Annotated in this window: 49 protein-coding genes, 1 rRNA gene and 3 riboswitches (2 of these 53 only partly in view); of the genes, 5 read left to right on the top strand and 45 right to left on the bottom strand. The window is 40.9% G+C overall.

What is annotated here, in order from left to right:
- The 26 genes from ACR42H_RS01800 to ACR42H_RS01675 form a co-directional block, all read right to left on the bottom strand.
- Positions 1-910, bottom strand: a 16S ribosomal RNA gene (locus tag ACR42H_RS01800); it reaches 640 nt to the left of the window's first position.
- A 119-nt stretch (positions 911-1029) separates the two neighbouring features.
- Positions 1030-1173: a hypothetical protein gene (locus ACR42H_RS01795; RefSeq protein WP_436374544.1), complete on the bottom strand. Its 144-nt coding sequence runs from the start codon at positions 1171-1173 to the stop codon at positions 1030-1032.
- A gap of 59 nt (positions 1174-1232) precedes the next feature.
- On the bottom strand, positions 1233-3290 hold the full coding sequence (gene ptsG, locus ACR42H_RS01790; protein WP_436374543.1) for a glucose-specific PTS transporter subunit IIBC: 2058 nt from the start codon (positions 3288-3290) through the stop codon (positions 1233-1235).
- 220 nt (positions 3291-3510) lie between these two features.
- A complete protein-coding gene (gene glcT / locus ACR42H_RS01785; protein ID WP_113885309.1) occupies positions 3511-4353 on the bottom strand; it encodes a glucose PTS transporter transcription antiterminator GlcT in 843 nt (280 codons plus the stop codon).
- 120 nt (positions 4354-4473) lie between these two features.
- Positions 4474-5802 (bottom strand): NCS2 family permease, encoded by a 1329-nt coding sequence (locus tag ACR42H_RS01780; protein WP_113885308.1) that lies wholly within the window; start codon positions 5800-5802, stop codon positions 4474-4476.
- A gap of 126 nt (positions 5803-5928) precedes the next feature.
- Positions 5929-6030, bottom strand: a riboswitch (purine riboswitch).
- An 84-nt stretch (positions 6031-6114) separates the two neighbouring features.
- Positions 6115-7635, bottom strand: a complete 1521-nt coding sequence (gene guaA, locus ACR42H_RS01775; protein ID WP_436376807.1) for a glutamine-hydrolyzing GMP synthase — start codon at positions 7633-7635, stop codon at positions 6115-6117.
- Positions 7636-7853: 218 nt separating this feature from the next.
- Positions 7854-7955: riboswitch (purine riboswitch) on the bottom strand.
- Positions 7956-8026: 71 nt separating this feature from the next.
- Positions 8027-10231, bottom strand: a complete 2205-nt coding sequence (locus tag ACR42H_RS01770; RefSeq protein ID WP_436374542.1) for a transglutaminase TgpA family protein — start codon at positions 10229-10231, stop codon at positions 8027-8029.
- Positions 10231-11445, bottom strand: coding sequence for a DUF58 domain-containing protein (locus ACR42H_RS01765; RefSeq protein WP_113885305.1), 1215 nt, complete (start codon positions 11443-11445; stop codon positions 10231-10233). Before ACR42H_RS01765 ends, ACR42H_RS01770 begins: the two co-directional genes overlap by 1 nt.
- Position 11446: 1 nt before the next feature.
- A complete protein-coding gene (locus ACR42H_RS01760; RefSeq protein ID WP_436374541.1) occupies positions 11447-12403 on the bottom strand; it encodes an AAA family ATPase in 957 nt (318 codons plus the stop codon).
- Between the two features lie 183 nt (positions 12404-12586).
- Positions 12587-14044: an esterase/lipase family protein gene (locus ACR42H_RS01755; protein ID WP_436374540.1), complete on the bottom strand. Its 1458-nt coding sequence runs from the start codon at positions 14042-14044 to the stop codon at positions 12587-12589.
- Between the two features lie 147 nt (positions 14045-14191).
- Positions 14192-15886, bottom strand: a complete 1695-nt coding sequence (locus ACR42H_RS01750) for a transglutaminase domain-containing protein (RefSeq protein WP_436374539.1) — start codon at positions 15884-15886, stop codon at positions 14192-14194.
- Positions 15887-16211: 325 nt separating this feature from the next.
- Positions 16212-16583 carry a hypothetical protein gene (locus ACR42H_RS01745; RefSeq protein WP_436374538.1) on the bottom strand — a complete coding sequence of 124 codons (372 nt, stop codon included), beginning with the start codon at positions 16581-16583 and terminating at the stop codon, positions 16212-16214.
- A 129-nt stretch (positions 16584-16712) separates the two neighbouring features.
- The gene (locus ACR42H_RS01740; RefSeq protein WP_436376805.1) at positions 16713-17264 is read right to left on the bottom strand and encodes a DUF5381 family protein; all 552 of its coding nucleotides are present in this window, start codon (positions 17262-17264) and stop codon (positions 16713-16715) included.
- Positions 17265-17336: 72 nt separating this feature from the next.
- On the bottom strand, positions 17337-17885 hold the full coding sequence (locus ACR42H_RS01735) for a DUF5381 family protein (RefSeq protein ID WP_436374537.1): 549 nt from the start codon (positions 17883-17885) through the stop codon (positions 17337-17339).
- A gap of 113 nt (positions 17886-17998) precedes the next feature.
- Positions 17999-18550: a DUF5381 family protein gene (locus ACR42H_RS01730; RefSeq protein WP_436376804.1), complete on the bottom strand. Its 552-nt coding sequence runs from the start codon at positions 18548-18550 to the stop codon at positions 17999-18001.
- On the bottom strand, positions 18543-19355 hold the full coding sequence (locus ACR42H_RS01725) for a hypothetical protein (protein WP_436374536.1): 813 nt from the start codon (positions 19353-19355) through the stop codon (positions 18543-18545). Before ACR42H_RS01725 ends, ACR42H_RS01730 begins: the two co-directional genes overlap by 8 nt.
- Positions 19356-19364: 9 nt before the next feature.
- Positions 19365-20513, bottom strand: a complete 1149-nt coding sequence (locus ACR42H_RS01720; RefSeq protein WP_436374535.1) for a hypothetical protein — start codon at positions 20511-20513, stop codon at positions 19365-19367.
- 139 nt (positions 20514-20652) lie between these two features.
- Positions 20653-20796 carry a hypothetical protein gene (locus ACR42H_RS01715; RefSeq protein ID WP_019382387.1) on the bottom strand — a complete coding sequence of 48 codons (144 nt, stop codon included), beginning with the start codon at positions 20794-20796 and terminating at the stop codon, positions 20653-20655.
- 33 nt (positions 20797-20829) lie between these two features.
- Positions 20830-21132 (bottom strand): WXG100 family type VII secretion target, encoded by a 303-nt coding sequence (locus tag ACR42H_RS01710; protein WP_009336194.1) that lies wholly within the window; start codon positions 21130-21132, stop codon positions 20830-20832.
- A gap of 202 nt (positions 21133-21334) precedes the next feature.
- Positions 21335-21814, bottom strand: a complete 480-nt coding sequence (gene essA / locus ACR42H_RS01705; protein WP_436374534.1) for a type VII secretion protein EssA — start codon at positions 21812-21814, stop codon at positions 21335-21337.
- Positions 21804-24635 carry a type VII secretion protein EsaA gene (esaA, locus tag ACR42H_RS01700; protein WP_436374533.1) on the bottom strand — a complete coding sequence of 944 codons (2832 nt, stop codon included), beginning with the start codon at positions 24633-24635 and terminating at the stop codon, positions 21804-21806. Before esaA ends, essA begins: the two co-directional genes overlap by 11 nt.
- Positions 24632-29104: a type VII secretion protein EssC gene (gene essC / locus ACR42H_RS01695; protein ID WP_436374532.1), complete on the bottom strand. Its 4473-nt coding sequence runs from the start codon at positions 29102-29104 to the stop codon at positions 24632-24634. Before essC ends, esaA begins: the two co-directional genes overlap by 4 nt.
- 20 nt (positions 29105-29124) lie before the next feature.
- A complete protein-coding gene (gene essB / locus ACR42H_RS01690) occupies positions 29125-30468 on the bottom strand; it encodes a type VII secretion protein EssB (RefSeq protein WP_436374531.1) in 1344 nt (447 codons plus the stop codon).
- A gap of 14 nt (positions 30469-30482) precedes the next feature.
- Positions 30483-30722: an EsaB/YukD family protein gene (locus ACR42H_RS01685; protein ID WP_436374530.1), complete on the bottom strand. Its 240-nt coding sequence runs from the start codon at positions 30720-30722 to the stop codon at positions 30483-30485.
- A gap of 79 nt (positions 30723-30801) precedes the next feature.
- The gene (locus ACR42H_RS01680; protein WP_009336200.1) at positions 30802-31095 is read right to left on the bottom strand and encodes a WXG100 family type VII secretion target; all 294 of its coding nucleotides are present in this window, start codon (positions 31093-31095) and stop codon (positions 30802-30804) included.
- A gap of 490 nt (positions 31096-31585) precedes the next feature.
- On the bottom strand, positions 31586-32584 hold the full coding sequence (locus tag ACR42H_RS01675) for an ABC transporter substrate binding protein (RefSeq protein ID WP_436374529.1): 999 nt from the start codon (positions 32582-32584) through the stop codon (positions 31586-31588).
- 177 nt (positions 32585-32761) lie between these two features.
- Here ACR42H_RS01675 and ACR42H_RS01670 point away from each other — a divergent pair, with 177 nt between their 5' ends.
- Positions 32762-33385, top strand: coding sequence for a DUF421 domain-containing protein (locus ACR42H_RS01670; RefSeq protein ID WP_436374528.1), 624 nt, complete (start codon positions 32762-32764; stop codon positions 33383-33385).
- A 44-nt stretch (positions 33386-33429) separates the two neighbouring features.
- Here ACR42H_RS01670 and ACR42H_RS01665 read toward each other — a convergent pair whose 3' ends face one another.
- From ACR42H_RS01665 to ACR42H_RS01635, 7 genes are all read right to left on the bottom strand, one after another.
- Positions 33430-34620 (bottom strand): M14 family zinc carboxypeptidase, encoded by a 1191-nt coding sequence (locus ACR42H_RS01665; protein WP_436374527.1) that lies wholly within the window; start codon positions 34618-34620, stop codon positions 33430-33432.
- A 380-nt stretch (positions 34621-35000) separates the two neighbouring features.
- Positions 35001-35201 (bottom strand): hypothetical protein, encoded by a 201-nt coding sequence (locus ACR42H_RS01660; protein ID WP_436374526.1) that lies wholly within the window; start codon positions 35199-35201, stop codon positions 35001-35003.
- Positions 35202-35383: 182 nt separating this feature from the next.
- Complete coding sequence (locus tag ACR42H_RS01655; protein WP_436374525.1) at positions 35384-35629, bottom strand: hypothetical protein; 246 nt, start codon at positions 35627-35629, stop codon at positions 35384-35386.
- A 181-nt stretch (positions 35630-35810) separates the two neighbouring features.
- Positions 35811-37460, bottom strand: coding sequence for a pyridoxal phosphate-dependent decarboxylase family protein (locus ACR42H_RS01650; RefSeq protein ID WP_436374524.1), 1650 nt, complete (start codon positions 37458-37460; stop codon positions 35811-35813).
- A gap of 270 nt (positions 37461-37730) precedes the next feature.
- A complete protein-coding gene (locus ACR42H_RS01645) occupies positions 37731-38930 on the bottom strand; it encodes a methyl-accepting chemotaxis protein (protein ID WP_113885285.1) in 1200 nt (399 codons plus the stop codon).
- A 54-nt stretch (positions 38931-38984) separates the two neighbouring features.
- Positions 38985-39695, bottom strand: a complete 711-nt coding sequence (locus ACR42H_RS01640; protein WP_436374523.1) for a hypothetical protein — start codon at positions 39693-39695, stop codon at positions 38985-38987.
- 55 nt (positions 39696-39750) lie between these two features.
- The gene (locus ACR42H_RS01635; protein ID WP_113885283.1) at positions 39751-40119 is read right to left on the bottom strand and encodes a hypothetical protein; all 369 of its coding nucleotides are present in this window, start codon (positions 40117-40119) and stop codon (positions 39751-39753) included.
- A 116-nt stretch (positions 40120-40235) separates the two neighbouring features.
- A riboswitch (cyclic di-GMP riboswitch) is annotated at positions 40236-40322 on the bottom strand.
- A gap of 388 nt (positions 40323-40710) precedes the next feature.
- On the opposite strand from ACR42H_RS01635, the gene ACR42H_RS01630 reads away from it, so the two are divergent.
- Complete coding sequence (locus ACR42H_RS01630; protein ID WP_436374522.1) at positions 40711-41895, top strand: DUF4317 domain-containing protein; 1185 nt, start codon at positions 40711-40713, stop codon at positions 41893-41895.
- Positions 41896-42215: 320 nt separating this feature from the next.
- Here the strand turns inward: ACR42H_RS01630 and ACR42H_RS01625 are convergent, their stop codons facing one another.
- The 8 genes from ACR42H_RS01625 to groES all read right to left on the bottom strand — a co-directional run bounded on the left by ACR42H_RS01625 (position 42216) and on the right by groES (position 51419).
- Positions 42216-43574, bottom strand: a complete 1359-nt coding sequence (locus ACR42H_RS01625) for an MATE family efflux transporter (protein WP_436374521.1) — start codon at positions 43572-43574, stop codon at positions 42216-42218.
- Positions 43575-44046: 472 nt separating this feature from the next.
- Positions 44047-44865: a nickel import ATP-binding protein NikE gene (nikE, locus tag ACR42H_RS01620; RefSeq protein ID WP_436374520.1), complete on the bottom strand. Its 819-nt coding sequence runs from the start codon at positions 44863-44865 to the stop codon at positions 44047-44049.
- 33 nt (positions 44866-44898) lie between these two features.
- On the bottom strand, positions 44899-45729 hold the full coding sequence (gene nikD / locus ACR42H_RS01615) for a nickel import ATP-binding protein NikD (protein WP_436374519.1): 831 nt from the start codon (positions 45727-45729) through the stop codon (positions 44899-44901).
- Between the two features lie 20 nt (positions 45730-45749).
- A complete protein-coding gene (nikC, locus tag ACR42H_RS01610) occupies positions 45750-46580 on the bottom strand; it encodes a nickel ABC transporter permease subunit NikC (protein ID WP_113885279.1) in 831 nt (276 codons plus the stop codon).
- A complete protein-coding gene (gene nikB / locus ACR42H_RS01605) occupies positions 46577-47521 on the bottom strand; it encodes a nickel ABC transporter permease subunit NikB (protein WP_113885278.1) in 945 nt (314 codons plus the stop codon). The genes nikC and nikB overlap by 4 nt, the downstream gene beginning before the upstream one ends.
- Before the next feature lie 18 nt (positions 47522-47539).
- Entirely contained in the window at positions 47540-49165 is a 1626-nt protein-coding gene (gene nikA / locus ACR42H_RS01600; protein ID WP_113885277.1) for a nickel ABC transporter substrate-binding protein, read from the bottom strand.
- Between the two features lie 276 nt (positions 49166-49441).
- On the bottom strand, positions 49442-51073 hold the full coding sequence (groL, locus tag ACR42H_RS01595; RefSeq protein WP_113885276.1) for a chaperonin GroEL: 1632 nt from the start codon (positions 51071-51073) through the stop codon (positions 49442-49444).
- Positions 51074-51134: 61 nt separating this feature from the next.
- Positions 51135-51419 (bottom strand): co-chaperone GroES, encoded by a 285-nt coding sequence (gene groES, locus ACR42H_RS01590; RefSeq protein WP_009336289.1) that lies wholly within the window; start codon positions 51417-51419, stop codon positions 51135-51137.
- Between the two features lie 317 nt (positions 51420-51736).
- Here groES and ACR42H_RS01585 point away from each other — a divergent pair, with 317 nt between their 5' ends.
- Positions 51737-52462, top strand: a complete 726-nt coding sequence (locus ACR42H_RS01585; RefSeq protein ID WP_113885275.1) for a CPBP family intramembrane glutamic endopeptidase — start codon at positions 51737-51739, stop codon at positions 52460-52462.
- A 46-nt stretch (positions 52463-52508) separates the two neighbouring features.
- Entirely contained in the window at positions 52509-52712 is a 204-nt protein-coding gene (locus ACR42H_RS01580; protein ID WP_113885274.1) for a YdiK family protein, read from the top strand.
- Positions 52713-52732: 20 nt separating this feature from the next.
- Here ACR42H_RS01580 and ACR42H_RS01575 read toward each other — a convergent pair whose 3' ends face one another.
- Positions 52733-53377 carry a redox-sensing transcriptional repressor Rex gene (locus tag ACR42H_RS01575; RefSeq protein ID WP_113885273.1) on the bottom strand — a complete coding sequence of 215 codons (645 nt, stop codon included), beginning with the start codon at positions 53375-53377 and terminating at the stop codon, positions 52733-52735.
- Between the two features lie 27 nt (positions 53378-53404).
- Positions 53405-53887, bottom strand: a complete 483-nt coding sequence (gene moaC / locus ACR42H_RS01570; protein ID WP_019382367.1) for a cyclic pyranopterin monophosphate synthase MoaC — start codon at positions 53885-53887, stop codon at positions 53405-53407.
- Positions 53888-54077: 190 nt separating this feature from the next.
- Here moaC and ACR42H_RS01565 point away from each other — a divergent pair, with 190 nt between their 5' ends.
- Positions 54078-56000 carry an ABC-F family ATP-binding cassette domain-containing protein gene (locus ACR42H_RS01565; RefSeq protein WP_436374518.1) on the top strand — a complete coding sequence of 641 codons (1923 nt, stop codon included), beginning with the start codon at positions 54078-54080 and terminating at the stop codon, positions 55998-56000.
- A 228-nt stretch (positions 56001-56228) separates the two neighbouring features.
- Here ACR42H_RS01565 and tsaD read toward each other — a convergent pair whose 3' ends face one another.
- The gene (gene tsaD / locus ACR42H_RS01560) at positions 56229-57257 is read right to left on the bottom strand and encodes a tRNA (adenosine(37)-N6)-threonylcarbamoyltransferase complex transferase subunit TsaD (protein WP_113885270.1); all 1029 of its coding nucleotides are present in this window, start codon (positions 57255-57257) and stop codon (positions 56229-56231) included.
- A protein-coding gene (gene rimI, locus ACR42H_RS01555) for a ribosomal protein S18-alanine N-acetyltransferase (protein ID WP_113885269.1) crosses the window boundary here: on the bottom strand, positions 57257-57671 show its 3' portion. Its footprint extends 35 nt past the window's final position; only the last 415 of its 450 coding nucleotides appear in the window; its start codon lies beyond the right edge, outside the window — the gene reads right to left on this strand; it ends in the stop codon at positions 57257-57259. Before rimI ends, tsaD begins: the two co-directional genes overlap by 1 nt.

Raw genomic sequence — 57671 nt, 5'->3', positions numbered from 1 at the left:
CCTTGCGGCCGTACTCCCCAGGCGGAGTGCTTAATGCGTTTGCTGCAGCACTAAAGGGCGGAAACCCTCTAACACTTAGCACTCATCGTTTACGGCGTGGACTACCAGGGTATCTAATCCTGTTTGCTCCCCACGCTTTCGCGCCTCAGCGTCAGTTACAGACCAAAGAGTCGCCTTCGCCACTGGTGTTCCTCCACATCTCTACGCATTTCACCGCTACACGTGGAATTCCACTCTTCTCTTCTGCACTCAAGTTCCCCAGTTTCCAATGACCCTCCCCGGTTGAGCCGGGGGCTTTCACATCAGACTTAAGGAACCGCCTGCGCGCGCTTTACGCCCAATAATTCCGGACAACGCTTGCCACCTACGTATTACCGCGGCTGCTGGCACGTAGTTAGCCGTGGCTTTCTGGTTAGGTACCGTCAAGGTACCGGCAGTTACTCCGGTACTTGTTCTTCCCTAACAACAGAGTTTTACGATCCGAAAACCTTCATCACTCACGCGGCGTTGCTCCGTCAGACTTTCGTCCATTGCGGAAGATTCCCTACTGCTGCCTCCCGTAGGAGTCTGGGCCGTGTCTCAGTCCCAGTGTGGCCGATCACCCTCTCAGGTCGGCTACGCATCGTTGCCTTGGTGAGCCGTTACCTCACCAACTAGCTAATGCGCCGCGGGCCCATCTGTAAGTGATAGCCGAAACCATCTTTCAGCTTTCCCTCATGTGAGGGAAAGAATTATCCGGTATTAGCCCCGGTTTCCCGGAGTTATCCCAGTCTTACAGGCAGGTTGCCCACGTGTTACTCACCCGTCCGCCGCTGACTTCAGGGAGCAAGCTCCCATCTGTCCGCTCGACTTGCATGTATTAGGCACGCCGCCAGCGTTCGTCCTGAGCCAGGATCAAACTCTCCATATAAGAGTTGATTAAGCTCATAAATTGTCTTTTCAAAAAAGACTAATGAATTAACGTTGACGTTTTTGTTCGTTCAGTTTTCAAAGATCAATCCGCCGCTCAGAAGCGACTTTATTAATATATCATTTCTCAATCACTTCGTCAACAACTTTTTTAAAACCATCAAATCTTGTTAACGTCTCAAGCGACTGTTTTTCTATAATAACACCTGTTGCCCATAAGGTCAACAAGTTATTCGTAAAAACTAAAAAGATTTTAATATGCATTTAAATCAAAAGAAACCAGCTGGTTAAAACGCAGCTGGTTTCTTCTATATTATATATTACTATTTGGAGATGACAATGATTTCTTTTTCTTTTAGATCAACAGCGCCCGGCTTATTAATCTTGATCACTTCACCCTGCTGAAGGTTTGTGAATACGATTGGCGTGATGATAGAAGTTGCATTTTTCCCGATATAATCAAGATCCACTTTTAACAGCGGTTGCCCTGCTTCTACACGGTCATTTTCAGCAACTAAAGCTTCAAATCCCTGACCTTTCAGGTTTACTGTATCAATACCTACATGGATAAGAATTTCGCGGCCTGAATCTGAAAGGATGCCGATTGCATGTTTTGTCGGGAACATGTTAACGATTTTTCCGTCTACCGGTGATACAACAGTTCCTTCAGAAGGTACAATCGCAAAACCATCACCCATCATTTTACCGGAGAATACAGCGTCAGGTACATCTGTGATTGGCTTGATTTCTCCTTTGATCGGTGAAATGAAAAGATCTTCCTTGTGCTCAGTCTGAAGAGCTTCAGGATTTATTTCTTCAATTTGCTGTTCAACTCCGCCTTCTGGAGCTTTTTCAACCGTACGCGGTCTTTTGCCGCTCATAATATCTTTCATTTGTCCTTTGATGGTTTCAGATCTTGGGCCAAAGATAGCCTGAATGTTGTTTCCTACTTCCAGTACTCCAGACGCGCCAAGTTTCTTCAAGCGGTCTTTATCCACATTTTTAATATCGTTTACCGATACACGAAGACGAGTAATACATGCATCAAGATGAGCGATGTTTTCCTGTCCGCCCATAGCATCAAGGACTTCATATGGAAGATCTCCGCCTTTACCTGAAGAAGCGGTTTCTTCATCTTCTGCTTCTTCACGGCCAGGAGTCATTAAATTAAATTTGCGGATGGCAAATCGGAAACCGAAGTAATAGATCACAGCAAATACTAATCCAACCGGAATAACAATCCAGGCATTCGTCTGAGGGTTGATTAATCCGAATAAAATATAGTCAATCAAACCGCCTGAGAAAGTCATGCCGATTTTCACATCCAGGAGATGCATGGTCATGAATGACAGACCTGCAAACACTGCGTGAACCGCAAACAGGATAGGAGCTACGAATAAGAATGAGAACTCCAGCGGCTCTGTAATACCTGTTAAGAAAGAAGTTAACGCCGCAGACGCCATAAGACCTCCGACTACCACTTTCTTTTCCGGGCGTGCTTCATGATAAATTGCTAATGCAGCGGCAGGAAGACCGAACATCATGAACGGGAATTTACCAGTCATGAATGTACCGGCAGTAAGATTTTGTACATTGTCACTGATTTGTGCCATAAAAATACGCTGGTCACCGCGAACCGTTTCACCAGCATTCGTTACATACTGTCCAAATTCATACCAGAATGGAGAGTAGAAAATATGATGAAGGCCAAAAGGAATCAATGAGCGCTCAATTAATCCAAAAATAAACGCCGATAGAGTCAAATTCGCATGAACCATGTTTTGAGAGAAAGCGTTTAGCCCTTCCTGGATTGGCGGCCAGATAACCAGCATCAGCAAACCAAGGACCACTGACGTTGCAGCCGTAATAATCGGAACGAAACGCTTTCCGGCAAAGAATCCTAAATAGGATGGAAGTTCGATTTCAAAAAACTTGTTATATAATGCAGCGGCGATAATACCAACAATGATACCGCCGAATACACCTGTCTGCAGAGTTGGGATCCCTAAGATGTTTGCATAATTAAGTCCATTTACATCCTCTGCAGTAATTCCTGCAGCTGTACCCATTGTCACATTCATAATTAGATAGCCGATAATGGCAGCAAGCGCAGCTACACCTTCACCGCCGGCCAAACCAACTGCTACACCAACTGCAAATAGAACAGGCAGGTTGGCAAAGACGATATCTCCTGCTTTTTGCATAACCTGCGCGACGATTTCAACCCCGCTGTTATCCAGGAACGGAGCCAGCTCAAGCAGCGCCGGATTTTGCAGAGCCGCACCGATTGCGAGCAGTATACCCGCTGCCGGCAGTAATGCTACTGGAAGCATTAAGGCTTTTCCTACTTTTTGCAGGACGCCAAATACTTTTTTAAACATATGTTAACCCCCTAAAGTTTTTTACTCATTAAGCGTTTTCATTTAATAGCGGCAAGCATTAAAAAAAAAATAAAAAAGGCATGAGGAAAAAAGGATGGAATTCAGGTGTATACAAGGGTATCATACCCTATTTACCTAAATTCAATTACCTTTCTTCACTCATGCCTGATCGAATCAGTAACACGTAAAGACTTGCCTGTTTCGCAAGATTGTCTTGTAATTAATTTATTTTCTTTTGAAGCCTCTGCAGATGCATGGTCAGATAAACAGCTTCTGCATTAAAGACTGGTTTTTTTAATGTTTGCTGCATTACTTTAATGAGCTTCCAAGAGAGATTGTAGCACACCGGATATTCTTCTTTCAAGAGGGAAGTTATTTTTTCCGGCTCTTCAACCACCTCGCCTTTGTTAACCCGTTCAATGGTGAATCGGATATGGCGGACAAGCCTCATATAATCGATGCTGTCTTTATCTATCTTAATATCAAGCTGTTCTTCAATCATGTTCACAAGACGGGTTACCAGCTGAGAATGCTGATTGACTTCGGATAAATCGCGGTTCATTACAGCACTGTGAACATGGAGGGCAATGAACCCAATCTCCCCTTCAGGCAAATAAATGCCGGTTCGCTGTCCTATAAGATTCACAACTTCATGGGCAATTTCGTATTCAAATGGGTAGAGAGTCTTGGTTTCGATAAGAAAAGGATTTTTCATTTCCATCCCTTTTTTCAGACGAGTTATCGCAAACATCAAGTGATCAGTTAACGCAACATGGATATGTTCATTAAGCATGGAATTCGCCCTTTGTTTAATCAATTGAATTGAGGAGATAATTGCTTCAAGCAATTCATTATCCACAAAAGGCATCAGTTTAATATAATTCTCCTGCTCTTTTTCATTTTTAAGCACAAAGAGCTTCTCAACCAAATTAGAATCGATTGGCTGGCCTGGCTTCCGGCTGAAGCCAATTCCTTTGCCGATAAGGACAACTTCTCCAAATGACTCGTGACTGCCAATGAGGACGTTATTATTAAGCACTTTTTTTACCTTATACTCACCCATTTTCTTCTCCCCGCCCAATAAACAAATGTACTCTCATGGTATTAAAGCCTGTCCGGGAAGTCAACGGATTGAGAATAAAATAAAAAGAGACCCGCATTGAAGCGGGCCCAATTCATCATATTACTTCAGGAAAATGAAATACAAAACAAATATCACGAACAGTACATACATGATTGGATGAACCTCTTTGATTCTTCCTTTTACAATCATGGTGATTGGATAGAAAATAAATCCAATTGCAATTCCTGTTGCGATACTGTAAGTCAATGGCATAGCAATAATGGTAAGGAATGCCGGAACTGCAATTTCAAACTTCGTCCAATCAATGTTGCCTAACGATGCAACCATCAACACACCGACTATGATCAGTGCCGGAGCTGTCACAGCAGAAGTGATGACTTCTAATAACGGGAAGAAGAATAATGATAACAGGAAGAACCCTGCAGTGACAATCGATGCAAATCCTGTTCTCGCACCTGCCGCAACCCCTGATGAAGACTCAATGAAAGAGGTTGTCGTGGATGTTCCGAATATCGCACCAACGACAGTTGCTGTGGAATCCGCCAGAAGCGCTTTACCTGCGCGGGGCAATTTATTTTCTTTCATTAATCCCGCCTGGTTGGCAACTCCCACTAACGTTCCTGCTGTATCAAAGAAGTCAACGAATAGGAATGTCAAAACAACGACCAGCATGCTTGTTGAGAAGAACGAAGGGTCACTGTATGCCCCAAATGCCGCTCCAAACGTTGGAGCTACACTTGGCACGGAATCAACAACCTTTCCTGGAACGTCAATCAAGCCGGCAATCATACCAACAATCGTCGTGATTACCATTCCTATAAAAATTCCGCCATTAATACCTTTTGTCATTAGAATAACAGTAATGGTAATGCCGAAAATAGCCAGAAGCACATTCCCATCGGTAAAATCGCCTAATCCTACGAGAACTGCATCATTATTGACGATCAGCCCCGCGCTTTGAGCACCGACAAATGTAATAAACAATCCGATTCCGGCACTGACCGCATACTTTAATTCAGCAGGAATCGAGTTAATAATTTTTTCACGCAGCCCCGAAAGGGATAAAAAGATAAAGATAATACCTGAGATAAGAACCCCGCCTAATGCATGCTGCCAAGGAATTCCCATCGTTAACACAACAGTATAAGCAAAAAATGCATTTAAACCCATACCCGGGGCAAGCGCAATCGGATACTTGGCCAGTACCCCCATCAATAGGGATCCAATTGCCGCAGCCACTGCTGTTGCCACAAATACTGCCCCATAGTCCATTCTCATTGCATCCGGCAAATCCGGTATATCCATTAACGATAAAGTAATCGGATTAACGACTAAGATATAAGCCATTGCTAAAAAAGTTGTAAGTCCGCCGATAAATTCACGGCGATAGTTAGTACCAAGTTCTTCAAACTGGAAGTACTTCTTCATTTCTCTTCCCCCTATTGCTGTCTTTATTTTTTTAAATAAAAAAACTCCGGTTTGACTACCGGAGCATTGACAACTGGGCTCGTGCTTGCAATAGGGGAAAACAAAGATAAATAATGGCAAAAACATCCCTATCTGCACTTACCTCGTAGTCAAGCTATTTACGGTAGCTCGGTAGAAACTTTTGGGCCATATCCCCAATATTATACGACGTAAAACGACATATTTAATTCTTCTTTATCATAGCACCCCAAAAAGTCCTAGTCAAGAAAAAAACGAACATTTTCATGTCCGTTTTTCCTTAACGTTCGTATTTTATTCCCACTCAATAGTTGCAGGCGGCTTGCTCGTAATATCGTAAACCACTCTGTTGACATGTGATACTTCATTAACGATTCTTGATGAAATAATCTCCAATACATCCCATGGGATACGCGCCCAATCAGAAGTCATGCCGTCAATTGAAGTTACCGCACGGATTCCTATGGTATAATCATAGGTCCGGGCATCTCCCATTACACCAACACTGCGGATATCAGGCAGAACCGTGAAGTACTGCCAAATGTCACGATCAAGCCCTGCCTTTTGGATTTCCTCGCGCAGTATGGCATCAGACTCGCGCACAATTTCAAGCTTATCTTCTGAGATTTCCCCAAGTACGCGGATACCCAATCCCGGACCAGGGAATGGCTGTCTCCAAACGATCTCATCCGGAATGCCAAGCTCTGTTCCCAGCGCACGCACCTCATCTTTAAACAGAGTGTTAAGAGGCTCGATCAGTTTGAATTGCATATCTTCAGGAAGTCCGCCTACATTATGGTGAGATTTAATGGTTTGCGCAGTAGCTGTTCCGCTTTCAATAATATCTGTGTAGAGCGTCCCCTGTGCAAGGAAATCAATACCTTTAAGCTTATCAGCTTCATCATCGAATACATAGATGAATTCGTTGCCGATAATTTTTCGCTTTTGTTCAGGATCGCTAACACCTTTAAGCTTATTCATAAAGCGTTCCTGGGCATCCACTTTAATAACATTCATATTAAAGCCATCAGCAAAGGTCTTCATGACGCCTTCTGCTTCATCTTTTCTCAGCAGGCCGTGATCCACGAAAATACAAGTAAGCTGGTCGCCGATTGCTTTATGAATAAGGACGGCAACAACAGATGAATCAACACCGCCGCTTAATGCGCAAAGAACCTTTTTATCTCCAACTTCCTGGCGGATCTTTTCCATTTCGATTTCAATAAAGTTTTCCATTGACCAATCGCCTGTACAGCCGCAAACGCCGAACACAAAGTTTTTCAGCATATCATTTCCGTGAACTGAATGGCGCACCTCAGGGTGGAATTGAACAGCGTATAAACCGCGCTCTTCATTGCTCATAGCCGCAATCGGGCATGATGGATTTATACCATCCACTGTAAAACCAGCTGGAGCCTCTACGACAAGATCGCCATGGCTCATCCAGACTGTCTGTTCTCTAGGCAGATCCGCAAACAATTTGGATTCATGTTCAATCCTCATGACCGCCTTTCCGTATTCACGGTGCTTGGCAGGTTCTACTTTACCATCAAAATGCATCGTCATCAGCTGCATGCCGTAGCAGATTCCAAAAATCGGCAAGCCCAGTTCAAAAATTTCTTCATCACAGCGGAAAGCATTTTCGCCGTAAACACTGTTAGGCCCGCCCGAGAAAATGATTCCTTTTGGATTCATTTCTTTAATTTCCGCAGCTGTAATTGTATGCGGATGAAGCTCACTGTATACACCCAGTTCACGGATTCTGCGCGTGATTAACTGATTGTATTGGCTTCCAAAGTCCAGTACTACGATCATTTCTTGATTTTGAAGTTCTGTTTTCCCCGTCACACTGTTCACCTCATTAAATTTGTAATATTTCTTTTAGTCTTCTCTCCTGCAGGTAAAATATCTAGTAAAAATATAATTTCTTTGCAATCTCATATATAACCAGCCAGAAGCTCGATAATAAAAAAACCGGAACTCTTTCTCCACAAAAAAAAGTGAAGGCAGAATTCCGGTTTTCACGTATAGCAAAAAGCTTCTTCTGCCTTCATAGTCAGATCATTTACGGCGATCCGGTAGAGACTTTCGAACCATATTATCGAGGATATATGAAGGTTGCATGATTTAATTGTAATACGCGGCAAAAACCGAACAATATGCCGCTGTCTTATTTGCCTATTGTAACAACAGCCCTAAATCCCGGTCAAGCTATTGTCTTTTTAATTAAATTTTCCCACAATTCCTTCGTATCATTCCAGCTTCCTTCTTTTAGAACTCCCCTGTAAACAAGTTCTTCGTAACGGGCTGTCAGTCTGCTCATTTCCCCTGTTGAGAAAAAGCTGTCGATATATTTGGCATACTCCCTTAAGGTTTGGCCGTTTTTCCGCTTTAGCCCGTAGCGGTCCAATTCTTTTAATAGAATCAGGTAAGCCTTAGGGAAATGCTCATCATCCTTCGTCTTTTTAAATCTCCAGATGAAATAATGCGGCATCCATTTGCCCCTCTTTTGGAAAAGCAGGAAAACAAGCACACCAGCTGCCAATACGGCTGCTCCGATTACTTTCCAATTATCTTTAAAGAAAGTTCCCAGACTGTCCCAAAGCTCTTTTATCGAAAACCGCGATTTTTCCGCCGCTGCTTCTTCAGGCATGTCCGGTTTTACAGGAGTTTCAGTCTCGTTTGGCTTTACTGCTTCCGGCTGGCTCGTATTTTGGCCTGCATTGTCAAAGTTGAATTGCACGTTATTATTGAACCCCTGAGTTGGTTCAAATGGAACCCAGCCCATTTCAGGGAAATAGATTTCCACCCATGAATGGGCATTGTTATTTGTTACCTCAAACAAGCGAAGACCTGACCCTAATGACTGCTTGAATTCTCCTTCTGTATAGCCCTTCACCCATCTTGCCGGCAATCCAATGGATCTGGCCATTACCACCATGGAGGAGGAGAAGTTGTCGCAATATCCCTGTTTGGTATCAAATAAAAACTGGTCCACATAATCCTCATTTTCATCTGGAACAGCTACGTCTGTCTGGCTGTAGGTAAATTCTGCCCTTCGGAAATATCTCTCAAGCTCCCTTGCTTTTTCAAACCAGTCCGGTTTCTCTTGAGTAATTTCCAGAGCAAGTTCCCTGACTCTTTCAGGCAATTCTTCAGGCAGCTGTGTATATCGCGCTATAAATTCCCCAGGCAGTGATTCCGCATTTGACCCGGCTGCCTTCATTGCAGTCACACTGTATTCAGGCACCTCGAAGCCTAACTTATATTCTTCCAATGCAAATGGCCGTCCGCCCTCCAATGTCCGGATCTTTTCAGTGGCCGTTTCCAGCTCATAGGTAATGAACGGTGCAGCTTCAATATTATTTAGCCCTATTGGATACACCACATGAGGGTAATTCATAAAGGTATAAACGGAGCTTACTTCTTCAGTGGTTTCAATTGCATCGTTATCGATGAACGATGTAACCGGGATTTCTTCTCCCATTCCAAACGGCTGATATTCTCCTTCAGCCTGGGATGTAATCCATCCTTTGCCTGTATAAGTATCTTTTGTTTCAACCTTCCAATAATGGCGGGACTCTACTTCCGCCCTGAAGACCACAGCGTTATCTCCTATAAAAGGGCCGCCAAGACGGGAATCATCTTCCCCATAGCCGATTTTCTGAATACCCGGGCCATCACTGCCGCTATTTTGTCCATACGACTTAATAAACGGAACAGGATCGGGCCAAATCGGTTCTGCCTTAGGAGCTGCAAACCCTAAGCCAGTACTTAGTGCGATCAGTACGGTCAGCGGAATCATCCATTTGCGCGACAGGGAGGCTTCCTTTTTCAGCCCTTCCTGATCCAGAAGACGGTTGAACGTTAAAATGCCCATAACCGTAAAGCCCGCAATAACTGTTCTGACAATCGCCGCGTCTGCCGCGTAAGGCGTAAAGGTATCCAATACTGTTATATAAATGAGTGTCATAAAAAAGAAAATGAAAATCCGTCTGCGATTAATCAGCCAGTACTGGATCAAATAGGTCATGAGCCACAGCAGAATAAAAAAGAGAAGGCTTCTGAATAAATTTGTCATGCCAGGCCAGTCTCTATCAGTCATTAAACCAAAGTTGTGCACCATGTCCGATGCAAATAAAGATATCCATGAAAATTGGAAAAACGATCCCTCAAAGTACAAATAATGCAATTCATAGAGAATATAAAGCACCTTTATAAAACCGCTTAATACAGGGCTGACACCGAAAAAAGCCAGTAGAAGCGACAGTATAAGAAACACGAGGAAAACAATGACATTGGATGTGTCCGTCAGCTCTTCAACCGGACGAAGCCATTCCCATAATAAGAAAAAGCCCAGAACATAAAGGAGGAAGGAGGTAAGATCTTTCTGTACCTTTGGAGAACTCATCACTTGCTCACCCCCGAAAACACATCTGCAAACTGTCCGTTATGAACCAAAACTACCCGGATTCCCCTCGCATTGGCGGAGGTTTTGAGCAGGAGTTCATCACTGGAAGGAGCTTCATTCTCATTTTTCATTAGAAATATAGTGACAATCCCTTTCTTCGACGTGAAAAAACTGGCTTTCTCTATTAGAGCTTTTGTTAATTGCGCTGTAATAATCATCAGCTGACTGTTCTGCTGTAAAAGAAAGTGCTCTGCTTCAAGAACCCGGTCCACTGCTGCAGCAGAATTATCCTTTATTTTTGCCAAATGATAAAACAGCTGGAGCTGGTGTGCTTCTCCGCCTCTGATTGGAAAAGCTGTCCGCGTTTCTGCTGAAGTCAAAAACCCAGTCTGTGCTCCTTTGCGGAGAATCGCCCTCACAATGGAGGCTGTAAATGAAACGATCGCCTCAAACCGGTTATCCGGTGCACAGTCCATGAGGATATAGACGTCATGTGATTGCCTTTGTTCAAATTCTTTGGTCATAATATCATTCCGCTTAGCAGTAGCTTTCCAGTTAATCCAGGAGAATCTGTCTCCCGGCTGATACTCCCTGATGCCGATGGCCATGGATGTATCCCTTTGCACCCGCTCTTTTGAAGCAGTCATTCCCTGATCATAATGATGTGCCATAGGCTTATAAATGATTTCCTCATATGCCGGGTAGACAATCATCCGGCTCTCAGCAGGAGCTTGCCTTTCTTTTTCTATTAAACCGAGCAGATCACCTGTTTTCATACGGATAGAGGCAAAAAAATGCTCACCCCTCGGCAGGCTATTAATCCTGTATTGAAGGGACATTTCCTTCTGGAACCCAGGAAATAAAAAACGCTTTGCCTCGTTTGATTTCCTGGCATGCTGAAGCTGTTCACTCATCTCATCCTCAATGACCAGATACAATAAGGGAAAAGCTGTTCTTCTGGTTATCTTTAAGGTAATAACTGCCTGTTCACCTGCATTGAATTCTGTTTTCGGCAGGATCCGCTCCACCTTAAAGTCGTTTAAAGAATAAAACGATAAACCAAGTGCGTAAAGAGCAAAAGGAAGAAAGCTGTAAAACAAAAACCAGCTTACGAAGCCGCCCTGAAACATCGCATATGAAAAAGCGAACAGAATAAGCAAAAATAACACAATCAGCTTCCAGGCACCTTTCAGTGTATTTAACAGCTGCTTCATTTTACTTCACTAACCTTTGTACAGGAACAGAAACCCTGGCAATGACCCGTTCTACTACTTCTTCAGCGGTAATGCCCTCGAATTTTGCCTCAGACCTTAAAATAATCCGGTGGACAAAAACAGCAGGCGCCAAATACTGAATATCATCCGGAAGAACATAATCCCGGCCATACATGAATGCGTAAGCCTGGGCTGCTTTCATTAAAGCAATCGAACCGCGGGGGCTTGCCCCTAAATAGACACTGCTGTGGTTTCTGGTCTGATTGGCAATTTCCACAATATAGCGTTTAATCGTTTGATCGACATGCACTTCTTTAATTTCCTGCTGGAGTGAGCGCAATTCAGCTAAATCTATTACAGATTCCAGATCTTCTATCGGCGGAATCCGCTGTGCCCGATTCAGGACCTCCATCTCATCAGCGATATCAGGATAGCCCATTTTCATTTTTAACAGGAATCGGTCCAGCTGGGCTTCCGGAAGCGGATAAGTTCCTTCATACTCTATCGGATTTTGCGTTGCCATAACGAAGAAGGGTTTCTCAAGGCGATGTGTCACTCCGTCGATGGTTACACTGCTTTCTTCCATCCCTTCAAGAAGAGCAGATTGCGTCTTGGGAGAGGTTCTGTTGATTTCGTCTGCTAAAATAATATTGCCCATAATGGGGCCAGGCCTGAACTGAAATTCCATTTCCTTCGGATTATAGATGGATACACCTGTCACATCCGAAGGCAGCAAATCAGGCGTGAACTGGATGCGTTTAAATGTGGCTCCGACTGATTTAGCCAGTGCACGCACCATCATTGTTTTCCCGACACCCGGCACATCCTCAAGCAAAACATGGCCTTCCGCTAAAAGTGCCACTAAGCTTAATTCTGCGACATCCCGTTTGCCGATCATGACTTTTTCAATATTTCCTAATACCCTCTCAATTGCAGGGTGCATTTGATTTCTATCCATGTGAAATCTCTCCCCTTTATCTATATCTCTAATTCCATTAATTTACATTACCCTGAATTTAATTCTAACCTATTATATATTCGCTGTCGCGTTAGAAACTCCTGTGTTTTTTCTTAGGGATGATTCTCTCTTATTCCTGGGTTTGCAATAAAAAAAGACTGCTTCTCAGCAGCCAAACATACATTACTTATATCTCTTTCCACTTTGATCTACATAGAAAGATTCAATGATGGTTCTTTCAAACGGCTCTCCATTTTCAGTCTTGCCTTTTACTTCTGTTGTCACATTGTATACACCTTCATGTGTAAAATCGCTTTCGGTCATGAAGCCAGTCTTTTCTCCTTTGGCTTTTTGCTGCAGTTTTTTCCCTGAAGGATCAAACCCGAAGAGGATCCATTTTGTTTTAAAGGTTTTATGGCTTTTCGCAGACTTGCCCAGAATTTTATCATTTAACGGGCTGTCCAGCGCAACAGTGTATAGATACGAAGCATTTGCCGGAGCCTTTAACGCCCAGTTTCCCTCTTTAGGATAATCTATTTCAAACTGATGAACCCATGCTCCTTTGAAAAACTCGGATTCTTCCTGATACGCTTTTTTCGTTTTATATTCCTTTCCGTCCGGACTGGTCAGTTTTAAAGCGGACAAATTCTTTTCACTTAAAAAAGAAACGGTCATGGATTCTACATTTTCCTCCACGGAAAACTGTTCACTTATTGCACTGACAGCTTTCCCGCCTTTTACAATGGAATGAGTGCCAGGCTGTCTGGCAGCGGATTCAGAGCTTGCTGGTGAGAAAACCGAAGCTGGCTGAGTGATAGTGGTATAGGGCCTGAAAACCGGAAATGTATGGGATCCTTCCCGGATGGTTGTATGATTCCAGCTGCCTTCCTGAACAACGGATGCTCCTGGCAAGCGGGAATTAACCGCCGTCACGACGCCATCGCTTTTCCCATACTGACTCAGATATAACCCTCCCCAATAGAATGCACTGCCAAATGAACCCCATTTTGTGCCGCCAAGGGTATAATATCGATTTTTTGCAGCATTCTGATGGGAATCTGTAAGGCTTCGAAAGTGTTGCATATTACCTGTCTGCAGGGATTCGGTTGCTTCATTATTGTTGCCAAGGAGGGCAGCAAGCCACCAGGCTGCGCTGCTGTGAGCCAGATCTGCGAGCTGGGTGCCATGATGGGGGGAGGATAGGGAGATGACATTTGATACATATGGGTGGGCACTGTAATGAACAAGCGCTGTCTGAATATCCACCCCGCCTTTGCTATAGCCAATAACTGCAAGCTGCTTTCCGCCGAAATAATGGTACATTTCTTGGAGCTTTTCAGCCAGAATCGCACCATTCGTCCACATATCACGGTCATGATGAAGGTCAATGAATGCTGTTTCATACCCATTTGCCAAAGCCACTTCATACATATCATTCCCTTCATGCCAGACAGCTGATGAATTATTATAGCCGTGCACAAACACAAGAGGTGATTTGGAAGGATCAATGCTTGAAGGTGCTTCTCCAGCATACCAATAACCCGGAGTTCCATTGTCATCACCGTCAAAACCGCCAGCCTTCACCATACCAGGGAAAATCAGCATCATACAAAAGATCACTCCTGCCATTTGTATTATCAAGCTTTTCCCCTCCTTAAAGGAGATCCGGACGGAAGTCCAGTCAGTTTAATTTTATAATTTTCAGAATATTTATTGAAGGGTCTTTCGATATAATTTCCACCCATTTTGAAAAAAGCCACAGGAACAAGCCCCGTGACTTTATAGCAATTAATAGGATACACCTGTGCGGTTATGTGTTTTTTCAAACTCTGCTGTATTTGGATCAAAGTATTTTTCATTGAAAGCTGCCACGAATTTATCATCTTTAATATATCCCGCTCCCCATGTAGGATCCATCGTGAGCCAGCTTCCATCCACTTTCACTTCCACCCATGCATGCTTCTGCGGCCAAAATCCGCCGAAAGCAGTCCCTTCGACAAAACGGGCTTCCATATTGCTTGCCCGGAGCAGGGCAATGGCAAGATACGAATAATCCTGGCATACGCCCGTTTTGGAATCCAGTGTCTTGAGTGCACTATCATCCCAGCTGAAGTCATCTGTTTCAAGCTTTTTCACATCATATGAAACGTTTTTCGCGACATAATCATAAACAGCCTTCGCTTTTTCTCTTTCACCGCTTATGCCTTCTATTAATTCCTTGGCCAGTTCAGTAATTTGCGGTGCATCTGACTGGACGCCTCTTGAAGGCAGAAGGTCCCGCTTATCCTCGCCTGTTGACTCTACCTCAAACTTGGCAAATCCATAATAACGGAAATAATCACTGTTTTCTTCTTTAATTTCAGGAACACTTAACGTGACTTCATATGTGCCCGGGCCGAACCTTAAATAAAACGAATCATCAAATGTGAAGTCTTCTACCGGGATAACATCCAGTGCTTCGTCCTCTCCCTTTTTAGTGGTAATGTAAATATGATCGGTTTCAGGACCGAATTCTGCCTGCGGATCAATTTTTCCTTTTACAGAAAAGACACCGTCAGATTCCTCACCGCCATATTTCGGGTATTCAAGCGCCACTCCCCGCTCCTCATACGTTTTAGAATATTCGATAGGGCTCATCGTCCTATCAGACTCGTTATCTATTAAGATGGTTGTGGCCGTCTGATAGTAATTTTCCCTTTCCTTGTCAGGAACAAGCACCTCAAGCTCGTGAAGCCCTTTCCCATAGAATAAGGGCACTTCATAAGAAAACTTGCCGTCCTTAAGCGGTATGACATGCTTCCACATATCCGATTCCTTATTCAGCTTAAGCATGATCGTATCGCTGTCTGATAGACTTCCTGCTTCCCCTTTTAAATTGAATACTTCATTGCCTTTTATATAGCTTGATTCAATATCCAAATCCAGTTCTGCCTCCTGGCCAAACGGAGTAAACGTCACATCCCGTTCCGCAGTTGGATTTACATTGTGGACAGTGAACGAGGCAAGATCATAATAGTAATTCTCACTATCCGTGCTTGGAAGCTGTACGGTTACCTTATACTCGCCTTCTCCATTAAATAAGCGGATATTCTGCTTGAACTTCCCTTCTTTGATGGGTGTGTAGTATTCAAGATCGTTCCCGCCCGGTCCATCCTCTGTGGAACGAACCTTGATCCAGGCATAGTCTGACTTTAGGTCCGAATACTTCTCAACCTCTCCCTGCACAGCCACCTTGCCATTTGCAGCAAATTCCTTATATTCCGGATTCTCCAAAGCTGCTCCGACTTCCTCGCTGTAAGAAGTCAGCTCGAGAGGTTCGAGCTCGAGTTCCTTGTTTTTCTCTTTAACCAGTTTTTCATATTTGTCTTCTTCCTTTTTCTCTGCTTTGGCCTCTGACCTGCTTTCTGAGCTGCTGCAGGCTGAGAGGAAGAGGAAGCTGGTTAATACTATCATTAATAGGGTGATGGGGCTTTTCTTTGGCATGGTGTCCTCCTCTATTAAAATATTTTTATTTTAATTACGAGCGCTAAGCCATTATGGTTTCAGGGACTTAACCTCCTTGTTTTTTTAAACAGCCAATTATGGATAAAAATAAAATGAGCACTCCCCATATCAAAGCCAAAACCAAAAGAATTGAACCCCCTTCTTCACTCCAGCTCGATTGGTTTATATAGAGAAATAAGATAGCTATTAGCAGCGCCAGATTGCTTTTCCAAAAAACGAGAACCCTCTCTTTAATGAGAATTTCTTTTGCTCCCCTTTTGCAGTCAAGATCTCTTTTCCCTCCCCAGATTATTAACTACTTGTATTAATTAAAAACAGCCATCAGACCGAATCCTGTAAAGATAAGAAAGATAAAGAAAAATACAGATGCCAATTTATTAAGAATGAAAGGGAGCCTATTTAACAAATTTTGAATATGATAATTTATACCTGAGGTGATAATAGCAATATACTTAAAACAATAGTCAAGGAGAGTTTTAGGCTTTTCATACACATTTACTTCATAAAGGATAATAACCAGTTTTTGAGCGAAAATAGAAAAGAACGCAAAAACAGCATTTGCTGTAATCATAAGAGCAATATAAGAACTTGGAATTGGGATATCAATGCCAGTCAAAAATAAGGAGATGCATGTCCAGATTAGAAATACTGCTGCAAAGGCGGTTAAATTTTTCATATTATTCTCCTTCCGATAGGAGAGAGACGGCTGATCTCAAAACAAAAGCTCTTTATAGGGGTTGACCCTTAAAGAGCTGTATTGCAGTTCCTAAATTCAAAGTAATTATCAAAAAAACTTAGACAAGCTTTACTCAATCCTATGTTCCTGCCTAACATAGTTATCTTCTTCCCTTAACTTATCCAAGTCGATTTTCCGATCCCATACCTTCCTGGCATTATCAGTCATATAAGGAAAAATATATTGATCAACAATTACCTGAAAGTCACCATCATCCAAAAGATTATAGGTGCGAATCTTTATTTTTTTATCATCGAAGGTTTCAATAACAATATCATTTATAAGGTTTAATGGGTTTCTTATCAAATCAATATTTCGGATGTTCTTTATTAAAATAGGGCCTTTTGGCGAAATAACTGTACCATTCTCTCTGGGAACAATTTTTAGCAAAACCTTTCCTGGAATAAAACCAGGCAGATTCCAGAGAGTGATATACAAATAAAAAGGAGTAAATATTATTCCTCCGCCAAGATAGAAAAAGGAGTATTTGGAGTTAAATTTTAATCCATGTATAATTAGAAAAATGCATGCTATTAAAAATCCTGCCGCGGCTAGAAACATTAATACATAATAAAATTTCGAGCCTTTTATAATAACTGCATCCCCTATTTTATGAACCATTGACAAGTAATACTCCCCTTTCAATCAGACAGAAAAACTAAAGAAGAGAGATTTACACATAACAGATAGTCTTTATTCAGCCTTTGGTTGTTGCCTCTCATAATTAGCCTGCTGCCGAAGATTCTCTAAGTTTATTTTTCTATCCCAAACTTTCTTTGCATTCTCAGTCATATAAGGGTATATATATAGGTCAACAATTATCTGATAGCGAAAATCACCAATAAGGTTATACGTGCGAATTTTAATTTTTTGATCATTGAATGTTTCAATAACAATATCATTAATTAAATTTAATGGATTCCTTACAAGATAAATGTTTCGTATATCCTTAATTGGAACAGTGCCTTTTTTTGATTTAATCAAACCATTCTCTCCGGGTATAATGGACAGCAAGGTATTACCTGGGATTAAGCCTGGTAAATTCCAAAGTGTAATGTAGAGATAAAAAGGAGTGAAAATTATTCCTCCGCCAAGATAGAATAAAGAGTATTTAGAGTCAAACTTCAATCCGTGAACAATTAGAAAGATACAGGCTATTAAAAAACCTACAGTAGCAAGAGACACTAAAATACACATGATGTTTGAACCCTTTATGGTTATATGATCTTTGTCTTGAACCATCGATAAATATTAATCCTCCTCTATAACTGAGAAAAATAAAAGGAGTACTTTTTTCTCTCCCCTTGAGAAAGCCCTCTCTTATGAGAGGACTTGTTAGACTGATTCAATTTATCTTATTCAATTTTAGGTTCTTTTCTCTCGTATCTCGCCACTTTACGAAGACGTTCAAGATCAATTTTCCGATCCCAAACTTTTTTTGCACTTTCATCCATATAAGGATAAATAAACTGATCTACAATCATTTCATAATCTAAGTCCCCAAGAAGATTATATGTTCTAATTTTTATCTTTTTATCATTGAATGTTTCTATAACAATGTCATTGATTAAATTTAAAGGATTTCTGACTAAATTGATATTACGAATATTACTTATAGATACCGTATCTTTTTTAGCATTAACTGTTCCCTTTTCTCCCGGGAATATTTTAAACAAAACCTTTCCTGGCGTTAATCCAGGCAGGCTCCAAATAGTCAAATAAAGATAGAAGGGAGTTAATACGATTCCTCCGCCAAGATAGAGGAAAGAATATTTAGAATTAAATTTCAGTCCGTGTATAATTAAGAAGATACATGCAAGTAAAAATCCTACTGTAGCTAAAAACATCCATACATACATGAACTTAGAACTTTTTATTAATACAGCTTCTCCTTTTTTCTCAATCATGGACAAGAGGAATTCCTCCTTGGACAGAATTGTTAAATAATAGGTTTCTAATAGATCTCTCGTCTGCCCTTTGAATATTTAGATCGAGATTATCGTCTCTTGTAATCATCCAGAAGTCCAATTTCCCAGGAACAATAAAAATTAGGTCAATTAAATCAGGATTTTTTGCAGAGTCATATTTAAGACTAAGTAAGCTATCCATTCTTCCTTTCCTATTGGAAATATCTTCTAAAAACTCAAATGAGAATGAACCATTAACCCTATTTTCCCATTTTTGAGCAGTAGATTCAGACAATGAATCTGATTCACTCATATCACCTAAAAATTCTTCAAATTCTTCATTCTTTAGACTAAAAAGTACTTCATCCTGTAAAGGCAGCTTGCTAATATTGAAGAATCCTTTAATACTTGGTATTATATCTTCTGGTGTGGATTTGGTAATATAATGTACTTGATGGTCATGCAATAACTTATGAAGATAAACTTCCCCATTTCCAAAGTGAAAAGATATGTTTTCTTCCCCTTCGAACTTTAAATCAAATCTAGAAGCTTTAACCGTCTTCTCCGCATTACTCAGAATATTAATATAAGACTTATAGTCTTCTTTTAATCTATATTGATTATTAATCTCTACGGCCATATCTTTTGCCAGCAAAGAGCGAGCTGCAAACTCCAGCAGTAACTTCAATTCGGAATCCTGGAGTGAAGGAAAGTACGTCTCTTTCATAGATATTCCTTCTTCATATAGCCCTTCACTATAAAATGCAAAGATTAATTCTTCTATACTTAGTTGAATGGTGCTCATATTGCCTCCTTAAAAAAACGATAATTTTTTATCTAAAAACCCTTTTGCTCCATCTAATAAAGATCCAGCTGTCTCCTTAGCCTTTGACAGCCCTTTTCCAATATCTTTAATTTTCCCTACCGGATCGGACATTGTTTCTTTAATTTGTTTATTAACAATATCAATACCCTTATTTGCTGCTTCAACAGCTTTTCCAGCTTTCTCAAACCCACCTTTAAAAAACTCGACTCCATGGTGTAAAGGTTCCTTAATAAGGATAGCACCTTTTTCAGCAATACCAGCAGTTAAATTAGCAGCTTTCTCTCCAATAATTCCACCAACGAATGAACCAGCAGCTGCACCCACTACTGTTCCAACCGGTCCAACTAAACTACCTAAAGCCCCACCTATTACTGCACCTGTAATTGCTCCTCCTGATATAGCTACTGTATTATTTACAGCATTACCAATCGCTTTAGCATTTTCACGCTTCAAAACATCCGGGTTATTTCCGTACTTAGCATAGTTCTCTGAAATTTTAAGCCCCATTCCTCCGACTTCCATTGCACCGGTTAAAACAACTGTACTTAATGCATTTGTTTTAGCGAATTTGGCACCAGTACTAACAAAAGATTTGAACGTAGTTGGATTAAAAGTTTTATATTTAATTTCATCAAAAAAGGCTCTGGAGCTACTCGCAAACTTAGCAACATCATCCGGAAGGTATTTTGCAATTTTTCTATGAATTAAATCCGCAAGTGGTACATCTTTATACTTACTTCTCAAATATAATGGACCCAGGAACGCTCTTGCCATCGTTCCCAACTTTTTAGATTCGTCAATTTTATCTGTTACCTTCTGAAGGGCCGCCATATGTTTATAGGTGAATACACCATCAGCATCCTTTATAAATTGAGTAAAGCCTAACCCGTAAAAAGCAAGCTGTTTTGTCATCAATGCTCCGAGAGCTGTTACGGCACCATATTGCTCATATAGCTTATACAACTTACCGACCAGATTATCTGCGTCAGCAAATTTATTCGCGACCATTCTCAGGTCAATCTCCATTTCACTGAGCTGCCCAACCAGCTGATTACCTGTACCCCAAGGATCCCCTACATGATAGAAGCAATGCCTATATTCCGCCGGAGCGCTGTTAATCAAATCTGCAAGCTCCATATGGAGGTTTCTGTATTCGTCTTCAATTCTGGACAAACGAGTAACCAAGTCATTTGCCAGGTCTCCCAGGCGATCTGGATTGACAGATATTTCATTTCCCATTTCAATACCTCGTTTCTTTTCGGATTAGTTCTTCTAATTAAATTAAATTAATTATTTGATATCCAACTATTAAAACTTGAATTGGCAATATAAAAAGGTCTGCACATCCCGGCACCGCTTCCCCATCATATCTCTTATTCTTGTCATATGAACCTTTTTTCTTCTCTTCATTATTAGACATAAAAACCCATCCAATCTTTATATTCTTCAATTATTATTTTTCCTTAAGCCTGGCCAATCTCTCTAATTCTCTTTGTCTTTCAATTTCTTCTCTGACTCTGTCAACTTCATTCGCAGCGCTTTCCAGTTCTCGGCTGATGTTATAAAGGTTATCAGAGTGCCTTTGGAAGAGGACGCCTGCTTCTTCCAATGCGGAATCAAATTTGTCCCGGGCTTTGCCTTTCCATTCATCTGCATGGTTTTGGACACTTTGCTTTAGTTTGAATTCCTCTGTTTTGATATCATCTGAAGCTGTTTGAAACACCCTTGCCAGGGCTCTTACATGTGATGAGTTCATTTTGACACCTCATTTTTAAAGTTATTCTATCCAATAATTTTAAAGTCTCGTCATCTGGCTATTTGCCAGAGATTTTCATCTCTTTCATCCCTAATTCTTTATTCTATTTTTAGAAGCCAGTTATTTGAGGGGAGTTTGCTGAAGAATTTGGTTGCAGTATTTATGTACATGTCTCCAAACCGGAGACATGTACGGGAATTATTTAATTGTCGGCCTGCTTAGCCATCCTCGGTATGAGGAATCCCATAATCACACCTATGGCAATGATAAGCAGAATAATATAAAGATAGATTAATTTGTTATCTTGTTCAGTTGGAGTTTGATCCTCCGCCTTAAAAAAGCTTTCCTGTTTAGAATCGGAAAAAAGCTGAAGCTGGTCTGCTTTTGCGGTGATGGTATTATTAGTGGTTTCACCGCCATCGAAAAGCTGCTCCTTCACTTCCTTTAAAGGATCCAGGTTCTTTTTTGTAAAAGTAAGATCCTTTTGTTCTTCGGGGATCTCTTTCTTATTTTCAAAAAGCGATTTTTCATGCAAGTAATTTGTGTTCTCTTTGAATTCCTTTTTTTCATAGGTATTCGGGGTTAAGTTATTAAAGTCAGGGGTCGCCCCGGCGGATTGGCCAGCTATCAGCCAAAACGCCGGGATCAACGCCAGGACTTTAAGGTATTTATTAAGCTTCATAAGCCTGATCCTCATCCCTCTTTGTACGCAGGTCTTTTATCGACCGGACTGCAAATGGAATGATGGCTAGCAAGATGATAACGCCAAGCAAAATGATGATGGCTGGAATAAACAATGATTCTGAATCATACTGGATGGACATATATACCTTGGACATTGGATCTTCATAGTTAATATTCGGTGCTGTAAGAGCCAGGAACGGACTGATGAAGAAGGCAATGAGGCCAACGCTCAAAATCCATCCTGCCAGATTGCCGATCTTGAATCCTGCCAGCACAATGGCTGAGGCTGCAGTCAGCAGCAATATGGTGAAAATCGTCCACTCAATAGCCCGATCCTGTTCCATTGAGTAAATATTAAGGCCAAATATGCTGATGATCAGACCAACAATAAGATTCAGCAGCACAAACATGGAAGCATGGACAAGCATCGGCGCATTTTTGAAATAATGGCTGAAGTATCCGATCATTAAACTGCTGAGCAGGACAATGGCCAATACAACAACCGGCGGCAGCTTGCTTTCTTCTTTCTTTGCAGCTGTTTCTCCGCTGATTTGAAGCGGATTGGATAATTGCTCGTATACCGGGCCATTCTTTTGGCCATTCACATAGGTGTTACCAAGAAGATTGTAAATATCATCCCGGAACATCTGAGTCGTCTCTACGTTCGAGCCCCACTTGGAATTCAGTGTATCCGCATCCTGCTGGACACTTTGCACCTTTTGCTCAAGCTCACTAGTATAGGAAACGATATTGCTTTGGTTTTCCCCGATGGACCCAACAAGATCATTAATCATCAGCATTCTTTGGCTGATTCCTTCCTGTTTGACCATGACGGAGGTTCCGTCAATGCTATCTACAGGAACTGGTGTATTCGTTGAGGAGGTTTGAATTTGCTCCCTAACTGAATTGGCATTTTCTTGGAGAGCAGATAAATCTGTCTCTATGGCTGCTTGCTGTTCTTCAATTTTTTTATTGTATTCTGTGAAGAATGCCGTAAACTGGCCTTCCAGGTCTGTCAGCTTTTGCTGAGATGATGGCATTGCTGTGTTTAGGCTATGCCATACTTTTTGTTCTTCCTCGTTCACAGCTACAATAGAGTTTAATTTCTGTACAAGTTTTTCTACCTTTTCAGGATTTTGACCGTATGAATTTTTTATTAAATCTTCATATTGAATGAGTGAGGCATAATACTCCATCATTTTTACAGGTTTAGTATTCGTAATTTCATTATTAAAAGCAGCTAGGTTAAAACCGAGTTCTATGATTTGCTGTTCTTTCTCCTCTATAAGGCTAACCATAGAAGAGAAACTCATTGAAGCCCCAAGTTGATCTAAAAGGCTATTCTTTTCTTCCTCTAGACTTTTGTATGCTGCATCTAAGTTGGTAAGATCTTCAATTAATTTGGCATTTGCTGCTTGAAGTTCCTCCACTACTTTTTGCAATGGATTTTCTCCAGAATCCTTCGCTGCCAGTTTTTGCTCAACTTCTATTAGGCGCTGGGATAAAGCAGGTAAGACAGTCAAAGCAGTAACAACTTGTTCCGGCTTGGTACCTTCTATCGTCTCTAAAGATGTTTTCAAATTTGTAATCTCTTTTTCAACGCTTAAAATTTCATTTCTTTCTTCTTCCATACCAGGTAAAGATGGAGCTTCCAAACTTGCAGCTGTTATAGAATTTGGTTTGGTTCCCCCAGGATTTTTGTTGGATGCTGCTCCTGATCCTGCACCTGGATTCCCCGGTTGTTGTCCATTGGATAGCTCCCCTTTCAATAAGCCGATATTTTCAGCTGCTTTATTGAATGAAGCTGCTTCTTGTTCTTGAAAATATGTTTTTAAGGCATTCATTTGCCGACCTACCTGATCGTTACGGATAGCCGATAAATCACCAAACACTTCACTATTCTCTTCAAGCTGCTTTTCCACACCATCTATCCCGCCAGCTAATTCCTGATTCCCCTTATTCAATACACTAAGAGCCTCAGAATAAGTTGGCATCTGTTTTCCCGCAACAGCTTGAATATCGACAACATTTTCATCCTGCATTTTTTGAAGGATATTCTGCTGATTATCCTGGTATTCTTTGTACTGATCTACAAACTGTACAAACGAGCCAAGGTTCTCTTCAAATTGGCTGAGGTTGTTTTCACCCTCGGCAGTGCTTTCAGCAGTAGTCTTCACTGTCGATTGAATGCTCTCCAGCATATTGCGCTGCTGTTCGATTTCCGCTGCCAGGTTCTTTGAGCTGGGCTTATAGAAAGCGAGCATTGCATTCTGGAAGTCTATTTCTTTTTGTAATATGGTATCGAACTGGGATTTCACATTTTCCAGGTCCTGTGAAACATAGGACCAGTACAAGGTTGAAATCTTTCCATTAACACGGTTGGTGGCAGTCTGGATCTCACGCAGAACCTTTTCCCGATTCAGTGAGTTCAGCTGGTTCTGTACCGTATATTCAAAACTTGCTTTTTCAGGCTGCTGGCTTTCATAGGACATGATGTTCTTTGAAAAGTTGGATGGAATATAAACGACTGCGTCATACTTGGTATTTTTCAGCCCATTCTCTGCAGCACTTCTGCCGATGACGGTCCATTCATACTGCGAGCCGTCCTGGAGAATCGATGTAATTTCCTCTCCAAAATCAAGTGACTTCTCTTCCTTGTCAGCACCTGTATCTTCATTAACAACAGCTATGGTTCTTGTGGCATTCTCCCTGACTAGCAGAGGATTATCGCCAATGGAGCCAAAAAAGATGGCTGGCGCGGCGATAATCAGAAGCATCACCAAAACCATTTTCACGATGTATTTTGTTTTGGCTGTCATGCTAAGACCTTCCTTTCAGTGGCACATAAAGGAATTTGAATTTTTAATTCCTTTCCGTTTATAACGTAATAACCATATCCCGGCTGAATCTCTGCCTCTTTCCGGTCGTATGGAAGGGTAAACAGCGTCTGCTCCGATTTTTTCATCAGAACGATCGCCTGTCGGATCTGTTTGATTTCTGCTGTTAAGGAATCGTATCCTTTTGTCAGTTCATTATTGCTGCCTGTAACGATGACACTAAAGCCTAGATGGCTGCCGTTTTTCATCAGCCTTGCCAGTTTTTCCTGCAGGCTGTTATCCAATGTCTGCGCAAAACGGGAGTATCCATCCACAGCCAGTACGATTGGCGGGAACTCTAAATCTGTCTTGCCATGCTGAATTGCATTTAGATACTCTTTCTCCCTGAAGGATAACTGTTCTTCCACCTGTGAAGCCCAATTGCTGATTTGTTCCTTTGTTTCGATATAGACCGACTTTTCCTCGCTGGCATAGGATGATAACCCTCTGTCAAAGGAATCGAAGATACCGACGGACTCTGCACCCTGACCAAGCATGTGATTGATCATGAGCTTAAGAACATTTGTCTTTCCTTTTTGGGCCTGCCCCAGGATGATGCAATGTTTCGTTTTATTGAAGTTCGCATAAACAGGTTTTACAGATTCCTCATCAAGGCCAACAGGCACAAGTCCTGGCTGAGTCACTCCTGTAGTGTAGCGGGTAAAGTTAATCGTATTAAGCTCTGCTGGAAGCATCGGCACCTCTTCAGGCAGCCTGAAGCCTTTGTATTTCTCTTTCAGTTCCTGGATGTCAGCCCGGATGGCTTCCATAATCTCAAAATCATCCTTGCCATCTGCCGGCAAGAATACCTGTGAAAAATACGCCTCTTCCATTTTAATAATGGCTCTTCCCGGTATAGGCTCAGGTGCGAACGGAACTCTTCCCAGTACGGAGTATGCCTCGCTGCTGTCCATCAAATAATGGACGACCTTCGTTTTGAGGTTGTTCATAAGCGACTGTCTGATCGAATTGATCCGCGTCGCAGCAAAAATCATATAAATGCCGAGTGACTGTCCGTCCCTGGCAATCTGATTAATTTGCGTTTCAAGCTCCTGCATTTCTTCTTTTACTAAATCAAAGTTATCAAATGTGATATATACGAGCGGCAATTTCTCACTGCTCATCGAATTGTACATCTTAATTCCGCTGACTTCCTGCTGCTGAAACAATAGCTTCCTGCGGGCAATTTCATCCTTGATCAGATTCATGAACTTTTCAATTTTGCGCTCTTCATCCATCAGGAAGAAGTCGGCCGTATGCGGAAGCTGTCTTAGCGGAAGAAGTGAGCCATTGCCAAAATCAAAAATATAATAATGTGCTTCTTCAGGAGTTCGCTTTTCGGCAATGCTAAGAAGCATTGTCATAATCGTATGGGATTTTCCATAACCGGAGGAGCCAAATACCCCCACATTACCATCCTCTATGATTTGATAGCTCAATGGATACTGGCTCTGCTTCTCAGGCTCATCCACCATGCCTAAATGAATCTCATAATTCTCTTCTGCGCGATGGAGCTTCCTGCTTAAACGCCCTTCAAGAGGCGGAAGCCACGGACTTCTAAGCTTTTTAATGCCCATCGAAGACTGTGTGGCTTCTATTTCCTCCACCACTGCTTCAATTTCTGTTTTTCCGCCTTTTTTCTTTCCTTGGCGTGAATTAACATCCGATAATGGCACAAGGCCCAAGTCGGTTACGATTGCAATTTCATCCTCTGTCTCTGAGGAGTCATCCAAATATGGCGCTCCGCTCCATGCAGATTGGAAGAGCTCATAGACTTCATTATTACCGACTTGCAGGTAGCCGCGTCCGGTTACGGTAATAGCTGCTGCATCTCCGTTTTTGATGATCTCCCGGCTGTCATCTGTATCCTGAACCTTTAAAGCCACCCGGAACCGGGCATTGCTCCAGATCTGTTCATCAATGACACCGCCTGGCTTTTGGGTTGCCAGAATTAAATGCACTCCCAGGCTTCGCCCAATTCGTGCAGCACTGACAAGCTCCCTGATGAATTCCGGCTCTTCACTCTTAAGCTCTGCAAACTCATCGGAGATTAAAAACAAATGCGGCAGCGGTTCCTTCGCCATCTTGTTTTTATAAAGGTCTGTGTAATCATTGATGTGATTCACCTGGTATTGATCAAAAAGCCTCTGCCGTCTTTTTAATTCACTTTTGATTGAGGCAAGTGCTCTTGAACTGAAGTTTTTGCTTCCCTCAATATTCGTAATTGTTCCAAGCAGATGCGGCATGTTCTTAAACGGCTGGGCCATTCCCCCGCCTTTGTAGTCAATCAGCAGGAATGCGACCTCATGGGGGTGGAAGTGAACAGCAAGTGAAAGAATATAGGTCTGCAGGAATTCACTCTTACCCGATCCCGTTGTCCCAGCCAGCAGTCCGTGCGGGCCGTGCGCTTTTTCATGAAGATTCAAAAGCGACAGATCTTCCTTTCCTTTTAATCCAATTGGTACCGCCAAAGATCTGGAAGACTCTTTTGTGAGCCAATTCTGCTTGATTGGAAGCTTTCCTACTTCCTTTACTTTCATCATTTCCAGGAACGAAACGCTATTTGGAATGGAATTGGTCATTCCAACCTGATGATCAAGCGTTCTTAACAGACGGGAAAATTCCTCATTCCCCTTCTTCTGATGAGCATCAAGCCTAAATGGGATGTTCACGGCCTTTTTGTCCTGAATCAGAATGTCTCCTTCTTCCTGATTGACATATCTGACAAGTGTTTGAATATTATCATGCAGGCTTTCTTTTGAATCAGCCGCAAAAATAACGGAGAGTCCCATGTTGGAGTGGCCGCCCTCCAAATATTCCAGAATCACATGATCTGCAATCAGCTGCTGATTGGCAATGATAAACACCAGATGCGGAGAATACACCTGCTTTTCCTTATTTTCATCCAGATCCCTTTCTCGCAGGATTTCATAAATGGAAGATAACAGCTGATCCCTCGTTTGTTCGTTATATATCAGCCCTTTTGCATGTGCATGCGGCATCTGGAAATGCGGAAGCCATTTCAGCCATTCCCAATTCTTATATTCCTTTTCATTAAAAATAAATACAAACCGCACATCATGGTAGCTGTGGAAAAAGGCGAGCTGCCCAATGATCTGGTGTATTTCATTCTTAACAACCGACTCTTTTCCGATCAGCCCGATTGGCCCCTTAGCAAGGTCAGCCACCACAGGCACATTTCTAACCTCTTTATAAACTTTTTCCATCTGCTGTGACTGTTCAAGCAGGTCATCAATTTCACGGTTAGCCATGTCCCCTGAGCTGACCTTAACATCATAGCTCGCAGGCACATTACCGGTTCCAAGCCTGAACTGCAGAAAATCAAAACTTTCAAGAGGCCTCTCCCAAATCCGGTCAGATATATGGCTTGTGAAATATTTCATTTTCTCAAAAGAAGGAAAGTGGAATTCCAGAACATGCTTCTGCTGGTCAGACAGTACCTGCAGCTCTTTCCGCTTCTCTTCCAGGTAGGCAGTATACACTCGATGTCTGCGCTCTTTCCGCTTCTTTTGGTTGCTTTTATCCTTAAAGTATTGAACGGTAGATGTGACTAACGTGGTCATGAACATAACCATTGAAATGATAATAAAAATTCCTCTTGGCTGAATTAGGGCCACGATGCCCATCACAATCAGCATAATCAGCGGCGGCATAATGATCATCCATAACCCCCGATTAGAATCATCAGGCTCCTGTGACGGAAAGGATAGAGAAACTTTTTCATCCGGCATCTCATAAATCATTCTTGGCGTTCTGCGATAGAGCGGATATTTCTTTGCCATCTCTGATTGCGGCCTGATCGTAATCGGAAGCTTAGATTCATAGTTTTCAATGCTGTCGATCTGGAAAAGGTCCTCTTCCAGGATTCGAATAGACATAAATGGGAAGAACAGCACATCTCCGATTTCAAGGAAAACTCTCTCTTCAGCTCTTTTTCCGTTTACATAAAGCTGTCCTGATTGTGGTTCTGCCCTCCAGCCGTTATTTGTCTTAATCAGTTCGAAGGAATTGCTGGCATCCATTAAAATGCCGCTCTTTTTATAAATCGATGCTTCCGGGTTTTCAGAGGAAAATTCTATTTGCTTTTGATAGCCAGCATAGTAGGTCTGGCTATTCATATTTTCAGAAGTTACGAGTATCGTCAGGGTCTTCCCATCATCTTTTAGCTGGAAGGGTTCCCCGTCATTTAGCTTTCCGAGAACCGACTCATTTTGCCTCACTTCATAGAAGCTGTCGTGCCTTTCTATTGACACAGCCCCTTTTGTGAAAGGGAAATCTCTTATTGTCACCAGCTGCTCAAGCTCTGGGCCAATGGTGATCCTGCCGCTTCTTTCAAATGGCATAGACAGCTGCTGGCAGTAATCGCTGTAAAACAACCAAAACTGTTCCATCTCTCCACCTCCTGTCTATCTTAATTTGGTTTTGTGTTTGCTGACTCTTCCTTCTTATCGGCTGGCTTTTCAGCAGATGATTCAGCAGCCTTTGAATCTGCAGGCTTTTGCTCGTCGGCAGCCTTCTGTTCAGACTCTTGTTTTACAGCCTGTTCATTATCCCCGCTGTTGCTTTGCTCTTCCTGAAGACGCTGCTCCTCTTCCTCCTGAGCTTTCTGTTCCTCTATATACTCATCGATCTCAGCTTGGATTTCGTCAATTTTCTGCTGTTTTTCATCGGATTCAAGGCTATCATCTGCTTTGACAACTTCACGGTACTTTAGCAATGCAAATAGGATTAAGTCTCTATCTTCAAGATCCCGGGAGATATCGAGAGCTTCCTTGGCATCTCCCCTCCCAATATGAATCCAGTAATGATAGTAAAGAGGATCCGTCTGCAGGGTGATGGTATTTTGGACATTCTCTTTTTGGTCTTCTGTCAATGCTTCATTTATTATGTAGGACTGGGCAAGTTCGTATTGCACGACTCGCGGCATCTGATCAATATCATAATTGGATAATTTAGATACGACTTCACTATATTGGCTTTTCAAGAAGTGTTCCTGGCTATTAATAAATGCTGCCTGTTTAGGCTGGGTAAAGATAAGGGAATATAGACTGAAAGCAAGGAAAGGCAATAAAGCAATCAGCAGCCCCCAAGCAGAATACCTTGTGGCTTTCCATTTTTTTTGCGGAACCTTAACATATTCCTTATCTTTCTTTTCAAGCATTTCAATATTAGTCCGGATGACTTCTGACAATTCATTTTCATCCTTGGCTTTGATCACACTTGCCGCCGCAGGCGACAGTTCAATGGTTTCATGGAGTCTAAGATAATCCCTGAAGGAATGCTTTCCATCTACAGCAGCTGCAATGGTCGCTTTCAATTCCATCCAGAGTTTTTCCTGATTGGCTTCATAAGGCGGAAGGCTTTCTTTCACACCATAATGAAGCAAATGCGGCGACAGGCTTTCATCAGCCACTATATTTTCCGGACAAACAATAAGATGCAGTCTGGAATATGGATGACTTTTCACAAGCTTGAGGAGCTGTGAAGAAAAGATCCATCTGCTTCTTTGGTCTTTCTTTTTTAATTTGGAAAAGGTTAAATAATTTGAGGGAATTTGCAGGACGAGGCGCAGTTCATCCTCTGTTAAATGGACATCCCTTTTTATAGCTGAATCCATTGCTTTGAGCAATTCCAATTCCGCAGCAGCATCAGCTTTTATTTTCTCTCTTTGAAAAAGAATGGTAAGGGATTGATGATCTGTTTCGACAACCGCTTCAAGCTGCTCTTCAAGGTAGGTTTGACTCTTTTCTGACATTTTTTAATGCTCCTTTATAAAATTTCGAAACGGTCCCCAGTGGTAATCCCCCTATCTGCCAGCTTATCGTTTCCTGACAGAATCATTTGCTTGTTAGGAATTCTGACCCAATAGCCTTCCCGGGGCGGCTGAGGAATCGACTTAGCTTGCCAAACAATATCAACTACTTTTTTAACAGAGTGATAGTTAGATAGACGGAGATCAAAAGGTTCAACTTCATAATTTTTCAGATCGATTGTTAATTCTATGTACATATTCAACACCCCATAAAAAAAGAGCGCTTTTCATCTGATGAATGTAGCGCTCCTTCTCCACTTATTGTTTCAGATGAAATTAACCGCGGATTTGGCCAGCAATCTGGTTATCAGCATCTTCAAGAGCTCTTGCAGTATTATTAAGCTGAACAGAGATATCCTCTAATAATTGCTGCATTTGAACAAATGAAGGTCTTAAAGATTGGTATTGTTCAGCAAACGCTCTGCTTGCTTCCCCTTCCCATGCACCTTCCAGTTCACGAATCATATTATCCAAACGGACAATCTGATCCCCAACCTGGCTGCTTTCTCCATTATAACGGTTAGACATGCCTACTAATTCTGCTGGTGTAACGCGAATAACTCCTGACATTCAAATCTCTCCTTTTCAATAGGTTACTATTATTGTAAAAATACACAATTAAAAGGTCAATTACTTACTTGAAAAAAAATAACAAAACAGTTATTTATACCCATCAATACCCAATTTTGAAATACTTAAACCTAAATTGGTATTTTTTTCATGGGTTTTTTCTATTTTTTGTTATTCACTCATTTTAAAAATACAAATTTTCTTCCTTTTTATTACTATCATGGCAGTCAAAACTCGTCAAATCGCTTATATAGCCTTGTCGAATTATGTCTGTGGTTTTATTCCTATTAATCTATAAACCCCTTATTGTATTTAATAGGTAAAATTACCCTATTATTTATATTTTAATTAAACTTTTTTGAGCCCCTTTTTTTCCTTCAATCACCATTCTAGGTTTTGTAGTTCTTTTGAATCATTTTCAAGAAAAAATTTCCGGGTTCTTTAAGCAAAAAAAGATACAGCCGAATCGCTGTATCTCTTAACAAACTATTTATTCCCCAACCACCTTAGCATCCTTTAGCATCTCATCCGTCAATTCAACTCCCTGCTCCTCAGCTGCTTTTTTGTTAATCACCAGCTCAAGACTTTCAGGGTAGCCTACAGGAATCTCACCAGGCTTTTTGCCTTCAAGGATATCAACAGCCATTTGGCCAGTAGAGTATCCAAGATCATGATACTCAAAACCATATGAAGCAAATCCGCCCCGTTTAACCGAATCACTTTCTCCAACAAAGGCTGGAATGTCTTTCTCATTGGCTACGTTCAGAACAGATTCAAGGGCAGATACAACGGTATTGTCCTTAGGAATGTAGAACACATCAGCACGGCCTACTAAGGATTCAGCAGCCTGCTTTACCTCGGAGCTTGTTGAAATAGTCGTTTCAACTGCTTCAAGCCCTGCTGCCTCGATGGCTTCTTTCGCATGCTTAACATTAACTACTGAGTTTGGCTCCCCGTCATTGTAGATGATGCCGACCTTCTTAGCTTCCGGTACAAATGTTTTAATGGAGTCAATCGTTTTTTTAATGGCATCCGGATGTGTATCAGATGTACCCGTTGCATTCCCGCCTGGTTTTTCCATGCTTTCCACAAGCTCAGCTCCAACAGGGTCAGTGATGGCAGTAAATAGGATTGGTATATCCTTCGTGGATTGCACAACCGATTGTGCACTCGCAGTAGCAATCGCCAGGATCAAATCATTCTTGTCTGCAACCAGGTTCTGAGCAATGGACATATTATTGTTCATATCCCCCTGGGCGTTCTGGAAGTCAATTTTAAGATTTTTTCCTTCTTCATAGCCTGCATCTTTCAGTGCGGCAATAAACCCCTCTCTTGCAGAATCCAATGATGGATGCTCTACAATTTGCGTGATCCCGATTTTTACGGTTTTCTTTTCTGACGCTTCCCCGCTGGTTTCCTCATTTCCTGATCCACAGGCAGCAAGCATAAGTAATGCACTGCTTGCTAGGATGGCTAACATCTTCTTCATCACAAATTCCCCCCGACAATTATGTAGTTTTTAAAATTTTTATAATATTTTGATACTAACACGTTTAATATGAACGGAACAATAGCTAATCCCACTTTTCGTTAGATAAATTGACATTAGCAGTTTTAGAAGACTCTATTTGCGAAAGACTATAATAAAATATAGGGAGGGATAAGAGTGGAATTCGATTGGATTTGGAACTCAATCCTTGTCGTCATCGGGGGCACGCTGTTATTAAGGATCGCTGGCAGAAAGTCTATTTCACAGATGACATTAGCTCAAGTAGTGATTATGATTGGCATAGGTTCCCTATTAATTGAACCGGTTTCAGGGGAAAGCATTTGGACTACTCTTGCTGTAGGACTCATCCTTGTCCTTACCTTAATTATCATGGAATATGCGCAAATGAAATCAGACAAATTCGAGAAGTTTATCACTGGGCAATCCAAAATGATTATAGAAGATGGAAAATTAAATGAACAAAACCTGAGAAAACTGCGATTTACTGTGGATCAGCTAGAAATGAAGCTTCGCCAGCATAATGTTGCTGTCATCAGCGATGTAAAATGGGCGACTCTGGAGCCCAACGGTCAGGTTGGCTATGAATTAAAGGAAGAGGCCCAGCCAGTGACGAAAAAGGAATTCCTGCAGCTGCAGGCTGATGTCCAGCAGCTGATTCATTTGCTCGAACCTGCCTTTGCCAAGGGCTTCTCTGTCCATATGCTTTCCGAAAACGAAGAGGACATTTTTACAGAAGTGGCAGAAGAAACTACTGAGAGTGTACCAGATCATCTGCAGTAAGAATAAAGCTGATTCCCATTGGGAATCAGCTTCTATTGACTCAGTTAACGAATTGGCACTCTGTTAGGGATTTCGTTATATTCTTCCGGATTCAAATCATACACACTGCCATCTGCCACGCCATTGATTACCCCCATGACACCTGTTTCTACTGTCTTAACCAGCTGGCCTTTCATCTTTTGTCCATAGTTATGTGTCTGCCCTTTTATTTCAAATAGGACAACCCCGCTACCGTTCAAGGCAAAGGAGCCCAATGCAGTTCCAGGCAAGTCTAAGTCCTGGTCATATAAAGAAATATTGGTAAACACTGAATTTCCTTTTTCCTGAAGTGCATCATATAGTTCAACGTTTAACTGTCGTGAAAAATCAAAGCGATAATTCTCCGCATATTGGCTATATTTTGCCCCCTCTGGAGAACTTGGGTCCGGAACAAAGTCTGCTGAAATGGACATTGTTACATCTTCATCTGTTCCTTCAATCTTATAGAAATTTTGGTGATGAAGATCTAAAAAGACTTCAACCTTGCCAAATTCCTCTTGCAGACCCTTATATACATCCCGGACTGTTTGGGATTCAGGTGTAATATACCAGCCTGGAGTACTGGAATTGCCAGGGAAGTCCTCCGCCTTCGGAACATAGTTCAAGTCAGGGTTAAAGTCACGGTTTACATCGAATCCTGGAGCTGCAGAATAGTCATCTCCCTGAAGACTGCGTGTGTAATAATTCCAGGTTGGCTGCGCATTATGTAATTGAGGAAACTGTTCCTGAACTTCTGCCCAGGTCATCACATTGCCGCGCCTGTCCAATTCAGAACCATCGGCATTCATCATCGGGATTGCGACAATCGTTAATTCTTCTCTAATCCTTTTCGCTTCTGGTGATTGACTTGAACCTAAATATTGAAGAATATTCAGCAGCGCAACAGTGCCGGTCTTTTCATTGCCATGAATTTCGCTCTGCACCAGTACCACCTTATCTCCATGGCCCACTCGTGCTGTAAAGATATCTCTCCCCTGATTCGTTTTTCCCGCTGATTCAACCTGAACCAGGCCGTTCGATGATTTTTCAATTTGGCTTAACTTACTCTTTAATTCTTCATAATCAACAAAACCATTAATTGATACATTTTCTTCTGTCACAGGCTTTGCACCCTCAGCAAACCCTACTTGGGGTACGAGAATCGAAGCTGCCAGTGCTGCTGAACTAAGTACTTTCCATAATGACCTTTTCTTCATGTTTTAGCCTCCCCTAATCTATTAATTCGATATCCGAATTATTTATATCATGCCTTTTCCACAGGAGGATGTAAATCTGCTAAAAGAATTAATATTCTGAATAATAAATATCCTACATTTTCCTTATTTGCTAAGACTTTCATCATGTATGAGAGCCACTCACATTTATTTTTATAAAAAATCTTACTTCATTAATGCTGTTACACAAACTTGCGTTATTAATCTGATTCGCCTTATGCCTTTTCAAGCATCTCAGCCAAGGCATGCCGCCGGCCTTCCTCATTTACTTATGAACCTCTTATTGCTCCTGAATTCAGCAGGAAGATTTTTACCGAATTCAAAAAGGGGATGCCCCTTTTATGAGCTTCCCCTGATATTTATTAATAAGGGTATCCGAATCCTGGTCCACAGCAAGGTCGCGGGTAATAAAGCGGCGGCGGTGGAGGATACCAATAATATGGACGCGGGTAGAATAAGGCAGTGCCCAATAAACCTCCTGCTAACCCGCCTAAAAAGGGCAGACCAAAGAATCCAAAAAACCGCTGATCCTGCGGCTGATAATGGCCTCTATAACGGTACATCCGTTTATACCTCCATTTCCTCTATATATGCTTACACTACTTTATATGCGTGGAAGTGGGTTTGGCTTGGGCAAATTCACTACATATGGAGGGGGAATGTTGGGGAGAAAGAAGGCTACTCCTCTACTATTGAACAAAGAACCTTGAAAGGCATCTACCCGTCAAGGCCTTATTTGAAACTACTATGACTCAAAAGCTGTTTTTTCTGGAAATATGCCACCTTCTCTTACAAGGCAAACTGCCAATCTTTGAGCAGCTCGATCAAAATAAAACTTAGAGGGAATATTTTGATCTGGTAAACTTTCTAACTCTGAAAACTTCCTGGTTGTTTTATTTAACTCAATTTTCCCCATAATCTCTTCATTAGGTCCGAATTTGTAAACCACAGTTTCATCATCTTCATAATCCTTTAATAATAATACAGACAATCCGTGCAATTCTTAGATGAATCGGATCGGCTGCTTTCCAGGGGGATACATGGAGAAACTGGCAGAAGAATTCCGTAAGCAGGTAGCGGTACATTACAATTAAACATAGAAGAAGCTTCCCACAATCAGATTATGAGAAGCCTCCATAAATACTTTCCAGCCAAATGCTGGATTTACTTCATTAGGAACCTATAATACTATACTTACGATTTCTCATTTTCAGGAAAAGCTCCAAGTGTTCTTTTAAGAATCCGACATAACGGTCGACCTCTTCTATCGTAGTGTAGGGAGAGATCGTGAAAAATTTATGTGCGTACACTGGCAGCTGCTTGTTTGAGTCTGCCGCTTCCACGAATCGCTGCTTTTTTGTATTTCCAAAAAAGACAGTATCTCGTTCAGCACCAATTACCTCAGCAAACTCGTCATTAAATTGATTAATTTCCATTATTTCTTCCACAGGTAAGTGTCCGTTCAATTCATTATCCCATTCTGTCTTTTCAGGGTAAAAACGGAATGTTGTAATAGGAGAAATTTCATTCGTTACTGCCACATTCGAAACTTCTCTTGTTAACATCTCTCTAAATGCAATATTGACACGGATATAGTTGGCCAAAAGCTCTTGATAGCCTTCCATTCCAAATGCTAATAACGATGCATAAATCGCCAAAGCACTTCCCATCCGCGAGCATTCCAGTGTGAAGCCTGTATGATAGCTGCCATATCCACGGTTCCCAACATAAGGCGTTTCCTCTGCATCTAAGTCTACATACTTAAGATATTCTCTGTTTTTAATTAAAAATAAACTTGTGATATATGGGGTTTGTCCAAGCTTATGGAAATCAAAGACCATACTATCTGCAAGCTTTATCTGTTTGAACTTATGCTGATAGGATCTTAAAACCTTCTTAACATTGTCTTCAAATCTCAGAGGGTTGCTTTCAAAATCGTAATGGTTAAAGAAGGTATACATGCCGCCCATGGCCGAATCTGCATGGATATAGATCGGAAATACGCCATGGGTGCGTTCCAAGTCTTCTGCTATCCGCTTAATCCCCTCAATGTCATCAACCCCAAATGTATCAGTCGTTCCCATTGTGGCAAGTACATAAAGAGGAACACCGCCATTGCCAATAACAAGCGCCATTTTCTCTTTTAAATCGTCGAGATTCATAGAATGATCAGCATTCGCTTTTACCCGAATCATGTTTTTCACGCCAATCCCTGCAGCTTCTACAGACTTATACAGACTATAGTGTGATAGCTCTGAACAGAAGCAATAGAGATTTTGCGGTACACCATTTTCATTTGAAGACGGTGCGTACCGTGCAATGGCAAGTCGCAAAGAATTAAAAACAGCGCCTTGTCCTCCCCAGGTTGTATACCCTGCACTAATGCTCTCATCGTATCCGATTAATTTGGATAGCATACTGGTTATTTCGATTTCTGCTGCAGCCGCAGCCGGTCCTTCCACATCCCAAAGATTGTTCCCATTGACCAGGACCATTACTAAGTTCCCGATCATACTGGCTATATTCGGAAGGGGCGCTGCGTTGGCTACATAATTTCGATTGACGTAGCGGTGTCCTTCTGCCAATTTAAGAAGCTCCTGAATCACTTCCTCCATCGGCACACCCTTTTTCGGAACATCGGCCTTTTCAATGATACGATTATAGTAATCCTCTGTGTATTCGGGCATTATTCCCAGTGTTAGTTTGTTGGGATCCTTTAACTCATCTATTTTCGTTAAGATCGTCTTAAAGTAAGACAATAATTCCTCTCTTTGGAGTTCATTCCCATCCATGCTGGGAAATAACTTTTGTATTTCCTTCATCCTGTACCTCCTGGATGCTTTTTCTTGAAGCAGTTTTATCTAAAGATCCAATAAAAAAGTCCACACAGGTGGACAAATCAGTGCCTAATTAAGCCTTTTGGCAACCTGGCTGCCATAGAAATATTCCCTATTAAATAGAAGGGATACTGTAATATTTATTGATCCTTTCTTTTATAAGGACTAATTCGGGCATCAAAGGGAAGCTTCCCACAAGCTGCATTTACCTGAAAGAAGCACCTTTATATTAATCAGCCAGCAAGGTAAGGATCTTTATACTGCTGCACTGACCTTTTTATCAGCAATTTGATCCTGAGCTGCCTCTGTTTCAGCACCATGATTCCATGCAAATATTAATTTGTTTACATCATTTGTCAGCTCAACAAGGTTTTTTGCTACCTGAACGAGTTTTTGCATTGCAGATAGTTCATCATCACTAATTTCGAGTAGCTCCTCAAACATTTCAACAGATTCCCTTGAGATTGAGGCAATCTCAACAATTGTTGCCATGATCTGCTGTGAAGCAGAGGATAATTCCTGTGTACTCGCAGAAGAGTTTTCATTATTTTCAGCAATAATTTTTGTAGTAGCCAGAATTTGTTTGAACATGGCCCCAACTTCTACAAGAGTGGTATTTGTATCTTTCAATTCCTCTGTTCCCTGCTGCATGGAGTTCACAACTACTTCAGTTTCTTCCTGTATATTCTTTACAATGTTTGATACTTCAGAGGAGGACTGCCGTGATTGTTCGGCCAATTTTCGAACCTCATCAGCAACGACCGCAAATCCCTTGCCATGCTCTCCCGCACGGGCCGCTTCTATGGCCGCATTCAATGCCAATAAATTAATTTGTTCTGAAATCCCTGTAATCACTTTTACTATCGTGCCGATTTCATGAGACTTTTCTCCGAGTTTATTTATGGCATCAAATGTTATATTTACCGTTTGATTAAACTGATTCATTTTATCTAAAGAATCCTTTAGCTTCTCGTTTCCGTCCTGCGTCAGTTCTAAGGTAGTATTCGATTGTTCTGAAATCTGAAGGGATCTCACGGATAGATCTTCGATAGCCTGTGTCATTTCCTCCATAGATGCAGCACTTTCTTCTGTAGCTGCCAATTGTTTCGTCAACCCTCTGCCTACCTCATCAATTGCCGCTCTAACAATATCCGCTTTCTCAGAAGCATATTCACCGACTTCAGTAAGATTTTCACCTTTTTCATGAACATCTTTTGAATAGGAAAAAAACTTTTCCCTTACAAGGCCAAAATAGTCGATTAGCCCATTAAATGCAGTATGTTTAGAGCTTCGTTCATCAACTTTGTTTGCAATATTGCCCGCTGATAATTCTTCCATTCCATTTATTATTTCTTTATGAATATGAAGATGGTGCTTTAACGAAAAATACCGGTAGGCAAAAAACACCGATACTCCCATTAAGATAATAATGATGCCTAGCATAATCGCTTCCATTTTAAGTAAATCCCCTTACATCTATTTAATTGAATTAAACTTCAGTGTGTATATTTAAAGCTCTTTTATAAGGATATATGTACCATCCGCTACATTTTCAGGAATACCGCTCAACTTATGATTATCCTGATATTTATGGACAATATAATTTCCTTCTGTATCTATATATTTTTTCATATTATGATATTTTTCCATGACCCGTATTGATTTAGGGTTGGTTGCTTCACCTAAAACAGCCTTTAATCCTTGGGATGATGCTTTTGCGATTAATCTATTTCCCAGTTCCTGAATAATTTCATGACGATTATGTTCAGCCATTACGCCTAACATGAAAAGGTGTAATAGTTCTCCATCCTTGATTTCATGTCCATTCTGTTTTTTATAATCTTCCATGAAACGTTTATCTACATCTTCCAAAACACGCAGAATTACATTCATATCATAAAAAGAACCTTCAAATATGTCTTCCCCAATTATCTCAGGTGCATTTGTATCTCCCGCAAGCACACCAACAACTTTATGATTAGCATCCTGTGCAACTGCGCAATATCCCTGTTCAATCTTAGAGTCTAAATAATCCTTGGTAAACTGATAGAAATCCTCATAGCCTATATTCAGTTGACCTACCATTGGCTCCTGAACCCATTTCCCTGCAACCTCCACTCCTATGAACGTACGGGCCAGACAATCAGCTGCTTTCACAATTAACTCTGGCTGATCCTTCGTTATAATTTCATATGTATATAGCTCTAGTGTTGTTTGCACTTCTTTACTCCCTTTCAAATGTAAAATAATGATTCCCTAATCATAGTCACGAACATTAGATGCCATGAGGCACTTTATCAACAAACGTACCTGAGAACTCAATTCTCTCAAGTGCATTCCTGATTTGCACCTGCGCAATTTTAGATGATGGTTTTACAACAAGAATATCCTTAAATCCCAATGAAGAATAAAATTGCATTGTCTGTTCAAGCTGTGGAACCACCTTTGATGGGACAGGTGTTTGATGGGTCCCGTCTACAACAAATGTATAACTTTGCCTTGATACCTTATTAATCGTATCCTGTAAATCTATCATATAACCTTCCGCATCCTCCTCTCTCATTAACCCATGAACCTGTACATGAACTTCCTTTGCGGCCTCATTAATGGCCATTTTGTATTTTTTCTTATCTACAACTATCATCGCTGATCTCCTTTTCCTGTATTCTCCATCATTTTTTTGCCCCTGTTTAAAGGGGTCCAAAAAAAAGACTACCCCCAAATAGATAGGGGATAGCCAAATAAACGTTCGTTATTATCCTTGGCAACCCGACTGTCATTACCCTGGAGGATTTTAGACTCGTAGCTTTGCGTCCTTACCTTTCGATAAGTTTGCCTTTTTCAATTTTATTAAGTAGGACTAATTTCACGATTACATTTTACTATACTATTATAAAGAACTTGCCATTTTTTGTCGATACTTGTATTTTTTATCCGTATATCCAATTTCATTCCAAAGAGTATGTTCCCCATGTTAAAGAAATTAAAAAGGTTCCCATAAATTTAGTTAACTTATGAGAAGCCTCAATTAAAAACCTTTATGCCAACAAAATATCAGTATCCCTCATTCACCCGCCAGCGCAAACTTCGGCCGGTAAAAATCAACTTCATGCTCTAATTCATAAATCCCTTTTCAAAAAAGCGAAAATAAAAGGGATTAATAATTTATAGAGCTGATGTATTTTGTTATTCTAGTAAATATGCATATTGGGCAGCTTAGGAGTGGATTTTAACCGTGAACAAAAAAGACATCGCACAGATTCGGAAACAATTTAAGTTAAATAATGACTTACTAAAGATCTCAGATATTTTTAATGTCTATATTATGAAGGAATCAAGCGAGATTTATCATTATGAGAGCCAGCCTTTTGAAATGCTGGACCAGGATCAGCAGGAGCTATTTATGGATAACTTCAAAAAGCTGCTTGGCGGCCAATTGGATGAAAAGCTCTTTGAATTAAAGTTTCAGAGGGATGCCGAAAACAGCAGCCAGCTCATCCTGCATCAAGGTTTGCTAAGCAGTGATGCTGAAGGCTGGACAGAACTAATGCTTCAGATTGTCGGCAAAATGCTGGGAATCCGGCAATATGAAAAGGATATTGTCGTTACGTTCATTCGCGGGGAGTATCTTAAGCCAATGAAACGCCGCAATGCAGAAGCCGAGGAAAGTGAACGGGATACCGTTTATTCTCATCCCTTTATTCTTTGCAGCATAAATAACACGCAAGAACCGAAGAAAGAACTGCTTTTTGACTATGTCGAAAAGGAATTTAAATATCATTTTACCGTTGATCCGATTATCAACCTCAAGGCTCCCATTTCAGGGTTCCTATTTCCATGCTTCACCGATCATGCTGCTGATGTCAATCACGTCTTGTATTCAGCAGGCAAGGTTCATGAGCCCGACCACCAGTTCATAGAGGACATTTTAAACGGAGAAGAAACGATGACGGCGCAGGATGATAAAATCGTTTTTGAGGAAATTATTAAAGACGTAACAGGAGATCAGCTAAGCACATCAACACTTTCCAGCGTATATGAAGAGATTAACCGGATGATCGTGGAAAACGAAGAGGATGAACCGCCTAAGCTGGATTCCAAAGACGTAGAACGTGTTTTAAAGGTGAGCGGACTCGAAGATATTGATTCAGAAAGGATCCAATCCGCTTATCAAAAAATCATCGACGATGACAAATATGAAATAAAGGCAAGCAGCGTCCTGCCCAAATTTAATTCAAAATCAATAAAAATCAGCACGAAGGCAGCCAACATATCCATCTGCCCGCAAGATCTTCGATATGTCAAACAAATCCATTTTGACGGCAAGCGCTACCTGATGATCGAAGTGGAAGAAGATACCGTGATTGAAGGCTTCACGATGATTCCCGAAACTTTTGGCGGGGGTCAGGACAAAGAATAATAAAAAAAGGAATTCCCGAATAGGAATTCCTTTTTGTTTGTTATAAGCAGTTTGGGGATCAGCGGGACAGAAAACCTGTACCTATGTCCTAGCGGATGATGCTTTAAAACGTTGGGTTCAACGCTTTAAATTACACCATACTACCCCTAAGGTGAGAGTGTGAATATCTTAAACGTGGTGTGTGGCAGGGTGCGGCAGCTCAAGATTTTTCCATATTTCATCTGTAACATCTATAACATATTACTACTTTTTCAGTGGATTGCGTTAGCAAAATGTTAGTATTTTATAAGCGTTATACTAAGGTAGTCGAATTCTAGAGTTTATTTTTTGTTAGTAAATTTTTTACGAGTTAATTTGGGAATAAATAACGATAAAAAGAAAGACCGAAATAAACTAAATACGACAAACGCGATCCATAATCCGTGGTTTTCATAATGCGGTACAAGCACCCAAAGTGCAATTAAAAAAATAATCAATGATAAACCAATGGAATCCCGGATAGACTTTGCTTCAGTAGCACCAGAAAAAATTCCTTCTAGCTGCAAACCCCAGAAACCAAAGATAGGAAACACAAGCATCCATACCAGAAAGTCTTCTGACATAGCTTTTACTTCTGTAATTGTCGTAAATGAGGCGATTATACTTTCTCCGAAAATAAGTACGCTTAAACTCAAAAGAATGGCCGAGCCTAATCCCCATTGAGCGGAAAGAGTATACGCACGCTTATAAAGAAAAAAATTAACCCCACCTATAGCTCTGCCGACCAATATACTAGAAGCATTCGCGAAACCGCCAAATAAATAAGCTATTATATAGTGAATTTGTAGTAAGATGGCATTGGCTGCTAACGTAACTTCGCCCATACTTGCACCTATAGAAGTAAAAATTAAGGTCATCGTGAGCAAACATACAGTCCTTAGAAATAAATCTCGGTTCACTTTCATCATTTTTAGAATTGGTCCAGTTTCTAGCAGCATTGATAACTTTATATTGGCTAGTTTCTCTCTATTGGTCAAGTAAAGAAGCCATGCTCCTAACACAACAGCACTAATCTCAGCTATAAGAGTAGCAAAAGCAACGCCCTTAACTCCCATTCCTAACTCTAAAACAAAAACAAGGTCTAATATAATGTTTAAGGCATTCATCCATATTTGAGTAGCCAAAGCTAAACGCACCTTTCCCATTCCAATAAGCCAACCAATAATCACGTAGCTAAGCAGAATAAACGGTGCTCCCCAGATTCGAACAGAAAAATAGGAGGATGCAAAGAATGATACCGCTTCACTTCCTCCAATTAATGATAAGGCAATGGCCAAAATAGGACCCTGTAAAATGATAAAAAACAAGCCAAACAAAATAGCTAAAATCATTGGTCTAAGTAAGGATAATACCATTTCATTTTGATTATTTGCTCCTTCTGCCTGAGCAGTAAATCCACTTGTACTCACTCGCAGGAATCCAAGCAGCCAATACATTGTATTAAAGATAACGGCCCCAATGGCAACACCACCTATTGAAGCCGGGTCGGGAATCCTTCCAACAACTGCAGTATCAACTGCCCCTAAAATAGGTGTTGAAATGCCTGATATAATGAGTGGAATGGCCAACACTAAATATTCTCTGTGGCTACAGGATGATGTAGTATTATTTAAGACCATTGAATCTGTTGCCAATTTCATAAATTCCTCCTGCTTTATCCATAACTTAATCAATTGAAGGTGTTTAAATTTGGAATTTCCAAGACCTACAACCTGAGCAAATTTTAATCAATTCTAAACGTTATCCATTTTTATATCTCGATTTTTTGGATTGCATCCATAAGATCCGAAGATTTTCTATCCCATCATAAAATATTCCTGCTTAAAAGTACTCCTATACATCCTAACAAAACAAGTAATGAGATAATTAGTACTTAATAGCTTAAGTATAATTTCTTTAAAAATGCAGAAAAAGACAGGTTTCCCTGTCCTTATCCATAAATTTCACCCATCCTCTTTCATCTAAAGATAGATCTTCATCTCGTGGAATACATCTGCTTATTGCTTCGAGGATATAATGACGGAATTTTTCATTTGGATATTTTGGAGCAGTCTTTGGCATCAAACTTTATGTTTTATTTACTGACTTCACGAAGCTTATATTCTGTTTATGTTAACCCAGTTTGCCCGTTGTAAGTGTACGAAAGCGTGGATGTTCTGCAAGGATGCAGTCTCTTAATCGTTTAACTATAGGGTGTTTTGATGAAAAAAATTGGTCTTTTGAATCGTAACGCTCAATCAATTCCCCTTTTTCAAGTACACCAATTTTATCAGAAATCGAATAGGCTGCTTTAATATCATGTGTAATAAAAAGATAAGATAAGCCGAAGTCATCTTTTAACTCGCTTAATAGTTCTAAAATTAAGCTTTGTGTAACCATATCTAAACTACTAACTGATTCGTCTAGAACGACTAACTTCGGTTTAAGAGCGATTGCTCTAGCAATATTTATCCTTTGCAATTGTCCTCCGCTAAATTGGTGCGGGTATTTTTTTAAATCCTTTTCGCTTAATCCTACTCTTTCTAATAGCTCACAAACTGTTCTTCTTAATTCTCCTTTGGTTAGTTTTCCATAGTTCTCCAACGGCTCGCTGATAATACGTTCAGCGGTCATTCGGGGATTAACAGCTGAGTATGAGTCCTGAAATACAACTTGGAGGTCGCGGCGTATATTATGTTGGGTAGCTTTATCCGAATTATATATGTCATATCCTTGAAACAAAACCTGGCCTTGCTGTGGACGCTGAATCCCGAGAATTACTCTTCCTAAGGTACTTTTACCGGCTCCACTGGTTCCAATTAAACCTAAACATGTTCCCTCTTCAATAGTAAAGGAAATATCATTAAGAACTTTTTTTGATAGATCTTTTCCTATAAAAAACTTCTTAGAATTAAAGCTAAGACTAACTTGTTTTACCTGTAGCAAGCTCAATGGTTTCACCCCTTGGAAGATTCAATGGGCCTATCATAACATATAGGTATAGGACTGTTTCTGGGAATATAAGGTCGGTCTTGTCCTCAGCAACTTCTTGGTGTACTCATGTTGTGGATTATCAAACAATTCTAACACATTTGCAGCTTCCACTATTCGCCCGTGTTGCATAACGATTACATCATCCGCCATTTCCGAAATAACGCCAAGATCATGGGAAATGAGCAGAATAGATGTACCATATTCAGAACGAACTTTATCTAATAGACGGAGTACTAATGATTGGCTATGAAGATCTAATGCAGTAGTTGGCTCATCCGCGATTATAACGGAAGGGTTTAAGCATGCAGCCATTGCAATCATCACACGTTGAAGCATACCTCCACTTAATTCAAAAGGATAGTTTTTTAATATTTTATCAGAATCTGGTAAATTTATACTTTTCATTACATCAATCGCAAGCTCTTTTGCTTGCTTTTTCTTTAACGTGGTATGAGATCTGATGGTTTCAACAAATTGATGACCAATCGTAAAAACTGGTGTAAAAGCATTCATTGGATTTTGCATAATAAAAGCAATATCCTTCCCTCTAATTTTCCGCATTTCTTTGTTTTCGAGACCATTCAACTCCTTGCCTTGTAATGTAATACTCCCTCTAATATCCATTTTTTTCTTGTCATGCAGCTGCAGAATGGACATACTTGTAACCGTTTTACCACTGCCACTTTCCCCAACAAGCCCAAGAATCCTTCCTTTTTTTATTCCAAAATTTATATCCTGAACAAGTGTGGAAAAACCTACTTCAGTTGTTACTTGTACATGTAAGTCTTTAACATTTAAAATGTCTCGCTCATTTACATCCATTATTCAACAGTCCTTTTTCATTAGCGGCGTTTAACCCCAAAACGTTCTGATAGTGATTCACCTAATAAATTAAACGTCACAACGACTAGCATGATCATTAAACCCGGATAAATCATTAATGTTGGATTCGTTCTGATATATGATTTCCCTTCATGAATCATCGCCCCCCACTCCGGTGTAGGGGGTTGCACACCTAAGCCTAAGAAGGACATGGATGATAAATTCATAATCGCCCAACCCATTTCTAATGTTCCCATTACCGCTAGTGATGGGAGAACATTAGGAATAATATGTTTCTTCATAATAATCCATGTAGAAGAACCACTGATTTTAGCTGCGGTAATATAGTTCTGTTCCTTCAGGCTTAGAACCATTCCCCGGATTACCCTTGCATAATAAACCCATTGTACGAGGATTAATCCTAAAATAACTTGTTTAAGACCCGCTCCCCAAATTCCAACAAATCCAAGAACAAACAAAAGACTTGGAATCGCCATCAGGCCATCACCGATTCTCATTAACAATTGATCAACCCAACCACCTATATATCCAGATATGATACCAATTAATAAACCCATACTTAAAGCTGAAATAAAAATTAGGAAAGCAAATCCCAGCGAAATTCTTGCCCCAAATAGGATACGAGAAAACATACATCGACCTAAATGGTCTGTTCCTAATGGGTAATCCAAAGAAGGTGGCTGTAGTTTATGAGTTAAATTGATAGCGATAGGGTCGTTAGGTGCCAGCCACGGAGCGAATATTGAGATCAAAAGTAATATGCACAGTATTAGGAAACATGTGACAATCATTTTTTGACTTTTTAATATACCACGAAATATTGCTATCATTGATACTGCCTTCCTTTTCTGGAAATACGAGGGTCTAAATACATTTGGATAAGGTCAACAATTAAGTTGCTTATAAGAAATACTCCCGCTGCTAATACCACATAGCCTTGGATAACAGGAACATCACGGTTAAAAATAGCCTCAATAAAATACCGTCCAAACCCTGGCCACGAAAAGACTGCCTCTACAATAATAGCTCCAGTCATTAAGTTTCCTAAATTCATTCCAAGACCAGTAATCATAGGAGAAATGGCAATTCTTAATACATGCTTTCCCATTATGATTTTTTCATGAATACCTCTCGTCCGCGCAAAAAGTACATATGACTCTTGTGAATTTTCCAGAACACTCGTACGTAACAGGCGAGTATATAAAGCTATTAAAGGGAAAGCCAATGTGACTGAAGGTAAAATTAAATGTCTCCAGGTTCCCGTACCCTCTACTGGGAACAGGTCTAGTTTTACAGAAAAGAAAAAAATGAATAAATATCCAAGCCAAAATGATGGTATCGATGCCCCTATAAAAGAGAGGAATCGACTAAAATGATCTATGCCACTATTCTTCTTTATACCTGCTAAAAACCCCAAAGGGACACTCACTAAAATTGCAATCAATAGACTGCCTAATGTTAACTGAATAGTTGCAGGTATTCGCGAAGAAATCTCTTCCCATACAGGTTGATTCGTAACATAAGATATCCCAAAATCAAGTTGGCATATCTTAATAAGGGCGTTCACATACTGGATTAGAAGAGGTTGATCTAAGCCGAACTCATGTCTTTTTTGTTCTAGCATCTCATCTGTCGCTTGGATATGTGCTGCAGAGAAGTATGCCTCAGCTGGATCCACTGGTGATAGGTTAATCATTCCAAATGTTAGCAGAGTAGCAATAAGAAAGATTGGAACGATTGTCATTATTCGTTTCAAGACATAAGAACCCATGAAAACATCTCCTGTCGCTTACTCGTTTACGCTAATCCCTGTAAATGGATGTTCATCTCGGTTACCAGGGAATGTAAAATCAGCAACATCCTTTTGATAAATTGCTATTTTCTTAATATACGAAATAGGTACAATGGCACTTTGTTCTTGTAATGAGCCTAAAATTGCAGTGTAAAGTTGCTGACGCTCGTTTTCATCCGTTGTTTGTTGAACTTCAGCTATTTGATTCATTAATTCTTCTTTGTTAGGATAAGATGAAATCGCTTCTCTAAATCCAAATCCATCTGTGGCCATCATGTTTACGAAAGTATGCGGATCATATGGAGCACCAAAGTTACTATAGAAATTCATATCGAACTCATTAGCTTTGAATCTTTCCACTTGAGTGGTAAGCTCAACTCCGGCAATATTTAGTTTTACACCTAAGCCCGCCCACTCAGACTGTAAAGTTTCAGCCATTGTTTTTTGGATTACTTCAGCAGAGTTATACATTAACTCAATTTCAAGTGGTTTCCCATCTTTTTCACGTACACTTTTACCCTCTGGCAATATCCAGCCTGCTTCATCTAATAAATGCTTCGCTTTTTCAACACTATATTCAACCGTGGTCGTATCAACATGTGAAGTATAAGGTAAGTTTGTTGGTAAGATATAGTCAGCCTTCTCTTCCAAGCCAGATGTCACACCTTCAACCATTGCTTGTTTGTTAAATCCATAATGTAATGCTTGACGAACTCGTACATCTGAAAGCTGTTCTTTATTCGTATTCATAACCAGCTGTCTAGTAGCGACTGGCTCAGAAATGCTAGTTCCATAGGAACCTGTAGACTCTAATTGCTTAAAAGAATCTATGCTAATAACACCCTCACCATATACAAGGTCTAAATCACCTTTTTCAAAAGCAAGTACGCGTGTTTCAGCATCAGGAATGACTTTGACTTTAATTTTCTCTACACTTGGAAGTTCTCCCCAATAATTTTCGTTATGTTTAAAAATAGCAAACTCATCTACTTTATATTCATCTAACACCCATGGACCCGTACCAACAGGTTGGTCTACACCCTTTGAAGTGTCACCATCTCCAGGAAAACCAGCTTCTCCTAGAAAACGAACTGGACGTACAACTGCTAATTCCTGAATAGTAGGATAATATGGCTCTTTTAATGTTAATTTGAATGTATATTCATCTATGACATCTGTTTGATCAATCTTTGGAATAAATCCTAACCAACCATGCATATCTGCATTCTTTAGTATTGCATCAAAGTTCTTTTTCACAATATCAGCATTGAAATTTGTGCCATCAGAAAATTTAACATCCTGGCGTAAGTTAAATACATATTCTTTCCCATCTTCAGAAATCTTCCAAGACTCTGCTAAATGTGGCTTTAACTCTCCACCATCCTGGTAGCTAACTAAAGGTTCATATACCATGGATTGAGCGAATAATTGAGATGGATTGTAAACATGAGGATTTATTTCGCCTATATCTCTAGGCCAAGCAAAAGTAATCATATTATTATTTTTTTCTGAGGAATTTGGATTTTTAACTGATTCGCTTGAACATCCGAGTAAAGCCATTGATAAAATAAGAATAATTACAGAGATAACTAAATACCGTTTTTTATTTATTCGGTTTGACATAAGTATGCACCTCTCGCATTGATAATGATAACTATTATCAATATTAGAGTTGAATCATCTTAATGTCAATCTAATTTCAAGTTATCATAAAGGATCTAATAGGGGACATGCAGGTTCATTGTCCCAAAATTTTTTAATTTTATGTTGGTTGGTGTCTAGGTAAATATAAAAAAACTTCCCAGTAATTCGAGAATTACTGGGAAGCCTCCATTTTGTTAGCAAATGTTATAATATTACTCTCACCTTACCAACAAATCCCAAGGGTTGGGGGGCAGATTACATCATGCCGCCCATTCCGCCCATGCCGCCCATATCAGGCATTGCAGGAGCAGCGTTTTCTTCTGGCTTGTCAGCAACAACTGCTTCAGTTGTTAAGAACATAGCCGCAACTGATCCAGCGTTTTGAAGAGCTGAACGAGTTACTTTAGTTGGGTCAACAATACCTGCTTCGATCATGTTTACCCATTCGCCAGTAGCAGCGTTGAAGCCAGTTCCAACTGCTTCGCGCTTTAAGCGGTCAACAATGATAGAACCTTCTAGTCCGGCATTGTGAGCGATTGTGCGGACTGGCTCTTCCATCGCACGCAATACGATGTTAACACCAGTTGCTTCATCGCCTTCAGCCTGGATAGCAGCCACTTTATTGTATACGTTTAGTAGGGCAACACCACCACCGGAAACGATGCCTTCTTCTACAGCAGCACGTGTAGAGTTAAGGGCGTCTTCGATGCGAAGCTTACGCTCTTTTAGTTCAGTTTCAGTAGCAGCACCAACTTTAACAACTGCAACTCCGCCAGCAAGTTTAGCCAGGCGCTCTTGTAATTTTTCGCGGTCAAATTCAGAAGTTGTTTCTTCCATTTGCGTGCGAATTTGGTTAACACGACCGCCGATTTGCGCGCTGTCTCCAGCACCCTCAACGATTGTAGTGTTTTCTTTTGTAACAACTACTTTAGTAGCGCGTCCTAAAGAGTCGATTGTAGCAGACTTAAGGTCACGGCCAAGCTCTTCTGTAATTACCTCGCCGCCAGTTAGAATCGCGATGTCTTCTAACATAGCCTTACGACGGTCACCGAAGCCAGGAGCTTTAACAGCAACTGCATTGAAAGTTCCGCGAAGCTTGTTAACTACCAATGTAGCCAAAGCTTCACCTTCAACATCCTCAGCTACAAGCAATAGCGGCTTGCCTTGCTGTACCACCTGCTCAAGGACAGGAAGGATTTCCTGGATGCTTGTGATCTTCTTATCAGTGATTAAGATATAAGGGTTTTCAAGAACCGCTTCCATCTTATCAGAATCTGTTACCATGTATGGAGAAGCATATCCGCGGTCGAATTGCATACCTTCTACCACATCAAGCTCAGTAGTGAATCCTTTAGATTCCTCAATTGTGATAACACCATCGTTGCCAACGCGCTCCATAGCTTCAGCGATTAGCTGGCCAACTTCATTGTCAGCAGCTGAGATCGCAGCAACTTGAGCGATAGATTCCTTGTTTTCAATAGGCTTTGAAATAGTTTTTAATTCTTCAACAGCCGTAACAACCGCTTTTTCAATACCTTTGCGGATGCCCATTGGGTTAGCGCCTGCAGTAACGTTCTTAAGACCTTCACGGATCATTGCCTGAGCAAGAACAGTTGCAGTTGTTGTACCGTCACCGGCAACATCATTTGTTTTGCTTGCAACTTCAGCAACAAGCTTTGCACCCATGTTTTCGAAAGCATCTTCAAGTTCGATTTCTTTCGCAATTGTCACACCATCATTAGTGATAAGCGGAGAACCGAACTTCTTCTCAAGAACCACGTTGCGTCCTTTAGGTCCAAGAGTTACTTTTACCGCATTTGCAAGGGAATCCACACCGCGAAGCATCGCGCGGCGAGCTTCTTCACTAAATTTAATCTCTTTAGCCATTGATAAAAACCTCCTCAAAAATTTTAGCTTTATCTTTTAATAATCTTCGTCTGATCGGCGATTAGCCAATTACAGCAAGAATGTCATTTTCGCGTAAAATTAAATATTCTTTGCCTTCGTACTTTACTTCAGTACCGGCATATTTTGAGAAGATGATACGGTCGCCGTCAGCAACTTCAAGGGCAACACGCTCACCATTTTCAAGAACGCGGCCAGTTCCCACAGCTACAACTTTACCTTCTTGAGGCTTCTCTTTAGCAGTGTCCGGCAGTACGATGCCGCTTGCAGTTTTTTCTTCAGTTTCAACAAGCTCGATAATGATTCGATCACCTAGTGGCTTTAACAAGTGAAACAACCTCCTCAAATAATATGTAAATATTTTTATTTATTAGCACTCTCTCTGTATGAGTGCTAACACAATTATTATATTAATGAATCTCATTTCTATTTGCAAGGGTGAAGCTTAAATTTTTTAGAAAAAATTTCATTCGCCCATACACGCTATTTTTCGACACAGACAACCTCTTAAGTATGCTTTGGAACTCTTCTCTTTAACCATGGTATTCTCCTGCTTTGATACTGATATTTGAAACCCGCTCCTTATTAAGAGTACAATGGCTTTAGGACTTGTTTTCCAACACTCAGATTAAGGAGTATAACATTTTGAAGAAGGAATATTGGTTTATATTAATAGCTTATATTGCCATGCAGCTGTCCAGTTTGTTTGGCGTTCCGCTTGTGTTATTTATTGCAGATGCCCTCGGACAGAATCCCGAAAACATGCAGATCATGGCTGTAGCCTACTGGCTTGTCATCAGTTTTACGGTTACACTGATCATTACGCTTCTATTATTAAGAAAAGAGATGAAAAGAGGCCTGGATAGGGATGCATCTTCCGCAGCAAACTCAGCGGGCTGGGCAATTGGGGGTATATTTTTGGCCCTGATCGCTCAAGCTACTGCTGCCAGCATTGAAAATATGATTGGCATTGAAATGGGGTCTGAGAATACACAGCAGATTATCCGGATTATTGAAGCATCGCCAATCGTAATTTTAATCAGCTCGGTTATCGGGCCAATACTTGAGGAGATTGTCTTTAGAAAAATTATTTTCGGTTCACTCCATAAGCGCTTCAACTTCTTCCTATCGGCCCTGATCAGCTCAGTCATCTTTGCACTTGCCCATTTTGAGCCTGAACATGTACTGCTGTACTCGGCAATGGGGTTCACATTTGCTTTCTTATATGTCAAGACGAAGCGGATTATTGTCCCGATTTTTGCCCATGTGGCGATGAACACCTTTGTTGCGGTTATCCAGCTGAATCAGGATAATATGCAAAAATGGTTAGAAGAAATGGAAAAAATGCAGAGCTTTATCAGCTTTTTCTAGCATAGTGAAATGCTGTGCAGAGTTTTAAACTTATTGGGGGATTTTGATGAGAAGCACACCTTTGTTTTCAGGCTTTATTTACATCCTTCTCGGATGCCTTTTCACTTTTATAGCCATACAGAATATTCAGCGTGAAGAAACCTGGGGATTCTTTACTTATTTTCTGATCATAATTGCCACATTCGATTTAGGCACCGGTCTGCGGATGGTTGGCATGCATTTTAAAATGAAAAATAAAGTGAAAAAATGAGCCCGCAAAAGGCTCATTTTTTACAGTTGTTCGGGATAGTTTTTCAGAAAATAAACCAGTGACTGCAATTCTACTGCCAGATCGATATGGTGAATCCGAATCGAGGCTGGCACAGTAAGCCTCGCAGGTGTAAAATTAAGGATTCCTTTTATTTTCGCATTCACCATCCGATCGGTAATAGCCTGGGCAGGCGGTGCCGGCACTGTTAAAATCGCCACCTGAATATTATTATTTATAATAACTTCTTCAAGGTCATCCATATGATGAACCGGCACATCACCGATACTCGTGCCAACCTTACTCTCATCAACATCAAAGGCTACTTCTATTTTGGTATTATTATTTTTAAGAAAATTATAGTTAAGAAAGGCTGTTCCTAAATTCCCTACCCCGACCAAAGCTACTTTAGTCAGTTCATCCTGGTCAAGAGTCTTCCGAAAGAAGCTCAGCAGGTAATTCACATTATATCCATATCCTTTTTTCCCTAACGCACCAAAGTACGAAAAGTCGCGGCGGATTGTAGCAGAATCTACCTTTACCGCCTCACTCAATTCTGCTGAAGAGACTCTTTGTTTGCCTGATGAGTGAAGGTTTTTTAGAAAGCGGTAGTATAAAGGCAGCCGTTTAGCTGTTGCCTGCGGTATCTTAATTGGTTCATTGGCCATTCGTCCATCCCCATTTCTTATGATGAATTAATTTCTTTTAAAATCTCCGTTTTTCCCGCCTGTTTTCTCTATTAAAAAGGTTGGCCCAATCACCATTCCTTTATCGACAGCCTTGCACATGTCATATACGGTCAACGCACAGACAGAAGCGGCTGTTAACGCTTCCATTTCCACACCCGTATTTCCCTTCGTTTTTACAGAAGCAGTAATGATCAGGACATACTCTTCCTCTTCCGCCTTCCATGAAAATGAAATGTCCACGCCCTTAAGCGGCAGCGGATGGCACATCGGAATAATGTCCCATGTTTTCTTGCTCGCCATAATGCCTGCAGTCTGTGCAACAGCGAGTACATCCCCTTTTTTCATGGAGTTGGATGTTATTTTCTCATATATCTCCTGATTAAGAGTAATACTTGATTGAGCAATGGCTGTCCTTGCCGTCTCAGGTTTATCGCTGACATCCACCATTTTTGCCCTGCCCTCTTGATTAAAATGAGTAAAATCCGCCATTCAAAACACCTCTCTTCAAAATCATACACTATTTTTCTGTTACTTTGTATGTGCTTTGTATTGTTCTTCACATATTTATTTGCCTTTTGTCTTGATTTAATGCCCTTCAGAAGGGCTTATAGTCCTGTCTCCTTTATTGCCGAACATATATGAATGAGTTACACTTACTCTATACCCGAGGTGAAAGAACATGATACTATTACAAGTCAATCAGCTGGCAAAAAATTTTGGCGCTGATCCCATTTTAACCAATATAAAGCTTGAAGTACAAACCAGGGACAGGATTGCTCTAGTAGGGCGCAATGGTGCAGGAAAATCCACCCTTTTAAAAATCATTGCCGGACAAATGACATATGACTCCGGTGAGATTATAAAGCCAAAGGAAGTAACAATTGGCTATCTTGCACAAAATACCGGACTGGAATCAGAGTTATCCATTTGGGATGAAATGCTGACTGTTTTTAGTCATCTGCAGCAGCAGGAAAAACAGCTTCGCAGCCTTGAAGGACAAATGGCGGACCCTGATGTCCTAAATAATTCTGATGCCTATGAACGCATCTTAAAAGAATACGACAAGCTTCAGGTTGATTTCAAAGAAAATGGCGGCTATCAATATGAGGCAGATATCCGTTCCATTCTCCATGGACTCAACTTCAGTTCATTGGGCTATGACACTAAAATTTCATCATTGAGCGGCGGCCAGCGTACTAGAATGGCCCTTGGTAAACTTCTGCTGACAAAGCCTGATATCTTAATACTGGACGAGCCTACCAACCACCTGGATATTGAAACATTATCATGGCTTGAACAATACCTGCAGGGATACAATGGCGCCATTCTAATCGTATCCCATGACCGATATTTCCTTGATAAGGTCGTTTCTCAGGTTTACGAGATTTCCCGCAACCAAATAAGAAAGTATCCGGGAAACTACAGTTCATATCTGGATCAAAAAGCGGCTAACTTCGAAAGAGAAATGAAGCAATTCGAGAAACAGCAGGAAGAGATCGCTAAACTGCAGGATTTTATCCAGAGAAACCTTGCACGTGCTTCCACAACCAAAAGGGCACAAAGCCGCAGAAAGCAGCTGGCCAGAATGGACGTGATGGACAGGCCGCTGGGAGACGAGAAATCAGCTTCTTTTGGCTTTAACATTGAACGGCAATCGGGCAATGAGGTTTTAAATATTCATTCTCTTGCTATAGGCTATGAAGAGATAGTCAGCGAGAATATTTCACTGCGACTGGCAAGAGGCGACAGCATAGCACTTGTAGGGCCAAATGGAATTGGCAAATCCACTTTGCTCAAAACCATCATCAAAAAAATCTCTTCTTTTTCCGGGGAGATTCAGTACGGTTCCAATGTGACAATTGGCTACTATGACCAGGAACAGGCGGAACTCACCAGCAACAAAAGAGTCCTAAACGAATTATGGGATGAATACCCGCTAAAACCGGAAAAGGAAATCCGGACGATACTTGGGAACTTTCTTTTCTCTGGTGACGATGTTCTTAAAACTGTTTCAACACTGAGTGGCGGTGAAAAGGCACGTCTTGCACTTGCGAAGCTTATGATGCAGAAATCCAATTTCTTAATCCTCGACGAGCCTACAAACCATTTGGACCTGGATAGCAAAGAAATTCTTGAAAATGCATTGATCGATTATCCTGGAACGATTCTCTTTGTATCTCATGACAGATATTTTATCAACAGAATCACAACAAAGGTAGTTGAACTTTCCGGCATTGGGGCAACAGAGTATCTCGGCGATTATGATTATTATGTGGAAAAAAAGCAGGAACAAGAGGAACTCCTTGCACTTAATGAGCAAGACAAATCCACCGCATCACAGCCTGTTAAGCAGGAGAAAAATAATTATCAGCAGGATAAAGAAGCCAAAAAGCTCGAACGCCAGCGTAAAAGAAGAATGGAAGAAATTGAAGAGCAAATAGAAGCATTGGAGAAAGTAATCGATATGAATGATCAGCTTCTCTGTGATCCGAATATTTATCAAGACCATGAAAAAGTGATGGGCATCACTAATGAAACTGATGAAGCAAAAGCAAAGCTGGAAGAATTGATGGAAGAATGGACACTTTTAGCTGATGACTAATAAAGGAAAATTCATAACTTTTAGACTGGTAGAATAGTCACTGCCAGTCTTTTTTATTATCCACAGAGATAATCACAAGAAAAACACAGTTATATATACTCTCCACAGACTTTTCCACATTATCCACAACTTAAACTGTTTTTATCCACATTATCAACATAAAATTCTGAAATAAATGATATTATCCACAAAAAAAGCCCCCTATGCGGTCGGGGACTTTTTCCTAATTTATTTATCATTGTGGATAGTGATGTCCAAACCAGGATTGGCATTTAAATCAAGACCGGCGAATTGTCCTTTTTTAAACAGCACACTTCCTGCTGCAGCAATCATTGCTGCATTATCTGTGCATAAAGTTAATGGTGGAATAATAAGCTTTATATCCGCTTTGTCCCCAAACCTCTTCTCCAAAGAAGCTCGAAGTCCTTTATTCGCCGCAACCCCGCCTGCGAGCAGCAGCTGCTTCACCTGATATTCTTCAACGGCTCTTTCTGTTTTCGTTACTAATACATCAATGACACTTTCCTGGAAGCTTGCGGCCAGATCTTCCGGCACAATGGTCTCACCACGCTGCTCAGCATTATGAACAGTGTTGATAACGGCAGACTTTAAGCCGCTGAAGCTAAAATCGTATGAACCTTCTTCCAGCCACGCTCTCGGAAGCTGAATCGTTGGGTTCCCTTCATGAGCGAGTCTGTCGATGTGAGGACCGCCAGGATATGGCAGATTTAATGTCCGGGCAACTTTATCATAGGCCTCTCCTGCAGCATCATCCCTTGTCTCACCAATCACTTCGAAATGGCCATGCTCCTTCATATAGACCAGCTCTGTATGACCGCCGGAGACTACCAGGGACAGTAATGGAAATTCCATTTCTTCAACCAATCGATTGGCATAAATATGTCCAGCAATATGATGGACGCCTACAAGGGGGATACCATGAGCAAAAGCAATAGCTTTAGCGGCATTAACCCCGATCAGCAGCGCTCCTACAAGGCCAGGTCCTTCAGTCACAGCAATTGCTGAAAGATCTGAGTATGTGATGCCAGCCTTATATAATGCTTCTTCCAACACTATAGTTATCTGTTCAACATGATGGCGGGAAGCTATTTCCGGGACTACTCCCCCAAAACGTTTATGGCTTTCTATTTGGGATGCAACTATATTGGCTGAGATTTCACGGCCATTCTTAATGATGGCAACAGCCGTTTCATCACAGCTTGTTTCAATTCCCATGATCCATTGATCTTTTTTCATTATAAATTCACCCACATTACTAAAGCATCTTCTTGATTATCAGTATAGTAGTTTTTCCTTATGGCTCCATTTTGAAAACCAAGCTTTCGGTACAAGGACTGAGCTGTGAAGTTAGATACTCTTACTTCCAGAGTCATCGTGATGGCCCCCATTTCAGATGCAATCTCCATTAACTTTCGCATAAGAGCTTCTCCAAGTTTTCTCCCGCGATATTCAGGGAGCAGTGCAACATTTGTGATATGAGCTTCGTCCACGACTATCCATGCTCCACAGTAGCCTATTACTTTATTTTCTTCTTCTAATACAACATACAAAGCAAACTGATTTTGTGTTAATTCGTTAAAAAAGGCCTCCCTGCTCCAGGGTGTTGCAAAGGACATATGTTCTATTTCCAAAACATCATCAATATCCTCT

Source organism: Cytobacillus sp. BC1816 (genome assembly GCF_051353635.1).
GTDB classification, from domain to species: Bacteria; Bacillota; Bacilli; order Bacillales; family Cytobacillaceae; genus Cytobacillus; species Cytobacillus oceanisediminis_C.
This window is presented reverse-complemented; position numbering and strand designations above follow the sequence as displayed.

Bases quoted from the DNA above. Each gene is read 5' to 3' on its own strand.
- ACR42H_RS01795 (WP_436374544.1), bottom strand. From the start codon at position 1,173: ATGCATATTAAAATCTTTTTAGTTTTTACGAATAACTTGTTGACCTTA.
- ptsG (WP_436374543.1), bottom strand. From the start codon at position 3,290: ATGTTTAAAAAAGTATTTGGCGTCCTGCAAAAAGTAGGAAAAGCCTTA.
- glcT (WP_113885309.1), bottom strand. From the start codon at position 4,353: ATGGGTGAGTATAAGGTAAAAAAAGTGCTTAATAATAACGTCCTCATT.
- ACR42H_RS01780 (WP_113885308.1), bottom strand. From the start codon at position 5,802: ATGAAGAAGTACTTCCAGTTTGAAGAACTTGGTACTAACTATCGCCGT.
- guaA (WP_436376807.1), bottom strand. From the start codon at position 7,635: ATGATCGTAGTACTGGACTTTGGAAGCCAATACAATCAGTTAATCACG.
- ACR42H_RS01770 (WP_436374542.1), bottom strand. From the start codon at position 10,231: ATGAGTTCTCCAAAGGTACAGAAAGATCTTACCTCCTTCCTCCTTTAT.
- ACR42H_RS01765 (WP_113885305.1), bottom strand. From the start codon at position 11,445: ATGAAGCAGCTGTTAAATACACTGAAAGGTGCCTGGAAGCTGATTGTG.
- ACR42H_RS01760 (WP_436374541.1), bottom strand. From the start codon at position 12,403: ATGGATAGAAATCAAATGCACCCTGCAATTGAGAGGGTATTAGGAAAT.
- ACR42H_RS01750 (WP_436374539.1), bottom strand. From the start codon at position 15,886: ATGCCAAAGAAAAGCCCCATCACCCTATTAATGATAGTATTAACCAGC.
- ACR42H_RS01745 (WP_436374538.1), bottom strand. From the start codon at position 16,583: ATGAAAAATTTAACCGCCTTTGCAGCAGTATTTCTAATCTGGACATGC.
- ACR42H_RS01740 (WP_436376805.1), bottom strand. From the start codon at position 17,264: ATGGTTCATAAAATAGGGGATGCAGTTATTATAAAAGGCTCGAAATTT.
- ACR42H_RS01735 (WP_436374537.1), bottom strand. From the start codon at position 17,885: ATGGTTCAAGACAAAGATCATATAACCATAAAGGGTTCAAACATCATG.
- ACR42H_RS01730 (WP_436376804.1), bottom strand. From the start codon at position 18,550: ATGATTGAGAAAAAAGGAGAAGCTGTATTAATAAAAAGTTCTAAGTTC.
- ACR42H_RS01725 (WP_436374536.1), bottom strand. From the start codon at position 19,355: ATGAGCACCATTCAACTAAGTATAGAAGAATTAATCTTTGCATTTTAT.
- ACR42H_RS01720 (WP_436374535.1), bottom strand. From the start codon at position 20,513: ATGGAGCTTGCAGATTTGATTAACAGCGCTCCGGCGGAATATAGGCAT.
- ACR42H_RS01715 (WP_019382387.1), bottom strand. From the start codon at position 20,796: ATGTCTAATAATGAAGAGAAGAAAAAAGGTTCATATGACAAGAATAAG.
- ACR42H_RS01710 (WP_009336194.1), bottom strand. From the start codon at position 21,132: ATGAACTCATCACATGTAAGAGCCCTGGCAAGGGTGTTTCAAACAGCT.
- essA (WP_436374534.1), bottom strand. From the start codon at position 21,814: ATGAAGCTTAATAAATACCTTAAAGTCCTGGCGTTGATCCCGGCGTTT.
- esaA (WP_436374533.1), bottom strand. From the start codon at position 24,635: ATGACAGCCAAAACAAAATACATCGTGAAAATGGTTTTGGTGATGCTT.
- essC (WP_436374532.1), bottom strand. From the start codon at position 29,104: ATGGAACAGTTTTGGTTGTTTTACAGCGATTACTGCCAGCAGCTGTCT.
- essB (WP_436374531.1), bottom strand. From the start codon at position 30,468: ATGTCAGAAAAGAGTCAAACCTACCTTGAAGAGCAGCTTGAAGCGGTT.
- ACR42H_RS01685 (WP_436374530.1), bottom strand. From the start codon at position 30,722: ATGTACATAGAATTAACAATCGATCTGAAAAATTATGAAGTTGAACCT.
- ACR42H_RS01680 (WP_009336200.1), bottom strand. From the start codon at position 31,095: ATGTCAGGAGTTATTCGCGTTACACCAGCAGAATTAGTAGGCATGTCT.
- ACR42H_RS01675 (WP_436374529.1), bottom strand. From the start codon at position 32,584: ATGAAGAAGATGTTAGCCATCCTAGCAAGCAGTGCATTACTTATGCTT.
- ACR42H_RS01665 (WP_436374527.1), bottom strand. From the start codon at position 34,620: ATGAAGAAAAGGTCATTATGGAAAGTACTTAGTTCAGCAGCACTGGCA.
- ACR42H_RS01660 (WP_436374526.1), bottom strand. From the start codon at position 35,201: ATGTACCGTTATAGAGGCCATTATCAGCCGCAGGATCAGCGGTTTTTT.
- ACR42H_RS01650 (WP_436374524.1), bottom strand. From the start codon at position 37,460: ATGAAGGAAATACAAAAGTTATTTCCCAGCATGGATGGGAATGAACTC.
- ACR42H_RS01645 (WP_113885285.1), bottom strand. From the start codon at position 38,930: ATGGAAGCGATTATGCTAGGCATCATTATTATCTTAATGGGAGTATCG.
- ACR42H_RS01635 (WP_113885283.1), bottom strand. From the start codon at position 40,119: ATGATAGTTGTAGATAAGAAAAAATACAAAATGGCCATTAATGAGGCC.
- ACR42H_RS01625 (WP_436374521.1), bottom strand. From the start codon at position 43,574: ATGAAATTGGCAACAGATTCAATGGTCTTAAATAATACTACATCATCC.
- nikD (WP_436374519.1), bottom strand. From the start codon at position 45,729: ATGGATGTAAATGAGCGAGACATTTTAAATGTTAAAGACTTACATGTA.
- nikC (WP_113885279.1), bottom strand. From the start codon at position 46,580: ATGATAGCAATATTTCGTGGTATATTAAAAAGTCAAAAAATGATTGTC.
- nikB (WP_113885278.1), bottom strand. From the start codon at position 47,521: ATGGGTTCTTATGTCTTGAAACGAATAATGACAATCGTTCCAATCTTT.
- nikA (WP_113885277.1), bottom strand. From the start codon at position 49,165: ATGTCAAACCGAATAAATAAAAAACGGTATTTAGTTATCTCTGTAATT.
- groL (WP_113885276.1), bottom strand. From the start codon at position 51,073: ATGGCTAAAGAGATTAAATTTAGTGAAGAAGCTCGCCGCGCGATGCTT.
- ACR42H_RS01580 (WP_113885274.1), top strand. From the start codon at position 52,509: ATGAGAAGCACACCTTTGTTTTCAGGCTTTATTTACATCCTTCTCGGA.
- ACR42H_RS01575 (WP_113885273.1), bottom strand. From the start codon at position 53,377: ATGGCCAATGAACCAATTAAGATACCGCAGGCAACAGCTAAACGGCTG.
- moaC (WP_019382367.1), bottom strand. From the start codon at position 53,887: ATGGCGGATTTTACTCATTTTAATCAAGAGGGCAGGGCAAAAATGGTG.
- ACR42H_RS01565 (WP_436374518.1), top strand. From the start codon at position 54,078: ATGATACTATTACAAGTCAATCAGCTGGCAAAAAATTTTGGCGCTGAT.
- tsaD (WP_113885270.1), bottom strand. From the start codon at position 57,257: ATGAAAAAAGATCAATGGATCATGGGAATTGAAACAAGCTGTGATGAA.